At 68.2% G+C, this 54,053-nt stretch carries 56 protein-coding genes, 1 tRNA gene and 1 pseudogene (1 of these 58 running past the window's edge); 36 read left to right on the top strand and 22 right to left on the bottom strand.

Annotated features, from left to right (window positions below; all coding sequences use genetic code 11):
• The 5 genes from mutS to AC1RJ9_RS06770 form a co-directional block, all read left to right on the top strand.
• A protein-coding gene (gene mutS / locus AC1RJ9_RS06790) for a DNA mismatch repair protein MutS (protein ID WP_492839037.1) crosses the window boundary here: on the top strand, positions 1–799 show its 3' portion. 1,907 nt of this gene lie to the left of the window's left edge; the window shows 799 of its 2,706 coding nt (coding positions 1,908–2,706); its start codon lies beyond the left edge, outside the window; the stop codon is at positions 797–799.
• Between the two features lie 20 nt (positions 800–819).
• Entirely contained in the window at positions 820–3,642 is a 2,823-nt protein-coding gene (locus AC1RJ9_RS06785) for a [protein-PII] uridylyltransferase (protein ID WP_492839039.1), read from the top strand.
• Between the two features lie 59 nt (positions 3,643–3,701).
• On the top strand, positions 3,702–3,869 hold the full coding sequence (locus AC1RJ9_RS06780) for a hypothetical protein (protein WP_492839041.1): 168 nt from the start codon (positions 3,702–3,704) through the stop codon (positions 3,867–3,869).
• Positions 3,870–4,179: 310 nt separating this feature from the next.
• Complete coding sequence (locus AC1RJ9_RS06775) at positions 4,180–5,082, top strand: AraC family transcriptional regulator (RefSeq protein WP_492839042.1); 903 nt, start codon at positions 4,180–4,182, stop codon at positions 5,080–5,082.
• A 93-nt stretch (positions 5,083–5,175) separates the two neighbouring features.
• Positions 5,176–5,925: an SDR family oxidoreductase gene (locus AC1RJ9_RS06770; RefSeq protein WP_492839044.1), complete on the top strand. Its 750-nt coding sequence runs from the start codon at positions 5,176–5,178 to the stop codon at positions 5,923–5,925.
• 62 nt (positions 5,926–5,987) lie between these two features.
• On the opposite strand, the gene AC1RJ9_RS06765 is transcribed toward AC1RJ9_RS06770, so the two are convergent.
• Positions 5,988–6,371 carry a DUF2237 family protein gene (locus tag AC1RJ9_RS06765; RefSeq protein WP_492839046.1) on the bottom strand — a complete coding sequence of 128 codons (384 nt, stop codon included), beginning with the start codon at positions 6,369–6,371 and terminating at the stop codon, positions 5,988–5,990.
• Between the two features lie 117 nt (positions 6,372–6,488).
• On the opposite strand from AC1RJ9_RS06765, the gene AC1RJ9_RS06760 reads away from it, so the two are divergent.
• A complete protein-coding gene (locus AC1RJ9_RS06760) occupies positions 6,489–7,385 on the top strand; it encodes an HpcH/HpaI aldolase/citrate lyase family protein (protein WP_492839048.1) in 897 nt (298 codons plus the stop codon).
• Between the two features lie 10 nt (positions 7,386–7,395).
• Positions 7,396–8,427 carry a hypothetical protein gene (locus AC1RJ9_RS06755; RefSeq protein WP_492839050.1) on the top strand — a complete coding sequence of 344 codons (1,032 nt, stop codon included), beginning with the start codon at positions 7,396–7,398 and terminating at the stop codon, positions 8,425–8,427.
• On the opposite strand, the gene AC1RJ9_RS06750 is transcribed toward AC1RJ9_RS06755, so the two are convergent.
• Complete coding sequence (locus AC1RJ9_RS06750) at positions 8,424–8,849, bottom strand: HIT domain-containing protein (RefSeq protein ID WP_492839052.1); 426 nt, start codon at positions 8,847–8,849, stop codon at positions 8,424–8,426. The genes AC1RJ9_RS06755 and AC1RJ9_RS06750 overlap by 4 nt on opposite strands.
• Complete coding sequence (locus tag AC1RJ9_RS06745) at positions 8,842–9,885, bottom strand: MaoC family dehydratase (RefSeq protein ID WP_492839053.1); 1,044 nt, start codon at positions 9,883–9,885, stop codon at positions 8,842–8,844. Before AC1RJ9_RS06745 ends, AC1RJ9_RS06750 begins: the two co-directional genes overlap by 8 nt.
• A 135-nt stretch (positions 9,886–10,020) precedes the next feature.
• Here AC1RJ9_RS06745 and mdh point away from each other — a divergent pair, with 135 nt between their 5' ends.
• A complete protein-coding gene (mdh, locus tag AC1RJ9_RS06740) occupies positions 10,021–10,983 on the top strand; it encodes a malate dehydrogenase (RefSeq protein WP_492839055.1) in 963 nt (320 codons plus the stop codon).
• Positions 10,984–11,001: 18 nt separating this feature from the next.
• Positions 11,002–11,141, top strand: a pseudogene (locus AC1RJ9_RS06735) (hypothetical protein); the annotation flags it as partial.
• A gap of 11 nt (positions 11,142–11,152) precedes the next feature.
• Here the strand turns inward: AC1RJ9_RS06735 and AC1RJ9_RS06730 are convergent.
• Entirely contained in the window at positions 11,153–11,584 is a 432-nt protein-coding gene (locus AC1RJ9_RS06730) for a CBS domain-containing protein (protein WP_492839057.1), read from the bottom strand.
• A gap of 120 nt (positions 11,585–11,704) precedes the next feature.
• On the opposite strand from AC1RJ9_RS06730, the gene AC1RJ9_RS06725 reads away from it, so the two are divergent.
• The 5 genes from AC1RJ9_RS06725 to AC1RJ9_RS06705 all read left to right on the top strand — a co-directional run bounded on the left by AC1RJ9_RS06725 (position 11,705) and on the right by AC1RJ9_RS06705 (position 15,926).
• The gene (locus AC1RJ9_RS06725; RefSeq protein WP_492839059.1) at positions 11,705–12,211 is read left to right on the top strand and encodes a DUF1993 domain-containing protein; all 507 of its coding nucleotides are present in this window, start codon (positions 11,705–11,707) and stop codon (positions 12,209–12,211) included.
• Positions 12,212–12,614: 403 nt separating this feature from the next.
• Positions 12,615–14,141 carry a signal recognition particle protein gene (ffh, locus tag AC1RJ9_RS06720; protein ID WP_492839061.1) on the top strand — a complete coding sequence of 509 codons (1,527 nt, stop codon included), beginning with the start codon at positions 12,615–12,617 and terminating at the stop codon, positions 14,139–14,141.
• Positions 14,142–14,166: 25 nt separating this feature from the next.
• Positions 14,167–14,712, top strand: a complete 546-nt coding sequence (rpsP, locus tag AC1RJ9_RS06715; protein ID WP_492839063.1) for a 30S ribosomal protein S16 — start codon at positions 14,167–14,169, stop codon at positions 14,710–14,712.
• Between the two features lie 54 nt (positions 14,713–14,766).
• On the top strand, positions 14,767–15,333 hold the full coding sequence (rimM, locus tag AC1RJ9_RS06710) for a ribosome maturation factor RimM (protein WP_492839065.1): 567 nt from the start codon (positions 14,767–14,769) through the stop codon (positions 15,331–15,333).
• Between the two features lie 23 nt (positions 15,334–15,356).
• Positions 15,357–15,926, top strand: a complete 570-nt coding sequence (locus AC1RJ9_RS06705; protein WP_492839067.1) for an NUDIX hydrolase — start codon at positions 15,357–15,359, stop codon at positions 15,924–15,926.
• Between the two features lie 4 nt (positions 15,927–15,930).
• Here AC1RJ9_RS06705 and AC1RJ9_RS06700 read toward each other — a convergent pair whose 3' ends face one another.
• Entirely contained in the window at positions 15,931–16,785 is an 855-nt protein-coding gene (locus tag AC1RJ9_RS06700; protein WP_492839068.1) for an acyl-CoA thioesterase, read from the bottom strand.
• An 81-nt stretch (positions 16,786–16,866) separates the two neighbouring features.
• Here AC1RJ9_RS06700 and AC1RJ9_RS06695 point away from each other — a divergent pair, with 81 nt between their 5' ends.
• The gene (locus AC1RJ9_RS06695; protein WP_492839070.1) at positions 16,867–17,787 is read left to right on the top strand and encodes a histone deacetylase family protein; all 921 of its coding nucleotides are present in this window, start codon (positions 16,867–16,869) and stop codon (positions 17,785–17,787) included.
• Between the two features lie 72 nt (positions 17,788–17,859).
• Here AC1RJ9_RS06695 and AC1RJ9_RS06690 read toward each other — a convergent pair whose 3' ends face one another.
• The 3 genes from AC1RJ9_RS06690 to AC1RJ9_RS06680 form a co-directional block, all read right to left on the bottom strand.
• Complete coding sequence (locus tag AC1RJ9_RS06690; protein WP_492102525.1) at positions 17,860–17,958, bottom strand: hypothetical protein; 99 nt, start codon at positions 17,956–17,958, stop codon at positions 17,860–17,862.
• 219 nt (positions 17,959–18,177) lie between these two features.
• A complete protein-coding gene (locus tag AC1RJ9_RS06685; protein WP_492839072.1) occupies positions 18,178–18,597 on the bottom strand; it encodes a PaaI family thioesterase in 420 nt (139 codons plus the stop codon).
• Positions 18,594–19,094, bottom strand: a complete 501-nt coding sequence (locus tag AC1RJ9_RS06680; RefSeq protein WP_492839074.1) for a PaaI family thioesterase — start codon at positions 19,092–19,094, stop codon at positions 18,594–18,596. Before AC1RJ9_RS06680 ends, AC1RJ9_RS06685 begins: the two co-directional genes overlap by 4 nt.
• 138 nt (positions 19,095–19,232) lie before the next feature.
• Between AC1RJ9_RS06680 and AC1RJ9_RS06675 the strand changes: the two genes are divergently transcribed.
• Positions 19,233–20,261, top strand: coding sequence for a ligase-associated DNA damage response exonuclease (locus tag AC1RJ9_RS06675; RefSeq protein WP_492839076.1), 1,029 nt, complete (start codon positions 19,233–19,235; stop codon positions 20,259–20,261).
• On the opposite strand, the gene AC1RJ9_RS06670 is transcribed toward AC1RJ9_RS06675, so the two are convergent.
• The gene (locus AC1RJ9_RS06670; RefSeq protein ID WP_492839078.1) at positions 20,237–21,409 is read right to left on the bottom strand and encodes a citrate/2-methylcitrate synthase; all 1,173 of its coding nucleotides are present in this window, start codon (positions 21,407–21,409) and stop codon (positions 20,237–20,239) included. The genes AC1RJ9_RS06675 and AC1RJ9_RS06670 overlap by 25 nt on opposite strands.
• A 78-nt stretch (positions 21,410–21,487) precedes the next feature.
• On the opposite strand from AC1RJ9_RS06670, the gene AC1RJ9_RS06665 reads away from it, so the two are divergent.
• From AC1RJ9_RS06665 to queG, 5 genes are all read left to right on the top strand, one after another.
• Positions 21,488–22,573, top strand: coding sequence for a citrate synthase/methylcitrate synthase (locus tag AC1RJ9_RS06665; RefSeq protein ID WP_492839080.1), 1,086 nt, complete (start codon positions 21,488–21,490; stop codon positions 22,571–22,573).
• Between the two features lie 62 nt (positions 22,574–22,635).
• Entirely contained in the window at positions 22,636–23,565 is a 930-nt protein-coding gene (locus tag AC1RJ9_RS06660) for a cation diffusion facilitator family transporter (RefSeq protein ID WP_492839082.1), read from the top strand.
• A gap of 31 nt (positions 23,566–23,596) precedes the next feature.
• Positions 23,597–25,048 carry a D-glycero-beta-D-manno-heptose-7-phosphate kinase gene (gene rfaE1 / locus AC1RJ9_RS06655; protein ID WP_492839084.1) on the top strand — a complete coding sequence of 484 codons (1,452 nt, stop codon included), beginning with the start codon at positions 23,597–23,599 and terminating at the stop codon, positions 25,046–25,048.
• Positions 25,049–25,162: 114 nt separating this feature from the next.
• Positions 25,163–25,849: an FtsZ-binding protein FzlA gene (gene fzlA, locus AC1RJ9_RS06650; protein WP_492839086.1), complete on the top strand. Its 687-nt coding sequence runs from the start codon at positions 25,163–25,165 to the stop codon at positions 25,847–25,849.
• Entirely contained in the window at positions 25,830–26,945 is a 1,116-nt protein-coding gene (gene queG / locus AC1RJ9_RS06645) for a tRNA epoxyqueuosine(34) reductase QueG (protein WP_492839088.1), read from the top strand. Before fzlA ends, queG begins: the two co-directional genes overlap by 20 nt.
• On the opposite strand, the gene AC1RJ9_RS06640 is transcribed toward queG, so the two are convergent.
• On the bottom strand, positions 26,942–27,814 hold the full coding sequence (locus AC1RJ9_RS06640) for a UTP--glucose-1-phosphate uridylyltransferase (RefSeq protein ID WP_492839090.1): 873 nt from the start codon (positions 27,812–27,814) through the stop codon (positions 26,942–26,944). The two genes, queG and AC1RJ9_RS06640, sit on opposite strands and share 4 nt — an antisense overlap.
• Before the next feature lie 161 nt (positions 27,815–27,975).
• Here AC1RJ9_RS06640 and bamJ point away from each other — a divergent pair, with 161 nt between their 5' ends.
• Entirely contained in the window at positions 27,976–28,473 is a 498-nt protein-coding gene (gene bamJ / locus AC1RJ9_RS06635) for a BamJ family beta-barrel-assembly machinery protein (RefSeq protein WP_492839091.1), read from the top strand.
• Between the two features lie 6 nt (positions 28,474–28,479).
• Here bamJ and AC1RJ9_RS06630 read toward each other — a convergent pair whose 3' ends face one another.
• The 3 genes from AC1RJ9_RS06630 to rfbC form a co-directional block, all read right to left on the bottom strand.
• Positions 28,480–29,682: a threonine ammonia-lyase gene (locus AC1RJ9_RS06630; protein ID WP_492839093.1), complete on the bottom strand. Its 1,203-nt coding sequence runs from the start codon at positions 29,680–29,682 to the stop codon at positions 28,480–28,482.
• Positions 29,683–29,769: 87 nt separating this feature from the next.
• Positions 29,770–30,696 carry an alpha/beta fold hydrolase gene (locus AC1RJ9_RS06625; protein WP_492839094.1) on the bottom strand — a complete coding sequence of 309 codons (927 nt, stop codon included), beginning with the start codon at positions 30,694–30,696 and terminating at the stop codon, positions 29,770–29,772.
• Positions 30,697–30,844: 148 nt separating this feature from the next.
• The gene (rfbC, locus tag AC1RJ9_RS06620; protein WP_492839096.1) at positions 30,845–31,402 is read right to left on the bottom strand and encodes a dTDP-4-dehydrorhamnose 3,5-epimerase; all 558 of its coding nucleotides are present in this window, start codon (positions 31,400–31,402) and stop codon (positions 30,845–30,847) included.
• Between the two features lie 36 nt (positions 31,403–31,438).
• Between rfbC and AC1RJ9_RS06615 the strand changes: the two genes are divergently transcribed.
• On the top strand, positions 31,439–32,464 hold the full coding sequence (locus AC1RJ9_RS06615; protein ID WP_492839098.1) for a glycosyltransferase family 2 protein: 1,026 nt from the start codon (positions 31,439–31,441) through the stop codon (positions 32,462–32,464).
• A 134-nt stretch (positions 32,465–32,598) separates the two neighbouring features.
• Here AC1RJ9_RS06615 and argE read toward each other — a convergent pair whose 3' ends face one another.
• Positions 32,599–33,774 (bottom strand): acetylornithine deacetylase, encoded by a 1,176-nt coding sequence (gene argE / locus AC1RJ9_RS06610; protein ID WP_492839100.1) that lies wholly within the window; start codon positions 33,772–33,774, stop codon positions 32,599–32,601.
• Between the two features lie 98 nt (positions 33,775–33,872).
• Here argE and AC1RJ9_RS06605 point away from each other — a divergent pair, with 98 nt between their 5' ends.
• The 6 genes from AC1RJ9_RS06605 (at position 33,873) to AC1RJ9_RS06580 (ending at position 39,935) form a co-directional block, all read left to right on the top strand.
• Positions 33,873–34,508 (top strand): glutathione S-transferase family protein, encoded by a 636-nt coding sequence (locus AC1RJ9_RS06605; RefSeq protein ID WP_492839101.1) that lies wholly within the window; start codon positions 33,873–33,875, stop codon positions 34,506–34,508.
• Positions 34,509–34,598: 90 nt separating this feature from the next.
• Positions 34,599–35,456: a formyltetrahydrofolate deformylase gene (gene purU, locus AC1RJ9_RS06600; RefSeq protein WP_492839103.1), complete on the top strand. Its 858-nt coding sequence runs from the start codon at positions 34,599–34,601 to the stop codon at positions 35,454–35,456.
• 155 nt (positions 35,457–35,611) lie between these two features.
• Positions 35,612–36,679 carry a dTDP-glucose 4,6-dehydratase gene (gene rfbB / locus AC1RJ9_RS06595; protein ID WP_492839105.1) on the top strand — a complete coding sequence of 356 codons (1,068 nt, stop codon included), beginning with the start codon at positions 35,612–35,614 and terminating at the stop codon, positions 36,677–36,679.
• Positions 36,679–37,539: a dTDP-4-dehydrorhamnose reductase gene (gene rfbD / locus AC1RJ9_RS06590; protein ID WP_492839107.1), complete on the top strand. Its 861-nt coding sequence runs from the start codon at positions 36,679–36,681 to the stop codon at positions 37,537–37,539. The genes rfbB and rfbD overlap by 1 nt, the downstream gene beginning before the upstream one ends.
• A 124-nt stretch (positions 37,540–37,663) precedes the next feature.
• Positions 37,664–38,548 (top strand): glucose-1-phosphate thymidylyltransferase RfbA, encoded by an 885-nt coding sequence (gene rfbA, locus AC1RJ9_RS06585; protein WP_492839109.1) that lies wholly within the window; start codon positions 37,664–37,666, stop codon positions 38,546–38,548.
• A gap of 109 nt (positions 38,549–38,657) precedes the next feature.
• Positions 38,658–39,935 (top strand): serine hydrolase domain-containing protein, encoded by a 1,278-nt coding sequence (locus AC1RJ9_RS06580; RefSeq protein ID WP_492839111.1) that lies wholly within the window; start codon positions 38,658–38,660, stop codon positions 39,933–39,935.
• A gap of 51 nt (positions 39,936–39,986) precedes the next feature.
• Here AC1RJ9_RS06580 and AC1RJ9_RS06575 read toward each other — a convergent pair whose 3' ends face one another.
• A complete protein-coding gene (locus AC1RJ9_RS06575) occupies positions 39,987–40,421 on the bottom strand; it encodes a COG3650 family protein (RefSeq protein WP_492839113.1) in 435 nt (144 codons plus the stop codon).
• 47 nt (positions 40,422–40,468) lie between these two features.
• Here AC1RJ9_RS06575 and AC1RJ9_RS06570 point away from each other — a divergent pair, with 47 nt between their 5' ends.
• The 3 genes from AC1RJ9_RS06570 (at position 40,469) to AC1RJ9_RS06560 (ending at position 43,123) form a co-directional block, all read left to right on the top strand.
• Complete coding sequence (locus AC1RJ9_RS06570) at positions 40,469–41,593, top strand: DNA cytosine methyltransferase (RefSeq protein ID WP_492839115.1); 1,125 nt, start codon at positions 40,469–40,471, stop codon at positions 41,591–41,593.
• Positions 41,594–41,665: 72 nt separating this feature from the next.
• A complete protein-coding gene (gene cysK, locus AC1RJ9_RS06565) occupies positions 41,666–42,652 on the top strand; it encodes a cysteine synthase A (RefSeq protein ID WP_492839117.1) in 987 nt (328 codons plus the stop codon).
• A gap of 18 nt (positions 42,653–42,670) precedes the next feature.
• Positions 42,671–43,123: a very short patch repair endonuclease gene (locus AC1RJ9_RS06560; protein WP_492839118.1), complete on the top strand. Its 453-nt coding sequence runs from the start codon at positions 42,671–42,673 to the stop codon at positions 43,121–43,123.
• On the opposite strand, the gene AC1RJ9_RS06555 is transcribed toward AC1RJ9_RS06560, so the two are convergent.
• The 3 genes from AC1RJ9_RS06555 to AC1RJ9_RS06545 form a co-directional block, all read right to left on the bottom strand.
• Entirely contained in the window at positions 43,060–44,823 is a 1,764-nt protein-coding gene (locus AC1RJ9_RS06555) for an ATP-binding protein (RefSeq protein ID WP_492839120.1), read from the bottom strand. The genes AC1RJ9_RS06560 and AC1RJ9_RS06555 overlap by 64 nt on opposite strands.
• Before the next feature lie 188 nt (positions 44,824–45,011).
• Positions 45,012–45,299: a DUF167 domain-containing protein gene (locus AC1RJ9_RS06550; protein ID WP_492839122.1), complete on the bottom strand. Its 288-nt coding sequence runs from the start codon at positions 45,297–45,299 to the stop codon at positions 45,012–45,014.
• The gene (locus tag AC1RJ9_RS06545; RefSeq protein ID WP_492839124.1) at positions 45,292–45,606 is read right to left on the bottom strand and encodes a YggT family protein; all 315 of its coding nucleotides are present in this window, start codon (positions 45,604–45,606) and stop codon (positions 45,292–45,294) included. The genes AC1RJ9_RS06550 and AC1RJ9_RS06545 overlap by 8 nt, the downstream gene beginning before the upstream one ends.
• Before the next feature lie 113 nt (positions 45,607–45,719).
• On the opposite strand from AC1RJ9_RS06545, the gene AC1RJ9_RS06540 reads away from it, so the two are divergent.
• Positions 45,720–45,795, top strand: a tRNA-Ala gene (locus AC1RJ9_RS06540).
• 356 nt (positions 45,796–46,151) lie between these two features.
• Here AC1RJ9_RS06540 and AC1RJ9_RS06535 read toward each other — a convergent pair.
• Positions 46,152–46,997: a universal stress protein gene (locus AC1RJ9_RS06535; protein WP_492839126.1), complete on the bottom strand. Its 846-nt coding sequence runs from the start codon at positions 46,995–46,997 to the stop codon at positions 46,152–46,154.
• 159 nt (positions 46,998–47,156) lie between these two features.
• Here AC1RJ9_RS06535 and AC1RJ9_RS06530 point away from each other — a divergent pair, with 159 nt between their 5' ends.
• Positions 47,157–48,197, top strand: coding sequence for an AI-2E family transporter (locus tag AC1RJ9_RS06530; protein ID WP_492839128.1), 1,041 nt, complete (start codon positions 47,157–47,159; stop codon positions 48,195–48,197).
• Here the strand turns inward: AC1RJ9_RS06530 and AC1RJ9_RS06525 are convergent.
• Positions 48,152–48,706 carry a DUF308 domain-containing protein gene (locus AC1RJ9_RS06525; protein ID WP_492839130.1) on the bottom strand — a complete coding sequence of 185 codons (555 nt, stop codon included), beginning with the start codon at positions 48,704–48,706 and terminating at the stop codon, positions 48,152–48,154. The two genes, AC1RJ9_RS06530 and AC1RJ9_RS06525, sit on opposite strands and share 46 nt — an antisense overlap.
• 73 nt (positions 48,707–48,779) lie before the next feature.
• Positions 48,780–50,252, bottom strand: coding sequence for a phospholipase D-like domain-containing protein (locus AC1RJ9_RS06520; protein ID WP_492839132.1), 1,473 nt, complete (start codon positions 50,250–50,252; stop codon positions 48,780–48,782).
• 1,155 nt (positions 50,253–51,407) lie between these two features.
• Here AC1RJ9_RS06520 and AC1RJ9_RS06515 point away from each other — a divergent pair.
• Together AC1RJ9_RS06515 and AC1RJ9_RS06510 are read left to right on the top strand one after the other, a co-directional pair.
• Entirely contained in the window at positions 51,408–52,961 is a 1,554-nt protein-coding gene (locus tag AC1RJ9_RS06515) for a methyl-accepting chemotaxis protein (protein WP_492839134.1), read from the top strand.
• 84 nt (positions 52,962–53,045) lie between these two features.
• Positions 53,046–53,339, top strand: coding sequence for a hypothetical protein (locus AC1RJ9_RS06510; RefSeq protein WP_492839135.1), 294 nt, complete (start codon positions 53,046–53,048; stop codon positions 53,337–53,339).
• Positions 53,340–53,433: 94 nt separating this feature from the next.
• On the opposite strand, the gene AC1RJ9_RS06505 is transcribed toward AC1RJ9_RS06510, so the two are convergent.
• The coding region (locus AC1RJ9_RS06505; protein WP_492839136.1) for an AMP-binding enzyme at positions 53,434–54,053 on the bottom strand (620 nt) is incomplete at its 5' end.

The following is a 54,053-nucleotide window of genomic DNA, read 5'->3' as shown; positions in this document are numbered from 1 at the left end:
CGACTGCTGTCTGGACGCCTCGGGCGAGACCGGCGCGCGGCTGTCGATCGTCACCGGTCCGAACATGGCCGGTAAGTCGACCTTCCTGCGCCAGAACGCCTTGCTGGCGATCCTGGCGCAATCGGGCTGCTACGTGCCGGCCGCCAGCTTCCGCCTCGGCGTCGTCGACCGCCTGTTCAGCCGCGTCGGCGCGGGCGACGATCTGGCCCGCGGCCGCTCGACCTTCATGATGGAGATGGTCGAGACCGCCGCCATCCTCACCCAGGCCGGGCCGCGCAGCCTGGTGATCCTGGACGAGATCGGCCGGGGCACGGCCACCTACGATGGTTTGGCGATCGCCTGGGCCTGCGCCGAGGCTCTGCACGACACCAATAGGAGCCGCGCCCTGTTCGCCACGCACTATCACGAGCTGGCGACGCTGGAGGAGCGGATGGCGCACGTCTCCAACCTCTCCCTGCGGGCCAAGGAGTGGAACGGCGACCTCGTCTTCCTGCACGAGGCGGCGCCGGGGCCGGCCGATCGCTCGTACGGCGTGCAGGTGGCCAAGCTGGCTGGCGTGCCTGGTCCGGTGGTCGTTCGCGCCCGCGAGGTTCTGGACCGCCTGGAGAGCAAGGACCAGTCGCCGGCCAAGCTGGACGACCTGCCGCTGTTCGCCGTCAGCCAGGCCGTGGCGCAGGCGCCCGCCAAAGCGGCGCCCAGCGTCGTCGAGGACTCCCTGGCCGACCTCGATGTTGACGGGATGAGCCCTCGCGAGGCCCTGGAAGCCCTCTATCGTCTTAAGGGTCTGCTCAAGACCTAGCGCGTAACCATATAGGCCATATGCCCCGTCGCCTTCGCCCCACCCGCCTGGAACATGTCGTCGACGGGCACGCCCTGCGTGCGCGCCTGTCCGCCGCCGCTCTGGATTCCATCGGCAACGAGGCCGAGCAGCGCGCCCGGGCCATCGACATCCTCAAGCAGGCGCTGTTTCGCGGCCGGATGATCGCCAAGGAGCGGCTGGAGAACGGCGCCAGCGGCGTCGAGACCGCCCGCCTGATCAGCGGCGTCACCGACGAGGTGATCACCGCCCTCTACGATTTCACGACGGTCCACGTCTTCCGGGCCCGCAACCCGACCGAGGGCGAGCGCCTGTGCCTGCTGGCCGTCGGCGGCTATGGCCGGGGCACCCTGGCCCCGTTCAGCGACATCGATCTCCTGTTCCTGCGGCCCTACAAGCAGACGCCGCACGCCGAGAGCGTGATCGAGTTCATGCTCTATGCGCTGTGGGACCTGGGCTTCAAGGTCGGCCACGCCTCGCGGACCATCGAGGAGTGCGTGCGCCTCTCGAAGGAAGACTTCACGATCCGCACCTCGATCCTGGAGGCCCGCCGGCTGACCGGCGACGAACGCCTGGCCAACGATCTGAAGAAGCGCTTCCGCGACGACGTGATGAAGGGCACCGGCGCCCAGTTCGTCGCCGCCAAGCTGAAGGAGCGCGACGACCGCCAGGCCCGGGCCGGGACCAGCCGCTATATGGTCGAGCCCAACGTCAAGGAAGGCAAGGGCGGCCTGCGCGACCTCCATACCCTGATGTGGATCGCCGAATATCTCCACCCGGTCGACCGGCCCGAGGACGTCTTCAAGATGGAGGTGTTCTCGACCCGCGAGACCAAGGCCTTCATCCGCGCCTTCGACTTCCTGCACGCCGTGCGCGCCCACCTGCACTTCACGACGGGCCGGCCCGAAGAGCGGCTGACCTTCGACCTGCAGCCCGAGATCGCCCGGCGCATGGGTTATGGCGACCGGGGCGACGCGCCGGCGGTCGAGCGGTTCATGCGCCGCTACTTCCTGATCGCCAAGGAGGTCGGGGCCCTGACCCGCGCCTTCTCGGCCAAGCTGGAAGCCGAGCACTTCAAGAACGAACCCAAGGGCATTTCGCGGTTCCTGCCGGGCGGCCGCCCCAAGCGCAAGGCGCTGGATGTCGAGGGCTTCTACGAGGATGGCGGTCGCCTGAATATCGACGGGCCGGCGGTCTTCGAGGCCGATCCGGTCAATCTGATCCGCCTGTTCAAGATCGCCGACGAGCGCGACCTCGACCTGCATCCGGACGCCTTCACGGCGGTGACCCGCGGCCTGTCGCTGATCACGTCCAAGGTCCGCCGGGCCCCCGAGGCCTGCCGGGCGTTCCTGGACCTCCTGGCGCGCGGCAAGCGCAGCTATCGCACCCTGACCCTGATGAACGACGCCGGCGTGCTGGGCCGCTTCATCCCGGAGTTTGGCCGGGTCGTGGCCCAGATGCAGTTCAACATGTACCACTCGTACACGGTGGACGAGCACACCCTGCGGGCCGTGGGCGTGATCGGCGACATGGCGGCCGGCCGGCTGGTGGAGGACCATCCCCTGGCCGTCTCGATCATGCCGTTGATCGAGGACCGCGAGGCGCTGTTCCTGGCCATGCTGCTGCACGACACCGGCAAGGGCGGAGTGGGCGGCCAGGAAAAGGCCGGGGCCCGCGCCGCCCGCAGCGCCTGCGAGCGTCTGGGCGTGGACCGCACCAAGGTCGAGCTGGTCGCCTGGCTGGTCGAGAACCACCTCGTGATGAGCGACTTCGCCCAGAAGCGCGACGTGTCCGATCCCGGCACCGTCGCCGCCTTCGCCCGCATCGTCGAGAACCCCGAGCGCCTGCGCCTGCTGCTGGTCATCACCGTCGCCGACATCCGCGCCGTGGGGCCGGGGGTGTGGAACGGCTGGAAGGGCCAGCTGCTGCGCGAGCTCTACAACGCCACCGAGGCCGTGTTCCGGGGCGGGCGCGGCAGCGACGCCGCCGCCAATGTCCTGCGCCACCAGGAGAGCCTGGCCGAGGCCGCTCGCGCCACGCTGCTGGAGATCGACCCGGCCGCCAAGGGCTGGGTCTCGGCGATGGAGAACGCCTATTTCAGCGCCTTCCCGCAGGAGGAGCTGTTCGAGCATGCCGCCCTGGCCCGCCGCGCCGCCATCCAAGGCGGGGCCGCCGCCGAGGGCCGAGTGCACCCTAACCAGAACGCCGCCGAGATCGTGATCGCCGCCAAGGACCGTCGCGGCCTGTTCGCCGACCTGGCCATGGCCATTTCGGCCCTAGGCGGCAATGTCGTCGGCGCGCGCGTCTTCACCTCCCGCCAGGGCCAGGCGCTGGACGTCTTCTACGTCCAGGACGTGACCGGCGCGCCGTTCGGCTGCGAGAATCCGCGCGCCCTGCGCCGCCTGGCCGATGCGCTGGAAGCCGCCGGCAAGGGCGAGTCTCTGGGCGTCGAGCCGCGCCGGGGCTCCGAACAGTCCCGCGCCGCCGCCTTCGCCATCGCGCCGACCGTGACGATCGACAACGAGGCGTCCAACGACGCCACGGTGGTCGAGGCCTCGGGCCGCGACCGGCCTGGCCTGCTGCACGCCTTGGCCAAGACCCTGGCCGACAACGGTCTGTCCATCCAGTCGGCCCATATCGACGGCTATGGCGAGCGGGCGGTCGACGCCTTCTACGTCCAGACGCCGGAAGGCGGAAAGCTGACCGAGACCCGCAAGGTGGCCGTCGTCAAGGCCGACCTGCTGGCGGCTCTGGAGCAGAACGAGGCCACCGCGCCCGCCGCCCGTCCAGGCCTGAAGCGCGCGCGGGCCAGCGTGGCGCGGTAGGTCTGTCTTGCCGGCGTCACGGATCACCGCCTAGACTTGCGCCGTAGCCGGGGAAAGACATGAAGCCGCCCATCAAGCGCCTGGCCGACATCAAGCCCGGGTCGACCGCCGAGACCTATGCCCGCCCCACGCCGAAGGTGGCGCGGCGTCAGACCGCCAAGGTGCTGACGCCCGAGGAAAAGGCGGCGTTCCTGGCCTCGCGCCCGGACCTGTCGTCGAAGTCCTGAGCGGGATCGACATCGCGAGCCTGGCTGCTTAGACCTTCCCACAGGTTGAGTGCGGAAACCGTATGGCGAGCAATACATCGGCAAGCGTGGCGACGGGCGAGACCGCCGAACTCTGGGCGCTGTGGGACAAGCTCAAGCGCCTGTTCCCGGCCTGGAGCGTGCTGCCGGAAGCCTTCTACACCCCCGGCGCCTGGGGCTATGTGGGCGTCGATTTCGTCAGCGGTTTTCGCAAGAACCCCTTGAGGAGTACTGGACAGTCAAGTGCGATGATCGATAATCATCGGGCTCGATTTCAGTTTCGATCGTCCGGATGGATCCGCTCAGCGACGTCATCGCCCTGCTCCGGCCGAACTCGGTCATCTCCAAGCCCATCACCGGCCGGGGAGCCTGGGGCGTGCGCTACGCCGCCCACGACGCGCCCGGCTTCGCGATCGTTCTGAAGGGCGAATGCTGGATCGCCTTCGAGGGCCAGCCGGCCTTCCGGATGGGGCAGGGCGACTTCCTGTTGCTGCCGTCGACGCCGGCCTTCACCCTGAGCAGCGGCCCCGGCATGGCCGGCGAGGCGCGCGAACCCACGGACATCCCCGTCCGGCACGGTGAGCAGGAGGGCGAGGCCGATTTCGAGTCCCTGGGCGGCGCTTTCGGCATCGAGCGGGTCAACGCGTCGCTGCTGCTGGCCCTGCTGCCGCGCATGATCCACATCCCCGCCTCGGAGGGGCGGACCGACCGCCTGGCGGGCGTGATCGCGCTGATCATGGACGAATGCGGACGCGACGAGCCAGGCAAGGACATGATCCTGCGGCGGATGCTGGAGGTCCTGCTGGTCGAGGCCCTGCGCTGGCGGGGCGTGGCCCGCGATGACGCCCGGGCCGGCCTGTTGAACGGCCTGCGCGACCCGGCGCTGGCCCGGGTTCTGCGGGCCATGCACGCCGACGTGCGCGCCCACTGGACGGTCGCGGGACTGGCCAAGATCGCCGGCTTGTCGCGATCGGCCTTCGCCGCGCGCTTCGGCGAGGTGCTGGGCTGCGGGCCGATCGAGTATCTGGCGCGTTGGCGCATGGCCCTGGCCAGGACCGCCCTTGTCAGCGGAGACAAGACCCTCGACAGGATCGCCGACGAGATCGGCTATGAGTCCGCCAGCGCCTTCAGCACGGCCTTTCGCAAGCGGCAGGGCTGCTCACCTGGCCGGTTCGTTCGAAGCCTCGCCGCCTGATCTGGACGATCGGAAACTAATCTTGGACGTTCGATTATCGATCGGCCTGGTGTGAAGGCGCATTGAGGAGACGTCCAATCTGTGGAGGTCCCCATGCAAACCATCCTGATCACCGGCGCGTCCTCGGGCTACGGCCTCGAAACCGCTCGCTATTTTCTGGCCAATGGTTGGCGCGTCATCGCCACCATGCGCCGGCCCGACCCGAGCGTCCTGCCGCGTTCAGAGACCCTGCGCATCCTGCCGCTGGACGTGACCCAGCCGGACAGCATCGCCGCGGCCATCGTCGCCGCCGGTCCGATCGACGCCCTGGTCAACAATGCCGGGGTCGGTGTCGTCGGCGCGTTCGAAGCCACGCCGATGGCCCACATCCGCAAGGTGTTCGACACCAACACCTTCGGCGTCATGGCCATGTGCCAGGCGGTGATCCCGGGGATGCGGGCGCGCCGTTCGGGCGTGATCGTCAACGTCACCTCGACCGTCACCCTGGCCGCCATGCCGCTGGCCGCCGCCTATACCGCCAGCAAGCAGGCCATCGAGGGCTTCACGGGGTCGCTGGCCCACGAGCTGGGTCATTTCGGCGTGCGCGTGAAGCTGGTCGAGCCCGGCTATGGCCCGACGACCCGCTTCAGCCAGAACACCGACGTCAAGGTCGAGGACCTGATCCCGCCGGCCTATGCCGACTTCGCCGCGCCGATCTTCGAGAGCTTCGCCAAGCCGGCGATGACCACCCGGGAGATCGACGTCGCCGAAGCTGTTTGGGACGCCGTCGCCGACACCAAGGGCCGGCTGCGCTTCCCCGCCGGCGCGGACGCGGCGGCGCTTTTCAAGGCGCGGTTCGGCTAGAGCTCCGCGGTCCCTTTCACACCTTCAGCGGTCTCCGCGTGAAGCGGCGGAGCCGTGCGTTCTCACGCCGCCGCGTGGTCCTTCAGCACCCCCAGGGTCACCACCGCCAGCATCTCCTCGTGGGTGGCGTCCAGCACCACCTGGGGCGCCATGCCGGCGTCGAGGGCTTCCTTCCAGCGGCCGGCGCACAGACACCAGCGGTCGCCAGCCTTCAGCCCCGGGAAGGCCAGTTCGGGACGCGGCGTGGAGAGGTCGTTGCCCTGGTTCTTGGAGAAGGCCAGAAAGTCGTCGGTCATCACCGCGCAGACGGTGTGCAGGCCCAGGTCGTGCGGCCCCGTCTCGCAGCAGCCGTTGCGGTAGAAGCCGGTGACCGGATCCATCGAGCACGGGACGAGTTCGCCGCCCATGACGTTCCTGGCGCTCTTGTCGTATCGAGTGGTGCTCATGGGGCGATCCTAGTCCTGTGAGGGACGGCGCCAAGCCGCTTCCCGTACGGGGAAGGCTTTTGCTGCGTCGCAGCGATGCTAGGGTCGCACCAAGGACAAGAGAGCAGGGGATTTTCCGTGACCGACACCGCCATCCGCCCGCGCCGCAGCGCCCTCTATATGCCGGCGTCCAACGCCAAGGCCGTCGAGAAGGCCCGCACCCTGGACGCCGACGTGATCATCCTCGACCTGGAAGACGCCGTCGCGCCGGAGATGAAGCCGGCGGCGCGCGAGGCGGCGGCGGCGGCGGTCAAGGCCGGCGGCTTCGGCGCGCGCGAGGTGGTGATCCGGGTCAATGGAATCGACACCCCCTGGGGCGCCGAGGACCTGCGGGCCGCCGCCGAGGCCGGGCCGGACGCGGTGCTGGTTCCGAAGGTCAGCGACGCCGCGGAGGTCCGGTTGTACGACCAGCACCTGAACGCCGCCCCGCCCGCGACCCGGCTGTGGACGATGATCGAGACCGCCAAGGCCGCCTTTCACCTGTGGGATATCGCCGGCGCGGTCCACGGCACGCGGCTGTCGACCTGGGTCATGGGCGTCAATGACTTCGCCAAGGAGATGCGGGCTCGCCAGACGCCGGACCGCGCGCCGTTCTTGCCGCTGCTGACCCTGTCGGTGGCGGCGGCGCGGGCCCACGGCCTGAACATCCTGGATGGGGTGCACAACGACATCGAGGACCTGGAGGCCCTGGAGGCGGTCTGCGTCCAGGGCGTCGACTTCGGCTTCGACGGCAAGACCTTGATCCATCCCAAGCACCTGGAAATCTGCAACCGGGTGTTCTCGCCCTCGCCGGACGACATCGCCTGGAGCCAGGCGGTGATCGCCGCCTTCAACGCGCCCGAAAATGCTGGCAAAGGAGCTTTGCGGGTCGACGGCAAGATGGCCGAGCGCTTGCATCTGACGCAGGCGCAGCGTCTTGTCGCGGTGGCGCAGGCCATCGCGGGACGCGGGGCAGACGCCGAAATGGGGCGCTAGAAGGTTTCGTATGCGGGCTCGGGCTATCGTTTTTTCCGTCGTCTTGCTGGCCAGCCCCGCGCTGGCGCAACAGACCCCGGCGACGGTCCCGCCCGCGGGCTATGTGCCGACCTTCGGGACCCAGGCCGCGCCGCCGACCGCTCCGGCGCCTCCAGTCGGGGCGCCGGCCGCGCCCGCCCCCCAGCAGGCGCCCGTCCTGGACTCGTCGCAGATCCCGCAGGCTCTCGATCCGATGGCCGACCTGATCTCGCAGAGCGGCCAGGCGGTCGACGAAGAGACCGCCGAGACCGCCGCCAACAAGCCCACCGCCAAGCACCGGGCCGCCATCCTGCCGATCCCGCCGCCGGAGCCCGAGGCGCCGACCGGCGGCGAGCTGACCAAGGCCCAGGTCTACGAACTTCGGGTCAAGGGCTCGATCGCGGCCGCCCAGAACCTGCAAGGCCCGCTGGACGGCGGCTGGCGGATCGTCGGCAACGACGGCGGCCAGCTCTACGCCCTGCAGATCGTCGACAAGGCCGGCGGGTATGGCGAGCTTGAAGGCGCCTGGCGTGATGTCCGCCGTCCGGGGGCCGTCGGCTCGACGGGGCTGATCGACGACCTGCGCCGCGATGGCGACGTCGTCGTCGTCCGCTTCAGCCCCAAGGGCGGCCAATCCACGACCCTGACCCTGCGTCCGTCCGGCTACGAGCGATGGTCGGGCGAACTGGTCGAGAACGGCGCGACCCAGGCGGTCAATGCCGAACACATTCTTCCGCAGGCTCCGCCCGGCTACGAAGGGCAGGGGCGCGGGCCCTATGTCTGGCCGCCGCGCGTGGTCGCCCGTTCGCCGGCCCCGGCCGCCGCCGCCCCGGCCTGCTCGACCCGGGGCAAGAAGGGCAAGGCCTTGAAAGCCGCCAAGGCCAAGTGCGCCGCCGTGGCCAAGAAGGGCGGCAAGGCCTCGGCCCTCAAGAAGGGTAAGGGCGGCAAAGCCAAGGCGACCCCGGCTCGCAAGGGCAAGGTGACGGCGGCCAAGAAGGGCTCGGCCAAAAAGAAAAAGCGTTAGGGCCTCAAGGCGTCCCGGGCCGCCGCGATCGGGGCCGCGAGGCCCTCAGCGGTATAGGTGGCGGCCGGGCTGTGGCCCCAGACGGGACCGGGCCAGGCCGGATCGCCCTTTCGACGACCCACGACGTGGACGTGCAGCTGGGCCGTGACATTGCCCAGCGCCCCGACGTTCAGCTTGTCGACCGCCAGGCCCAGCGCCGCCCCGACCGCGCGGACGGTGGTCCCGGCAAGGACGATCTCCTCCATCAGCTGGATCCGGTGAGCCGTCTCGAGGTCCTCGATCTCCCGCAGGCCGGGCTGGCGCGGGACCAAAACCAGCCACGGATAGCGGGCGTCGTCGTGCAGGCGCACCTCGCATAGCGGCAGGTCGGCGACCTTGTGCGACGTGGCGACGAAAGCCGGGTCGAGCGAGAACTCAGCCACGTTTCGGAACCGCCGCCCAGTAGTCGAAGTCGAGAATGACGCCCGGATTGTAGGCCTCGCCCTCCTTGTCCGGGAAGTCGTCGCAAAGCCGGTCCTTGGTCGCCACCAGCCGCAGGCGCAGGGCGCCGATCGAGCCCAGATCGGCCTTGTCCAGCACCTCGCTCCAGGCGAACACCGTGCCGCCGGCGAAGAACGGCGCCACGTGCCGCCCGCCGTTGATCGCCAGGATCAGGCCGGCGTTCTGCAAGCCATTGAACGACAGCGCCTTGGCGGTCGAGATCACCACGCCGCCATAGATCAGCCGCTTGCCCGACGGGTCCTTGGCCCGCTCGAACTGGTTGAAATGGACCTTGGCCGTGTTCTGCCACAAGCGCGTGGCCATCTGGTGCTCGGCCTCCTCGATCGCCATGCCGTCGACATGGTCGATCTTCTCGCCGATCGCATAGTCCTCGAAGGCGTGCGGCGCGCCGGCCAGGGCCCAGTCATAACCGCTGAGGTCCAGGCCTTCGGGAACCGCCAGATCGGCCGGGGCCACCGCCGCCGACAGGGTCGGGACCGCCTGATCGGTGATCTCGGCGCCCGGATCGCGCTTTCGGACCATCACCCAGCGGACATAGCTCAGCACGGCCTCGCCGCGCTGGTTGGTCCCGGTCGTTCGCACATAGACGACGCCGGTCTTGCGGTTGGAGTTTTCCTTCAGCCCGATCACGTCCGAGACGGCGCTCAGCGTGTCGCCGGGAAACACCGGGGCCAGGAAGCGGCCCTCTGCGTAGCCCAGGTTGGCGACGGCGTTCAGGCTGACGTCCGGCACGGTCTTGCCGAACACCACGTGGAAGGCGATCAGCGGGTCGACCGGGGCGGACATAAGGCCGCAGGCCTTGGCGAACTCGTCCGACGAGAACAGCGAGAAGCGCGGGCCGTAAAGCGCCGTGTACAGCGCGACATCGCCCGCCGTAACGGTTCGGGGCGTGGCGTGGACCAGTCTCTGGCCGAGCCGGAAGTCCTCGAAGAAATGGCCTGGATCGGTCTTGCTCATCCCCGGTGCTCCTTATCGCTGTTCCGCCATCTTTGCCGCAGTGCAGCGAAACCGGAAAGAGGGCTTGAGGCCGAGCCGCGACGGGTCTAGACCGCGCCCCGACATTCCACTGTCCACAGCCTTGATGGAGACCCCATGGCTCGCGCGAAGATCGCCCTTATCGGCGCCGGCATGATCGGCGGCACCCTGGCCCACATCGCCGCTCGCGAAGAGCTGGGCGACGTGATCCTGTTCGACATCGCCGAAGGCACCCCGCAGGGCAAGGCGCTGGATATCGCCGAAGCCTCGGCCGTGTTCGGCAAGGACGTGACCCTGAAGGGCGCCAACGCCTACGAGGACATCGCCGGCGCCGACGTCTGCATCGTGACCGCCGGCGTGCCGCGCAAGCCGGGCATGAGCCGCGACGACCTGCTGGGCATCAACCTGAAGGTCATGAAGGCCGTCGGCGAAGGCATCAAGGCCCACGCCCCGAACGCCTTCGTCATCTGCATCACCAACCCGCTCGACGCCATGGTCTGGGCCCTGCAGCAGTTCTCGGGCCTGCCGAAGGAAAAGGTCATCGGCATGGCCGGCGTCCTCGACTCGGCTCGCTTCGCCTACTTCCTGGCCGAAGCCACCGGCGTTTCGGTCGAAGACATCCACGCCTGGACCCTGGGCGGTCACGGCGACGACATGGTGCCGATGGTCCGTCACTCGACGGTCGGCGGCCTGCCGCTGCCGGAACTGGTCAAGCAAGGCTGGCTGACGCAAGAGAAGCTGGACGCCATCGTCGAGCGCACCCGCAAGGGCGGCGGCGAGATCGTCGCCCTGCTGAAGACCGGCTCGGCCTTCTACGCCCCGGCCGAGAGCGCCATCGCCATGGCGACCTCATACCTGAAGGACAAGAAGCGCGTCCTGCCGTGCGCCACCTACCTGACCGGCCAATACGGCCTGGACGGCCTCTATGTCGGCGTGCCGGTTGTCATCGGCGCCGGCGGCGCCGAAAAGATCGTCGAGTTCGAAACCAACGACGCCGAGAAGGCGATGTTCGCCGCTTCGGTCGCCTCGGTTAAGGGTCTGATGGAAGCCTGCAAGGCCATCGACAGCTCGCTGGTCTAAGCGAACCTTGATCCTGAAATGACGAAGGGCGGCTCCTCGCGGGGCCGCCCTTTTGCTTTGTTCGAAAACCCCGCCCTTCGACAGGCTCAGGGTGAGGTTTTCTACAGCTGAGCGCCTGCCCTCGTCCTCATCCTGAGCTTGTCGAAGGACGGGGACGACGCAAGGGCGGCTAGTGCGCCGCCTCGCCGCCTTCCTGCGAGATCTCCTCCAAGGTCTTGCCGACCTGCTTGGCGCCGTAGTCCTTGGCGACGTCGCCCAGCGAGAGGATGCCGGTCAGGTCGCCGGCGTCGTTCAGCACCACCAGCCGGCGGACCTGGTTGTTCGCCATCTTGGCGGTGGCGTCGGCCAGGACGTCGTCTTCCTTCACGCTCAGCACTTCGCCGTCCGACATGGCCTCGGAAATGGGGCTGTCGAAGCTGCGGCCCTCGGCGACCACCCGCAGGACGATGTCGCGGTCGGTGACCACGCCCACCACCTTGCCGTCGTCGACCACGGGGACCACCCCGCTTTCGACCTGGGCCATGGTCTGGGCGACCTGGCGGATGGTGTCGGAGGGACGGGCGACCGAGACCTGGCTGGTCATGGCGTCGCTGACTTTCATGGGGGAGCCTCGTGGGTTGGAATTGCGAGGCTGTAAAACCCTCAGCTTGGTCCAACCGTTCCGCTTCCGATCGTCACGGGGCGCGCCTATCTAGGCGCTTCCCCTTTCGTGGAGCTTCCCATGGCGATCTCTATCCATCAGGCCAGCGTGCCCGTGTTCATCCAGGGCCTGAAGGGTCTGAAGGGCGTGCTGACCAAGGCCGCCGCCCTGGTCGAGGCCAAGGGGTGGGATCCGGACGCCCTTCTGAAGGCGCGGCTCTATCCCGACATGTTCCCGCTGATCCGTCAGGTGCAGATCGCCACCGACTTCGCCAAGGGCGGCGCGGCGCGTCTGGCCGCGCAGGAAGTTCCGGCCTGGGACGACGTCGAGACCAGCTTCGCCGACCTGATCGCCCGCGTCGATCGCGCCATCGCCTATGTGGAAGGCCTGGACCCGGCCGCGTTCGAAGGTGGCCACGATCGTGACGTCCAGCTGGTTCGCCGCGGCGAGACCTACACCTTCAAGGGTCTGGACTATCTGCAGGGCCAGGCGATGCCGAACTTCTTCTTCCACATCACCACAGCCTACGCGATCTTGCGTCACAACGGCGTCGAGGTCGGCAAGCGCGACTTCCTGGGCACGGCGTAAGCTTCACCCCAATACCCAACCGTTTCCCCGGCGAAAGCCGGGGCCCAGATCTCGAAGCGCCGGGGATGATTGGATCGGCGCGGCGTTCATAGCGCCCGCCCCGGCGCTCTTCCATCTGGGTCCCGGCCTTCGCCGGGAAGACGGATTGAAGAGGTGCTTTTGACTCTTTCAGCTTTTTGAGACATAAGCCCCGGCTTCCGGCGCTTTATCAGCAGCGCCTCCACCGTCACGACCCCGGCCTGTTAGCGCAGGATCCATCCGGACGAGGACGGCGAGGACCCCCATCGACGTGATCGTCCATGGGGGCTGATTGCGTTTGGCCACCGCCTGCTCGCGAGCAGGCGGAGCCTTAAGGGGTCGAGCATGACGTCCGTCATGCGCGGGGATTTAACCAGGGTTCGACATGTTCGACGGCCTTACAGAGCGACTTTCCGACGTCTTCGAACGTCTTGGCGGTCGCGGCGTGCTGTCCGAGAAGGACATCGACGAAGCTCTGCGAGAAGTCCGCGTCGCCCTGCTCGAGGCCGACGTCGCCCTGCCGGTCGTCAAGGACTTCATCAGCAAGGCCAAGGAGCTGGCGGCTGGCGAAGCGGTCATTCGTTCGGTCAAGCCGGCCGACCAGGTGGTCAAGATTGTCTATGACGGCCTGGTCGACATGCTGGGCGGCGAGCAGCCGACCGGCCTGAACCTGGCGCTGAATCCGCCGTCGGTGATCCTGATGGCCGGCCTGCAGGGCTCGGGCAAGACCACCACCACCGGCAAGCTGGCCCTGCGCCTGTCCAAGACCGAGCGCAAGAAGGTGCTGGTCGCCTCGCTCGACACGCGTCGCCCGGCCGCCATGGAGCAGCTGGCGACCCTGGCCAAGCAGGTCGAGGTCGAGAGCCTGCCGATCGTCCCCGGCCAGAGCGCCCAGGACATCGCCAAGCGCGCGATGAGCGCCGCCAAGCTGGGCGGCTACGACGTCCTGATTCTCGACACCGCCGGCCGCACCACGCTGGACGAGGCGATGATGAGCGAGGCGGCGGACATCGCCCGCATCGCCCAGCCGTCCGAGACCATCCTGGTCGCCGACAGCCTGACCGGCCAGGACGCCGTGCGCACGGCCAAGGCGTTCCACGAGCGCCTGCCGCTGACAGGCCTGATCCTGACCCGCGCCGACGGCGACGGCCGCGGCGGCGCGGCCCTGTCGATGCGCCACGTCACCGGCCTGCCGATCAAGTTCCTCGGCGCCGGCGAGAAGATCGACCAGCTGGACGTGTTCGACGCCCGCCGCGTCGCCGGCCGCATCCTGGGCCAGGGCGACGTCGTGGCCCTGGTCGAGAAGGCCGCCGCCGACCTCGACCATGCCGAAGCCGAGCGCATGGCCAAGAAGCTGGCCAAGGGCAAGTTCGACCTCGACGATCTGTCGGCCCAGCTCTCCCAGATGCAGAAGCTAGGCGGCATGGAAGGCATCATGGGCCTGCTGCCCGGCGTGCAGAAGGTCAAGAAGCAGATCGCCGAGAGCGGCATCGACGACAGCATCTTCCGTCGCCAGCAGGCGATCATCAGCTCGATGACCAAGGAAGAGCGCAAGAAGCCCGACATCCTGGCCGCCTCGCGCAAGCGTCGTATCGCGGCCGGTTCGGGCGTCGACGTCGCCGAGGTCAACCGCCTGCTCAAGCAGCACCGCCAGATGGCCGACATGTTCAAGGCCATGTCCAAGGACGGCGGCAAGGGCATGGCCCGCATGGCCCAGATGATGGGCGGCGGCGACATGGCGCGCATGAAGAACATGGGCGGCGGCAGGATGCCCCAGCCCGATCCCAACGCAGCGGGGGGCCAAGGCCCCTCGGGGCTGCCCGGTCTGCCGGGCCTCGGGGGCGGCGGCGACGCCAAGCCCAACCCTCTCTCCGGCCTGGGCCTGCCCGGCTTCAACCCGTTCAAGAAATAGAACTTTAGACCAAGGACTACCTCAAATGCTGAAGATCCGTCTCGCCCGTGGCGGCGCCAAGAAGCGTCCGTACTACTCGATCGTCGTCGCCGACAGCCACTCGCCGCGCGATGGCCGTTTCATCGAGAAGGTCGGCACCTACAACCCGCTCCTCAAGAAGGACGACGCCAACCGCGTCACCCTGAAGGTCGAGTCGATCCAGGAATGGCTCAAGAAGGGCGCCCAGCCGACCGACCGCGTCGCCCGCTTCCTGGCCGCCCAAGGCCTGACCACCTGGGCCCACGGCAACAACCCGCAAAAGGGTACGCCGGGCAAGAAGGCCACGGAACGCAGCGCCGAGCGCGCTCAGCGCGACGAAGACCGCAAGCAAGCCGAGATCGACGCCAAGGCCGCCGCCGAAGCCGAGAAGGCCGCCGCGGCTGAAGCCGCCGCCGCCGCTGCCGCTGAAGCCGCCGCCGCTCCGGCCGTGGAAGAAGCTCCGGCCGCTGAAGTCGCTGCTGAAGAGGCTCCCGCCGCTGAAGAAGCTCCGGCCGCCGAAGCTCCGGCTGCTGAAGAAACCACCGAAGGCTAAGGGTTCCAGCGCCGCCGATCCTTCCCGGGTCGGCGGCGCGACTCTGTCCGCGCGATGACCGTCTCTCCCGAAGATCCGCTGATCCTGGTCGGCCGCGTGGCCGGCGGCTTCGGCGTGCGCGGCGAGGTGCGGATCTCGACCTATACCGAAGAGCCGATGAGCATCGCGGCGTTCAAGGCGCTGAAGCGCCAGGACGGTTCGCCCGCCCTGACCATCGCCTCGGCCCGCAAGACCAAGGACGGCGTCGTCTGTCGCTGTTCGGGGATCGAGACCAAGGAAGCCGCCGACGCCCTGCGCGGCCTTCGTCTCTATGTCCCCCGCTCGGCCCTGCCGCAGCCCGACGAGGACGAGTTCTACCTGACCGACCTGGTGGGCCTTTCGGTTCGCCATATCCAGACCGACGTCCTGCTGGGCCGCGTGAAGAGCGTCCAGAACTTCGGCGCCGGCGACATTCTCGAGATCGCCCCCGACCTGGGCGGTCCGACCTGGTACCTGCCGTTCACGCGGGCCGCCGTGCCCGAGGTCAAGATCGCCGATGGCCTGATCCTGGCCGACCCGCCCGCCCTGGTCGGCGAGCCGGAAGGCTCCGCCGAAGACGAAGAGCTGGGCGACCGCGACTGACTTTTCGCAAGGAGCCTGCAGCGATGTCGGACGGAAAATGGCGGGTCACCGCCTCGCGCGTCGTCCACAAGGACCGCTGGATCCACCTTCGCGCCGACGATTGCGTAACCGACGAGGGCGCGGTGGTCGCGCCCTACTACGTGCTGGAATATCCTGACTGGGTCGAACTGGTGGCCCTGGACGCCGACAACAACGTCCTGCTGGTGCGCCAGTATCGTCACGCTTTGGGCGACATTTCCACCGAGCTTCCGGCCGGGGGCATGGACGCCGACGAGACCGATCCGGTCGAGGCCGCCCGCCGCGAACTGCTCGAGGAAGCCGGCTGCGCGGGAACCTTGGCCCTGCTGGGCGAGACCCGGCCCAACGCCGGCACGCACACCAACCGCATCCACATCATCCTGGCGCGCGACGTGGCGAAGGTCGCCGAGCCGAAGGATGATCCCCATGAACGGCTCGAAAGCCTCTGGGTCCCGGCCGCCGAGGCCCTGCGCATGGCGCTGGCCGGCGAGATGACGGTGGGCATGCAGGCGGCCTCGCTGCTGCGCGGGCTCGCCGCCGCCGGCGTGGTCAGGATCGAGGCGGTTCAGGCCTGAGGGTCTACTTCCGCACCCGCATCAGACATTCCTGGGCCACCGAGGCCAGGAGTTTACCGTCCTGGCTGAACATCTGGCCGCGCACCAGGCCGCGCCCCTGCGAAGCGTTGGGGCTGTCTTGCGCGAACAGGGTCCAGCCGTTGAAGTCGAACGGGCGGTGGAACCACATGGCGTGGTCCAGGCTGGCGGCCTGCAGGCCCGGCGTCGTCCAGATCAGGCCGTGCGGGCGAAGGGCGCTTTCCATGAACGCCATGTCCGAGGCGTAGGCCAGGGCGGCCTGCTGCATCTTCACGTCGTCGCCCAGCGGGGCCTTGGCCCGCATCCAGACGTTCTTGGTGCCGGACTTCTTCACCGGCGCGACCGGGTTCTGCTGGTCGACCCAGCGGATGTCGACGGGACGCGGCTTGCCGACCATGGCCAGCATCTTCGGATGGATCTGGTCGCCCAGGCTCTTGAGGAACTCGACCTCGGTGGGCAGGCTCTCGGGAGCGGGCGCGTCGGGCATGTCCGACTGGTGCTCGAAGCCGTCCTCCGGCGTCTGGAACGAGGCCGCCAGGTTGAAGATCTGCTCGCCGTGCTGGATGGCGGCGACGCGGCGCGTGGTGAAGGTGCCGCCGTCGCGGGCCCGCTCGACTTCGTAGAGCACCGGGGCGTTCACATCGCCGGGGCGGATGAAATAGGCGTGCAGCGAGTGACAGACCCGGTCCGGCACGGTCCTGTAGGCGGCCAGCAGGGCCTGGGCGATCACCAGGCCGCCGAAGATGCGCGGGAAGCCGTCGTTCGGGCTGACGCCGCGGAACAGGTTCACCTCGATCGGTTCGAGGTCGAGGATATCGGCGAGGTTCTCGGTCGTCTGCATGGCGCAGTGCGATAAGCCGCGTTTTGCCGCGCTGCAAGACGTCACCTTGCGTCAGGCCGTCGCGGTCACCATCGTGAGGTGATGCGTCCCGCCCCGCCTGTCATCCATCACCCCGCCTTTCGCGCCGAGATGCCGGTCGGGCATCGCTTCCCGATGGACAAGTTCTCGCGCCTGGCCACCGTGCTGGAGGCGGAGGGCGTTCCGGGCCTGGACGGCTTCGCGAAGCCGGAGTTGATCGATGTCGAGACCCTGCTGCTGGCCCACGCCGAAGACTATGTCCGGGGCGTGATCGAGCTGTCCCTGCCGCCGGACGTGGTCCGGCGGATCGGCATGCCCAACACCGACAGCGTCGCCATGCGGGCGAGGGCGGCGAGCGGCGGCACGCTTCTGGCGGCGCGTCTGGCGCTCGAGCAGGGGATCGCCTGCAACACGGCGGGCGGCAGCCATCACGCCTCGGCCGAGAGCGGCGCGGGGTTCTGCGTGTTCAACGACGTGGCGGTGGCGGCCCGGCGGCTTCTGGCCGAAGGCGCGATCGGCAAGGCCCTGGTCGTGGACCTCGACGTTCACCAGGGCGATGGCACGGCGCGGATCTTCGAGGGCGATCCCAGCGTCTTCACGCTGTCGATGCACGCCGAGAAGAACTTCCCGCACCGCAAGGCCACCAGCGATCTCGATGTTGAGCTGGCCGACGGGACGGGCGATGCGGCCTATCTGGAAAAGCTGGGAGAGATCCTGCCGGCGCTGCTGCGCGGCGTCCGGCCGGACATCGTCTTCTTCAATGCGGGCGTCGATCCGCACGCGGACGACAGGCTGGGCCGCCTGTCGCTGACCGACGAGGGTCTTGGGCGACGGGAGGCCTATGTCCTGGGCGCTTGTCTTTCTCTGGAGATCCCCGTGGTCGGGGTCATCGGCGGCGGCTATGACGCGGATATCGATCGTCTGGCGGGCCGCCACGCCATCCTGCATCGGACGGCGAAATCTCTTTATTCTTCGGTAGCTTAGTCGTTCAGTTTGTCGCCATCTCCGTCGAGGCGGCCCTTGCGGGCGGCCCGACGGAGGTTACGCGGCGATCACTTAGAAGCTCGTGACGAGCGAACCGGCGATGATGACGAGCGGCAGAACCGCGAGAACGAGCGAGGCGAAACCGGCGACGGCGTTGGTCTTCATGGTCATGGTCTTGATCCCTGTTTTTCTGTTGTCCGGCGCCCGTTGGCGTCCGGTGATCAGGGATATAGGCGCGGACCCTCGTTAATGCACGTTACTCATGCTTCATGACGCCGATTTAAGAAACTTTGTCGCACCTAACCGGCATTACAGAGGATTAATGTGGTCGTGAAATTTAGTTTTCTGGGAAACATTCTCCTTTTATACCATCGTTCCGGCTTCTGACGATTAATCATCGCTGGGCGCGACGAGGAAGAGTCCCCGCATCGTCGCGATCGGGGCCGACCGGGTCTCCTGCCAGGCCTCGACATGGACGTTGGCGATGCGGCGGCCCAGCTTCTTGATGCTGGCGCGGGCATAGGTGGTCAGCGGCCGGCCCGAGCGCAGATATTCGATCGAGACATCGATCGTGCGCGGCTGGCGCTTCATCGGCGCGGCCACGGAGAGCTGGGCCAGGGCCGTCATCTCCATGAACGCCCCCAGCACCCCGCCGTGGATGGCCGGCAGCATCGGATTGCCGACGATGTGCTGGGCGAACGGCAGGACGGCGGTCATCTCGTCGCCGGCCAACTCGGCCTTGATCCCCAGGAAGCGGGCGTAGGGGATGGAGTCCAGCATCGAGACCAGACGCGTGTCTATATCGCTCATTGGCCGGCGCTCCCGGTCTTGGCCCGCGGTTCGCGCGGCGGCTTGAGGTTGGCGCCCGGCTTCTTGCCGGCGCTGCTGTCGAGCATGAAGGTCGCCTGGCCAGTGGCGACCGGATCCTCGGGATCGCGGTCATAGGCCACGGCGCGGACGAAGGCCACCGAGCGGGTCAGCTTGTAGCAGTGGGCTCTGGCCATGACGTCCAGGCCAGGCTCCGCCGCACGCATGTAGTCGATGCGCAGGTCCAGCGTGGCGATCGAGGTGAAGGTCTCCATGGCCGCGTGCACGGCCTGGCCGCTGGCGTGGTCTAGCAGGGTGGTGACCACCCCGCCGGCGATGACCCCTGTCTCGGGATCGCCGACGATCTCGGGTCGGTAGGGGACCTTCAGGATGGCGACCGCGTCGCCGATCTCCAGGGTGGTGAAGCCCAGCGCCTTGGCCTGTGGGCTGCCCTCGTTCATCGCCGTGGCGATGAGTTTTGTCTGCTCGTGATCGCTCATGCGGATAGGCTTAGAGCCTGTCCGCTTCGGATGGAATCATCCGAAGCGGATAAACAGGCTCGCGCTCTTAAAAGAAGGAACGTGGCAGGCGCTGAAACCGCTGACACTTTCAGCTGCCACGTTCCGGCGCCATAGGCGTTGTCATATCCAGACGTGATCAAGCCAGAAGACCTTCTCTGTCCCCGGCCGGACGGCCTCTACTGTCCGCCGGGAGACTTTTACATAGACCCCGTCCGCCCCGTGGACCGGGCCGTGATCACCCATGGCCACGCCGATCACGCCCGCGCCGGTCACGGGACGGTGGCCGCTACCCCCGAGACGCTGGCGATCATGGCCACGCGCTATGGCGAGGATTTCACGGGTCAGCGACAGGCCCTGCGCTATGGCGACAGCTTCACCCACAACGGGGTCGAGGTGACCCTGGTCCCGGCCGGCCATGTGCTGGGCTCGGCCCAGGCGGTGGTGCGCTGGAGGGGCCTGACCATGGTGGTCTCCGGCGACTACAAGCGCCGCCGCGACCCGACCTGCGCCCGCTTCGAGCCCGTCCCCTGCGACGTGTTCATCACCGAGGCGACCTTCGGCCTGCCGGTGTTCCGCCATCCCGACGACGCCGGTGAGATCCGGAGCCTGCTGGCCTCGGTCGAGCAGTTCCCCGAGCGCTGCCACATCGTCGGGGCCTACGCCCTGGGCAAGGCGCAGCGGGTGATCCGGTTGCTGCGCGAGGGGGGCTGGGACGGGCCGATCTTCGTCCATGGGGCGCTGGAACGGCTGAACGCCCTGTACGAGGCGCATGGCGTGGAGCTTGGCCCGCTGGCCCCCGCCACCGCTTCGGGGCCGAAGGACGCCTTCGCCGGCCAGATCATCGTCGCACCGCCCAGCGCCGTGGCCGACCGCTGGTCGCGACGGTTTCCGGACCCGGTCGACTGCTTCGCCTCGGGCTGGATGCGGGTGCGGGCGCGCGCAAGGCAGCGAGGCGTCGAGCTGCCGCTGATCCTCTCCGACCATGCCGACTGGGACGAGCTGACGGCGACCTTGAGCGAATTGCGTCCCGGCGAGGTCTGGATCACCCACGGCCGCGAGGAAGCGCTGGAGCGCTGGTGCGAACTGGAAGGCCTGCCAGCACGGGCCCTGCGGCTGGTCGGCTACGACGAGGAGGAGGGTGAATAGCCTTCCGGCGCCGCGCCGACATAGCGCGCCCTGGGCCTGATCAGCCGTCCTGTCTGCAACTGCTCGATCGCATGCGCGGCCCAGCCGGCGCTCCGGGCGGTCGCGAACAGGATGAACGGCGCGTCCGGCGGGAGCCTGAGCGTTCGGGCCAGGGTCACAAGCGCGAAGTCGATATTCGGCGCGAGACCGGTCGCGGTCTCGGTCGCCTTGCGCAGGTCGGCCAGCAGGGGCGGGGGCTCGAAGGCGGCCAGCAGCGCCGCCGCGCGCGGATCGCCGTCGGGATAGAGCGGATGGTCGAAGCCCGGCATCGAGGCGCCGCGCGCGAGCCTGGCGGACACGGCATGCTCGCCATTCCGCCGCTCGGCCTCCTCGACGAAGGCCTCGACCCTGGCGGCCATGCCGCCGTGCAGGGGTCCCGACAGCGCCGAGAGTCCCGCCAGGCAGGCCGCCGACAGCGACGCCCCGGTCGAGGCCGCCACGCGCGCGGCGAAGGTCGAGGCGTTCAGTTCGTGATCGGCCAGCAGCACCAGGGTTCGGCGGACAAGATCGGCGCCGGCGGCGTCCAGGCCCCAGGCGGCGGCGAAGCGAGCGTGCGCCGGGCCTTCCCCTGTCTGGCCGGTGGCGGCGTCGACCACGGCCTCCAGCAGGTCGGCGGCTTCCATGGCCAGGGCCAGGGGCGCGCGGCCCCGGGCGGGCGGTTCTCGGCCGGCGCGGGCGGCCAGGGTCAGGAACATTCGGGCGCGGGCGCTGTCGGCGTCGAGCGGCTCCGGGCGGCGAGAGGTCTTCAGGGCCGCGCCATGGCCCCCACGCAGCAGCCGGCCGACGTTCTCGAGAGTCTGGCCTTGCTCGGCCAGGTGAACGGCGTCGTGGCCGCGATACCAGAGCCGGCCGCCGGCCACGGTGGTGATCGCCGAGGGCAGCACCGGCTCGCCCCAAGCGATGGCCTCGGCCGCGACGTCGGCGGCGCGGCGGCCGCGGGCCTTCTTCTGGGCCAGGGCGGCGACGTCCGAGGCGCGATAGAGGCTGCGGCGAGGGTCGCGCGGATGGGCGGCGGCCTCGATCCGGCCCCGGCTGACATAGGCATAAAGGGTCTGAGGCCGGATCCCCAGCCGCTCCAGAACCTGATCCGCGTCGAGCCAATCCGCCATATAGATTGATTATATTGATCAAGATTGACGATCAACCGTCGTCGCCGTCTTTTCAGGCCGAAAGAGAGGAGACCGCACATGTCTGATGGTCTTGAGGGCGTCATCGCTGCCCGCACCGTTCTGTCCGATGTCGACGGGGCCAAGGGCCGCCTGGTGATCCGGGGCTATGCCGTCGAGGATTTGTCGGGCCGCACCCGCTATGAGGAGGCCGCCCATCTGCTGTTCGACGGCTTTTTCGAGGATGCGCCCAGTGATCTGGCGCCGGCCCTGGGCGAGGCCCGGGTCCGGGCTTTCGACGAGGTCGCGGCCCTGGACGAGGGCCTGGCCCGCCGCGATCCGGTCGAGGCCATGCGCGCCCTGCTGGCCCGCCTGCCCGACGGCGACGACCTGCCGACAGCCCTGCTGCTGATCGCCGCCCCGGCCGTCTTCACCCCCGCCGTGCTGCGCGTCGCGAAAGGCGAAAGTCCGGTCGCGCCCGATCCGGCCCTGTCGCACGCCGCCGATATCCTGCGCATGACGCGCGGGACGCCCGCCACCGACGCCGAGGCGGCCGCTCTGGACGCCTATCTGGTCACGGTCTGCGACCACGGCCTCAACGCTTCGACCTTCGCCGCCCGCGTGGTGGCCTCGACCCGCGCCGGCCTGACCTCGGCCGTGCTGGCCGGGCTGTCGGCCCTGAAGGGCCCGCTGCACGGCGGCGCGCCGGGACCGGTGATCGAGATGCTGGACGAGATCGGAACGCCTGAGAACGCTCGTCCTTGGTTGGAGAAGGCCCTGGCGCGCGGCGATCGGCTGATGGGCTTCGGCCATCGCATCTATCGCGTCCGGGACCCTCGCGCCGACGCCCTGAAGACGGCCGTGCGCAAGCTGGGGGCGGCGTCCGGCGGCCTGCCCGGTCGCCTGGCCTTCGCCGAGGCTGTTGAGCAGGCCGCCCTGGAAATCCTGCGCGAGCACAAGCCCGACCGGCCGCTAGACACCAATGTCGAGTTCTATACGGCGCTGCTGCTTGAGGCCCTTGGCCTGCCGCCGTCCAGCTTCACCTGCGTCTTCGCCATGGGTCGTGTCTCCGGCTGGCTGGCTCACGCTCGGGAACAACTGGCGGGCGGACGGCTGATCCGGCCGCAGTCGATCTATGTGGGACCCGAGGTGCGCGCCGCCGCTTAGCGTTGCACGCTCGCGAGTCGTTCGCGCTGGGGCGGGCGAGACCGCCTTGCTAAGCTGTGGCCATGACCCTCTCCGCCACTTCGCCCGAAACGCGCGCCGCCACTCGTCGGGTGGCCCTCCTGTCGGTCGCGGTCGCGGCGATCCTGATCGTGGTCAAGGCGATCGCCTGGCGGATGAGCGACTCGGTGGCGATCCTGGCCTCGCTGTCGGATTCGGCCCTCGATCTGGTCGCGTCGCTGATCACGGTCTATGCGGTGCGCTACGCGGCCGAGCCGCCGGACGCCGAGCACCGCTTCGGCCACGGCAAGGCGGAAGCCTTTTCCAGCCTGATGCAGGGCGGCCTGGTCTTCGCGTCCGGCGCCCTGATCGGACGGGAGGCGATCGGCGCCCTGCTGCATCCGCGTCCCGTCCAGCACGGCCTGGCCGGCGTGGTGGTGATGATCGTCTCGATCGGCCTGACCCTGGCCCTGATCACGGCCCAGACCCGGGTGGTGAAGGCCAGCGGCTCGATCGCCATCTCCGGAGACCGGGCCCACTACGCCGCCGATCTCGCCTCGAACGCCGTCGCCTTGGTCGGCGTCGGCGCGGCGACATGGCTAGGCCTGGCCTGGATCGATTCCGCCGCCGGCTTGCTGGTGGCGCTGTGGTTGATCTGGGGCGCGATCGGCGTCTTCCGCGAAGCTTCGGCCCAGTTGATGGACCAGGAACTGCCCGAGACCGAACGTGAGCGGATCGTGCTCCTGGCCACCACCGATCCGCGCGTTCTGGGCGTTCACCAACTGCGCACCCGCGCCTCTGGTCCTTACGTCCATATTCAGATGCACGCCGACCTGGCCGCGGACATCTCGCTGGCCGAGGCGCACACCATCATCGTCGCCGCCGAGAACCGGCTGCTGGAGGCGTTCCCGTCGGCCGACATCATCATTCACCCCGACCCGAGGGGGCTGGCCGAGAAGCACGGCGGCGTCTTCGCCGAAACGGTCGAGGGTTGAGTTCTCCGAGCCGGTGAGAGTACGGAACCGTATGGACGACGCCCTTTCTCACCTTCCCCGCGCCTTCGCCGACAAGACCGTGCTGGTCCTCGGCGACGTGATGCTGGACCGCTTCATCTACGGCGCGGTCGACCGCATCTCGCCCGAGGCGCCGGTGCCGGTGATCGCGGTCGAGAAGGAAACCGCCATGCTGGGCGGCGCGGGCAATGTCGCCCGCAACGTCGCGGCCCTCGGCGCCAAGGCGGTGCTGATCGGTCTGGTGGGCAAGGACGACGCCGGCGCGGCCCTGCGCGGCATGATCGACGCCGAACCGGGCCTGGAGGCCGAACTGGTCATCGACGCCAAGCGGCGCACGACCGAGAAGGTCCGCTACATCTCCGGCTCGCATCAGATGCTGCGCGTCGACCGCGAGGATCGTGGTCCGGGTGACGGCGCGGCGCTGCTCTCCGCCTTCAAGGCCCGTCTGTCCGCCGCCGACGTGGTGGTGCTGTCCGACTACGCCAAGGGCGTGTTGACCGCCGAGGTGGTGCGTGGGGCGATCGCCGCCGCCCGCGCGGCCGGCAAGCCGGTGATCGTCGATCCCAAGAGCCGCGACTTCGCCCGCTACGACGGCGCCACTCTGATCAAGCCCAACCGCAAGGAGGCCGCCGAGGCCACCGGCATCGTCGACAATTCGGACGAGGCTTCGGAAGACGCCGGCGCGGCGATCCTGGCCATGGCGCCGGCCCTGGAGGCGGCCCTGATCACGCGTGGCGGGGCCGGCATGACCCTGTCGGTGCGCGGCCAGCCGCACGTTCATCTGCCGGCCACGGCGGTCGAGGTGTTCGACGTCTCCGGCGCCGGCGACACCGTGGCCGCGACTCTGGCCCTGGCCGTGGCGGCAGGCGCGAGCCTGGCCGACGCCGCGCACCTGGCTAACCTGGCCGGCGGCCTGGTCGTCGCCAAGCTGGGCACCGACGTCGTCACCGCCGCGGAGCTGATGGCCATCGCCGGTTCCGCTGGGGGCGAGCCCGGTGAGATCAAGATCGCCGACCGCGACCAGGCCCGACGGATCGTCGAGGGCTGGCGCGCGCGCGGCCTGAAGGTCGGGTTCACCAACGGCTGCTTCGATCTGCTCCACCCCGGCCATGTCTCGCTGCTCAGCCAGGCCAAGGCCGCCTGCGACCGGCTGATCGTCGGCCTCAACACCGACGCCTCGGTCTCCAAGCTGAAGGGGCCGAGCCGGCCGGTGCAAAAGGAGCAGGGGCGCGCCACGGTGCTGGCCTCGCTGTCGTCGGTGGACCTGGTGGTGCTGTTCGGCGAGGAGACGCCGCTGGCGCTGATCGAGGCCTTCCGCCCCGACGTACTGGTCAAGGGCGCGGACTACACGGTCGAGACGGTGGTCGGGTCCGATGTCGTGCTCGGCTACGGCGGCAAGGTTATTCTGGCCGAGCTCAAGCAAGGCCAGAGCACGACCAATCTCATTGCTCGGATGAACAGCTAAATCTGAGAAAGAGCCGCACAAAGGCCTGCTTTTCTTGGGTAAACCCCGTTCGGCAATCTCTTATTAAGCAAAGCGGCGCATCGCTCTTTCGATGCAGCCTGAGCGCACCTGGGCATGAGCGTCGAACGCACCCTACACCATTTCCCTCTCGACCCCGCCTCGCGACAGGTGCGTCTGGCGCTGGGCGAGAAGCGGCTGCCGTTCCTCGAGATCCAGGTTCGCTACTGGGAAATGCCGCCGGAGTTCACCTCGCTGAACCCGTCGGGCATGCCGCCGGTGCTGGTCGAGACCCGCCACCAGCGCAACCTCGTCGTCTGCGAGACCCGCGCGATCCTCGAGCACATCGAGGAGACCGAGACCGAGCCGCCGTTGCTGGGCCGCGATCCGGCCGAGCGCGCCGAGGCGCGCCGCCTGCTGCAGTGGTTCGACCGCAAGTTCGACAACGAGGTCAACGGCTTCCTTCTGCACGAGAAGATGGAAAAGCGACTGCTGCGCATGGGCGCGCCGGATCTGGCCGCCCTGCGCCAGGGTCGCGAGGCGCTGCGCATGCACCTGGGCTATATCGACGGCCTGTTGCAGACCCGCGACTGGCTGGCCGGTCGCCGTATGAGTCTGGCCGACTTCGCCGCCGCCGCGCACCTTTCCGTCATCGACTATTTCGGCGACGTGCCGTGGAAGGACTTCTCGACGGCGAAGACCTGGTACATGAAGCTGAAGTCGAGGCCGGCCTTCCGTCCGATCCTGGCCGACCGCTGGCCCGGCCTCGCGCCGGCCGCGCATTATGACGACCTCGACTTCTGAGTTCTCGCCGCAAGCGATCAAGGACGAGATCCGCGCCGAGGCCCTGACTCTCGGCTTCTCGACCTGCGGCTTCGCCGACGCGGCCGCCGCCTGGCCCAATGGCGAATGGCTGAAGGCCTTCGTCGAGGCCGAGCGCCATGGCGACATGGGCTGGATGGAAGAGACGCTGGAGCGACGCTCACACCCCACGGCCATGTGGGCTGAAGCCAGGTCGGCGGTGGTGCTGGGCGTCAACTACGGCCCTGACCTCGATCCGCTGGAGCAACTGGGGCGCGCCGACCATGCCGCCATCTCGGTCTACGCCCAGGGCGATGACTATCACGATGTGATCAAGAAGCGGCTGAAGCTGCTGGCCGGCTGGATGCATCGCCGGTTCGGGAACGACGTGAAGGTCTTCGTCGACACCGCCCCCTTGATGGAAAAGCCGCTGGCCCAGCGCGCGGGGCTGGGCTGGCAGGGCAAGCACACCAATCTCGTCTCGCGACAGTTCGGCTCGTGGCTGTTCCTGGGCAGCGTGCTGACCACGCTCGATCTGCCGCCGGATGAAGCCGAGGTCGATCACTGCGGCCGGTGCAGCGCCTGCCTCGACATCTGCCCGACGAAAGCCTTTCCAGCCCCACGCCAGCTGGACGCGCGGCGATGCCTCTCGTACCTGACCATTGAGCTCGCCGGTCCGATCCCGGCGGAGTTCCGGCCGGCGATGGGCAACCGGATCTATGGCTGCGACGACTGCCTGGCGGTGTGCCCCTGGAACAAGTTCGCGTCGCTGTCGAGCGAGGCCAAGCTGCAGGCGCGCCAGGAACTGCGCCAGCCAACCCTGGCCGAACTGGCGGTCCTGGACGACGCGGCGTTCCGGGCGCTGTTCTCGAAGAACCCGATCAAGCGGATCGGTCGCGATCGCTTCGTGCGCAACGTGCTCTACGCGATCGGCAACAGCGGCGATGTGGGCCTGATGGCGGTGGTCGAGCCGCTTCTGGCCGATCCCGCGCCGGTGGTGCGCGGCGCGGCCGTGTGGGCCGCGCGGCGACTGCTCGCGGACGCCTCGGCCCTGAAGCGCGCCGAGGACGATCCCGAGGTATTGGCCGAGTGGACCTAGGCCTTCAGCAGATCCTCGATGGCGACACGGGCGGCGGCGCCCAGTTCCGGATTGGCCAGGGCCAGGGCGACATTGGCCCGCAGCAGGCCGATCTTGTCGCCGCAGTCGTAGGTGACGCCTTCGTATTCCAGGGCGTGGAAGTCCTGGGTGGTCAGCAGCTTCAGCATCGAGTCGGTCAGCTGGATCTCGTTGCCGGCGCCCTTCTCCTGGCTGGCCAGCAGGTCGAAGATCTCGGGCTGCAGGATGTAGCGGCCGCTGATGAACAGGTTCGAGGGCTCCGTGCCCTTCGGCGGCTTCTCGACCATGCCGGTCATGCGGTTCAGGCGGCCGTCCTGGCCGTCCAGCGCGACGATGCCGTACTGGTGGGCCTGGCCCTCGGGGCAGGGCTCGACCACGACGATGTTGCCGCCGACCTGGTCATAGGCCTCGATGGCCTGGGCCAGGGCCGACTTCTGGGCGTGCATGACCATGTCGGGCAGCATGACCGCGAAGGGCTCGTCGCCGATGATGTCGCGGGCGCACCACACCGCGTGGCCCAGGCCCAGCGGGGCCATCTGGCGCACGAAGCTCATCTCGCCCGGCTTGGGCAGCTCCGCCAGCAGTTCGTCGAGCAGGGCGGTCTTGCCCTTGGCGGCCAGGGCGGCTTCCAGCTCGACCTGGTGGTCGAAATAGTCCTCGATCGCGCCCTTGTTGCGGCCCGTCACGAAGACGAAGTGCTCGATGCCGGCCGCGCGGCCTTCGGCGATGATGTAGGACAGGATCGGCCGGTCGACGACGTTCAGCAGTTCCTTCGGGGTGGTCTTCGTGCCGGGCAGCACGCGGGTGCCAAAGCCCGCGACGGGAAGGACGGCTTTACGAACGGGTTTCATGAGCGGCTCGTCTGATGTTCGGGAGGCCGTTCTAAGAGGGGCCGCCAGCGAAAGCCACCACTGTTCCGTGAAATCGCCGTCCGCGCGGGTCAATGCTTGCACGGAGATGGAATCGCGGGCGGTCCGTGCTAGCTGGACGGCCTGAACGTTTGAGGTCTGCCATGCATCGCCGCGCTCTTCTCATCACCCTCGCCGCCGCTGGCCTGGCCCTGGCCGCCTGCGGGCCTAGCAAGAAGGCGCAGGAAAACCTTTCCATCGCCGACGAATTCATGGCCAAGAACGCCAAGGAGCCCGGCGTCGTCACCCTACCGCAGGGCCTGCAATACAAGGTGGTGCGCGAAGGTCCGCAGGGCGGCCTGCACCCGACGCAAGCCGACGAGGTCAAGGTCCACTACGAGGGCAAGCTGCTGGACGGCACGGTGTTCGACTCCAGCTACGAGCGCGGCGTGCCGGCGGTGTTCCCGCTGGACGGCCTGGTCCCGGCCTGGGTCATCGCCCTGCAGCGCATGAAGGCCGGCGACGAATGGATCCTCTACGTGCCGCCGGCCCTGGGCTATGGCGCGCAGGACAAGGGCCCGATCCCGGCCAACAGCGTGATGATCTTCAAGATCGAACTGCTGGACGTGAACCGGCTGGGCCCGGGCAAGCCGAAGGAATAGGTCGCCTTAGACAACCCGCGGCGGGTAGCCGCTCTCGCGCAGGGCGTTCATCACGTCCTGGGTGTGCTGGGCGTCGCGGGTCTCGATGGTAATGTCGAACTCCGCGCCCTTGGCCGGCACGTCCAGGGCCAGGCGGTTGTGGTTGACCTCGATGATGTTGGCGCCCATCGCGCCGATCACGCTGGCCACGGTCGACAGCAGGCCCGGGCGATCGTCGCCGATGATCCGCAGGCTGATCAGGCGCTGGGCGCGGACCAGTTCGCGGGTCAGAACCGAGGCCAGCAGGCGGGTGTCGATATTGCCGCCGCACAGGATCAGGCCGCACTTCTTGCCCCGGAAGCGTTCCGGATAGGCCAGCAGGGCCGCCAGCGAGGCCGCCCCCGCCCCTTCAGCAATGGTCTTCTCGACATTGCAATACAGCGCCACGGCCTGCTCGATATACGGCTCTTCCAGCAGCAGTACGTCGTCGATCAGCGGGCGGGCGACGCCATAGGTCAGGTCGCCGACCGTCTTGACCGCCACGCCTTCAGCGATGGTCTGGCCGCCACAATGGGCGGTGATGCCGCGCATCTTGGCGGTGAAGGACGGGTACATCGCCGGCTCGCAGCCGATGATGTGGATGTCGGGCTTCAGCGCCTTGGCCGCCGTGGCCACGCCGCTGATCAGGCCGCCGCCGCCGATCGGCACGGGCAGCACTTCCAGGTCCGGCGCGTCTTCCAGCATCTCCAGGGCGATCGTGCCCTGGCCGGCCATGATGTCGTAGTCGTCGAACGGGTGGACGAAGGTCAGGCCCTGCTCGTCGCGCAGCTTGCGGGCGTGGGCGTTGGCGTCGTCATAGGTCTCGCCCTCGATGATCACGGTCGCGCCAAAGTCGCGGGTGTGCTGCACCTTCACGAACGGCGTGGTGCGCGGCATGACGATGGTGACGGGCACCCCGAGGCGAGCGCCGTGATAGGCAAGGCCCTGGGCGTGGTTGCCGGCGCTGGCGGCGATGACGCCCTTGGCCTTCTCGGCGTCCGACAGCAGCATCAGCTTGTTCAGCGCGCCGCGCTCCTTGTAGGCGGCGGTGAACTGCAGGTTCTCGAATTTCACCCACACCTCGGCGCCGGTGATCTTCGACAGCGTCTTGGAGTGGCGGCACGGGGTGCGCTCGATCTGACCCTTCAGGCGGCCGGCGGCGGCTTGGATGGCGGCAAGGTCGAGGGTCATCGGGTCAGCACTCTGTCGCGGCGAGGAACGAGCCGTGGCGGGCGTCTAACACGGTCGAGCCGCCAAAACACCCCTTGGCCGCGCCCCTTAGGGCGCTTCGCGCAGCAGGTTTTCTATCGCCGCCCAGGCTTCCGGTTCGGTCAGCATCGGGGCGTGGCCCACGCCGGGGACCTCGGCATAGGCCATGTGGGGCGCGGCGGCGCGCATGCGCTCGGCGATGGCGGGGTCGATCAGGTCCGAGATTCCGCCGCGCACCAGCAGCAGGGGGCGGTCCTTCGCCAGGGCGCGGAACAGCGGATACATGTCCGGCGGCGCCAGGGCCTGCCCTCCCTTTGGGCCGCCTTCGGCCTGCGACTTCGCGGCCGCTTCGGCGGCGGCCTTGATCGGGGCCGAGATGTCGGGGTCGTAGGCCAGGACGTAGCCGCCGTCCTTTTCATCGAACAGGCGGCGAGCGAAGACGTCCCAATCCTCGGCCGCGTAGTCGGGGAAGGCGGCCTCGTTGATCGCCTTGGCGTAGGCGACGGCGTCGTCCCAGGTCTCGAACCGGCTGGCCGTGCCGGTGTAGCCGGCGATGCGAGCCAGGCCGACAGGCGACAGTTCGGGGCCGACATCGTTCAACACGGCGGCGGCGATGGCCTCGGGCTTCAGCGAGGTCAGCACCATGGTGATCAGCCCGCCCATGCTGGTGCCGACGAACACCGCCTTCTCGATCCCGGCCGCCGCCAGCAGCGACAGCACGTCGGCCGCGTAGGTCCCCGGGTGGTAGTTCATCGGGTTCGGATCGCGCGCCGACAGGCCCCGGCCGCGCACGTCGACCGCCAGAACCCGGCGGCCCGTGGCGGCGATCCTCGGGGCCAGGTCCTCGAAGTCGCGGGCGTTGCGGGTCAGGCCGTGGATGCAGATCACCGGCAGCTTCTGGGCCTCGCCGCCAGAAACGCCCATTGGGGCGTAGTCACGGGCGTGCAGCGGCAGGCCTTCGTGCGAAGTCCAGAAAAAGTCGGTGAACGCGATCATTCCACACTCCGATTTCCCCGGCGAATGCCGGGGCCCAGATCGAACCCACCAGACTTGGTGCGCTTGGTCGAGGCCTGTGGCGCGAGAACCCCAAACTCTCCGGGTGAATCTGGGCCCCGGCATTCGCTGGGGAGGTCGGGTTTTGAAATTAATAAACGAACGGTGAGTCGATCTCGCTCAGCAGCGGCGCGGCGTTGTCGCGGTCGTTGGCGGTGATCTCCGTAACCGGGACCGGCCAATCGATGCCGATGGCCGGGTCGCTCCAGCGCACCGCGCCTTCGGCGGCCGGGGCATAATAGCCGGTGACCTTGTAGAGCACCTCGCAGGCGTCGGTCAGGGTGACGTAGCCGTGAGCGAAGCCCTTGGGCACCAGCAGCTGCTGGCGGTTCTCGGCCGACAGCTCGGCCCCGACCCACTGGCCGTAGGTCGGCGAGCCTCGGCGGATATCCACCGCGACGTCGAAGATCGACCCGACCACGCAGCGCAGCAGCTTGTCCTGAGCGTGCGGCGGCTTCTGGTAATGCAGGCCACGCTGGATGCCGCGCGTTGTGGAGCGGACATGATTGTCCTGGACGAACGCAGCCTTGAAACCGGCCTCCTCCAGCGCCGACTGACGGAACGTCTCGGAAAACCAGCCCCGCTCATCGCCATGGCGCGCGGGCGTGATAAGCAGCACTTCGGGGATCGCCAGCGGCGTGATCTTCATGACGCGTATTTGCCTTGAGAAACGAACCGGCCACCGATGCCGCCTGAGACGATGGAAAACAAGACCGGCCCGCTCGTTAGCGTGATCATCGTCTCCTACCAGAGCGGACCGACCCTGGAGCCGTGCCTGGACAGGCTGGCGGCTCAGACCTTCCGCGACTTCGAGACGATCCTGATCGACAACGCCTCGACCGACGGCGCGCCGCAGGCGGCGGCCAAGGCCCATCCATGGGTCGATTTCGTCGAGGCGGGCGCCAATCTGGGTTTCGCGGCCGGCAACAACTTCGCGGCCCGGCGGGCCAAGGGGCGCTGGCTGGTCCTGCTGAACCCCGACGCCTATGCCGAGCCGGGGTGGCTGGCCGAGTTGATGGCGGGCGTCAAGCGCCACCCGAGCGTGAAGAGTTTCGCCTCGCTGCAGCTGTCGGCCGATCAGCCGGGCCTGCTGGACGGGGCCGGCGACAATGTCACCAGCGCGGGCATACCGTTCCGGGGCGGGTATGGCCGCAAGGCGCCGGCGGTCCTACCCGAGGGCGAGGTGTTCTCGGCCTGCGGCGCGGCGATGCTGATCGATCGTGAGCTGTTCCTCGCGGTCGGAGGCTTCGACGAGCGCTACTTCTGCTACTGCGAGGACGTCGACCTGGGCTATCGCCTGCGCCTCTACGACTATCCGACCCTGCTGCTGCCCAAGGCCAAGGTCGCCCATGTCGGTTCGGCCAGCACGGGCGTGCGGTCGGACTTCTCGATCTTCCACGGCTCGCGCAACCGGATCTGGACCTTCGTCAAGAACACGCCCGGCTGGCTGTTTCCGGTCACCTTGCCCCTGCACGTGGCGGTGACGGCGGGCCTGCTTCTGCTGCACTGGCGGCGTGGCGACGTCGCTCCGGCTATCCGGGGCATCAAGGCGGCGCTGAAACGCGAGGATCTGGATCAGGTGTTCGCGGATCGCAAGGCGATCCAGGCCAGGCGCAAGGCCTCGCCCGGCGCGATCCTGAGGGTGATGTCGATCGACCCGGCCGCGTTCATCGGCCGGCGGTTCGTCATTCGAAAATGGCGAGGCGCCTAGCCCTAACCCCGATCTTCCCGGCGAAAGCCGGGATCCAGATCTCGAAGTGCTTGGGCTGACGGGATTGACGCCGAGCTCATAGCGTTCACCAGCGTCCTTCCATCTGGGCCCCGGCTTTCGCCGGGGAAACGGCGTTAGGTCGAGAGGTCCTCGATCAGCCGGCGCATGAAGGCCGCGCCGCGCTGCATCTGGCTGATCTCGACATATTCGTCGGGCTGGTGAGCCTGGTCGATCGAGCCGGGGCCGCAGATCACGGTCGAGAAGCCCGCGTTCTGGAACTGCCCGGCCTCGGCGGCGTAGGGCACGACCCGAGCCGGGCCGTTGTCGCCGGCCAGCCTGCGGGCGAAGGCCTCGGCGACGCCGTTCTCCTCCGGCGCGAAGGCCGGCGTCAGCGAGCGGCGCTCGACCTTGACGCCGCCTTCGGGCGCGCGGGCCTTGATCTCCGCGTCCATCGCCTCGGCGGCGGCGAAGACGTCGGTCAGGATCGCCATCGGGTCCAGACCCGCCGGGGTTCGCAGGTCGAAGATGAACACGCACTCGCGGGCCAGGATGTTGACCGCCGTGCCGCCATTGACCTGGCCGATGGTCAGGGTCGCGCCCTTGGGCGTGAATGGCGACGCGGGATCGGCTTCACGCTCCAGCTTTTCCGACAGTTCGACCAGCAGGCCCATCAGTTTGATCGCCGCCATGTTGGCCGAGACGCCCAGGTGGGTGAGGCTGGAATGGGCTTCGCGGCCGGTGACGGTGACGATGAAGCTGGCGATGCCCTTGTGGGCGCGGACGGCGACCATGTCGGTGGGCTCGCCGACCACCACCAGGGCGGGGCGGGGCAGATCGTTGGCGATGACCTCGATCATGTCCGGCGCGCCCAGGCAGCCGACCTCCTCATCATAGGAGAAGGCCAGGTGGACGGGCTTCCTCAGCGTCGCCCGGGCCAGGTCCGGCGCGGCGGCCAGGGCCAGGGCCAGGAAACCCTTCATGTCGCAGGTTCCCCGGCCGTAGAGCCGCCCGTCGCGCTCGGTCAGCACCCACGGATCACTGGACCACGGCTGGCCGTCGACGGGCACGACGTCGGTATGACCCGACAGCACGACGCCGCCCTCGACCGCGGGGCCGATGCTCGCCAACAGGTTGGACTTGGTCCCGTCGGCGTTCGGCGCCCGGCGGGTCGGCACGTCCAGGTGGGCCAGGTACTGCTCGACCCACTGGATCAGCGCCAGGTTCGAGCGGCGCGAGGTGGTGTCGAACGCCACCAGCGTCTTCAGGATGTCGACGGCGCGGTCGGACAGGACTTCGGATGAGGAAACCATGCGCGGAGTCTAGACCCTTTCGCGCGCCGACGCCTACCCGCGAGCTGCAAGATCGCTAGACTGCGCGGTGTTGACCTCGAAGCTGGCAGGGAGACCCCATGATCGACCTCTACACCTGGACCACGCCCAATGGCCGCAAGGCCTCGATCATGCTGGAGGAGGTGGGCCTGCCCTATCGGGTCCATCCGGTGAACATCGGCAAGGACGAGCAGTTCGACCCGAGATTCTTGGCCATCTCGCCTAACAACAAGATCCCGGCCATCGTCGACCACGACGCCAGCGGGGGCCCGCAGACCGTGTTCGAGAGCGGCGCGATCCTGGTCTACCTGGCCGAGAAGACCGGCAAGCTTCTGGCGCCCAGCGGTCCCGAGCGCTGGGCGGCGCTGGAATGGACCTTCTGGCAGGTCGGGGGCCTCGGCCCGATGTCCGGCCAGTACAAATATTTCGCCCTCCGCGCCGAGGAGAAGCTGCCGGCCGCCATCAACCGCTTTGGCGAGGAGGTCACGCGCCTTCTGGGGGTGATGGACCGGCGGCTGAACGACCACCCCTGGTTGGCTGGCGAGCACTTCTCGATCGCCGATATCGCCAGCTACGCCTGGACCAAGGCCATCCTCGCCGCCTTCGCCGAGGCCGAGCCCGACCGCGAGCCTGGCGTTCCCGCCGTCGAGGCCTGGGTGCAGGCGGTGGGCGACCGCCCCGCGGTCCAACGAGGCATGGCCGTGCCGCAGGTCTAGGAAAACGCCCCCCGCGCCGCCAAAATCAGCCTCGCCTGATGCGGTCAGCCGCTTTTCTTCGGCGGTGGGGTTCTCTAGAGGGAGCGGACCATGATCCTGACCCTCTCCTGTCCCGACCAGCGCGGCATCGTCGCCAAGGTGTCCGCCTTCCTGTTCGAGCGCGGCTGCAACATCCTCGACGCCCAGCAGTTCGACGACCAGGAGACCGGTCAGTTCTTCATGCGCGTGGTGTTCGACGCCGATGGCGCGGCCAAAAATCCAGAGGACCGCGCCGAGCTGCGCGACGCGTTCGTGGCCGTGGCTGACGGCTTCAAGATGAAGTGGACCTTGCGCGACCGCACCGAGCGCTATCGCGTACTGCTGCTGGCCAGCAAGTTCGACCACTGCCTGGCCGATCTCGTCTATCGCTGGCGGATCGGCGAGCTGCCCATGCACATCGCCGGGGTCGTTTCCAACCACCCGGCGCAGACCTACGAGCACATCGACCTCTCGGGTCTGCCCTTCCACCACCTGCCGGTGACCAAGGAAACCAAGTTCGAGCAGGAAGCCGAACTCTGGAAGCTGATCCAGGAAACCCAGACCGACATCGTCGTGCTCGCCCGCTACATGCAGGTGCTGTCGGACGGCCTGTCGGCCAAGCTGCAGGGCCGCTGCATCAACATCCACCACTCGTTCCTGCCGGGCTTCAAGGGCGCCAAGCCCTACCATCAGGCTCACGCGCTCGGCGTGAAGCTGATCGGCGCCTCGGCTCACTACGTGACCGGCGACCTCGATGAAGGGCCGATCATCGAGCAGGACGTCGAGCGCATCAGCCACCGCGATACGCCCGAGGACCTGGTCCGCAAGGGCCGCGACATCGAGCGTCGTGTACTGGCGCGCGCCCTCCGCTATCGCCTGGAAGACCGCGTGCTGCTGAACGGCCGCAAGACGGTGGTGTTCACCGACTAAGGGTCCGGGACCCAACGTTCGGGGACTGACTGTTGCGCGTACACTAAAAACTGGAGTACGGGGCGTGCTCCGTATTTAACATTTGGCGCATGATGGCCGCCGAAACCGGCAGCCACTTTCGGCTATCATGCTCTAGGGCTCGAGCTTTCCAGCGCATGTCGCAGCAAAATCTTCGCGTGATGGTGACCGGCGGGTCGGGCTTCATCGGCTCGGCCGTGTGCCGTCATCTGGCCGGCCAGAACGACGTCGCGATCCTCAACTACGACAAGCTGACCTACGCGGCCTCGCCGGCCAGCCTGGCCATGCTGGAAGGCAAGGCCGACTACCGGTTCGTGCAGGGCGACGTGGCCGACGCGGCGGCCGTCTCGGCCACGATCAAGGCCTTCCGGCCCAACGTGCTCATGCACCTGGCCGCCGAGAGCCATGTCGATCGCTCGATCACCGGCCCCGGCGACTTCGTCCAGACCAACATCGTCGGCACGTATGTGATGCTGCAGGCGGCGCTGGAGCACTGGGAGGGCCTTGAGGGCGCCGAAAAGGACGCCTTCCGCTTCCACCACATCTCGACCGACGAGGTGTTCGGCAGCCTGGGTCCTACGGGCCTGTTCAGCGAGACCACGCCCTACGACCCGCGTTCGCCCTATTCGGCCTCCAAGGCCTCGTCCGATCACCTTGCCCGCGCCTGGCATCACACCTACGGCCTGCCGGTGGTGGTCTCGAACTGCTCGAACAACTACGGCCCGTATCACTTCCCCGAGAAGCTGATCCCGCTGGTCACGCTGAACGCCCTGGAGGGCAAGCCGCTGCCGGTCTACGGCAAGGGCGACAATGTCCGCGACTGGCTGCACGTCGAGGACCATGCCCGCGCCTTGCATCTGATCGCCACGAGGGGCGTCCCGGGCGAGAGCTACAATGTCGGCGGCCGCAATGAGCGGACCAATCTGCAGGTCGTCGAGGCGATCTGCGACGTGCTCGACGAGCTGCGTCCGATCGCCGGCCAGCGCCGCCGCGACCTGATCACCTTCGTCGCCGACCGCCCGGGCCATGACGCCCGCTACGCCATCGACGCGACCAAGCTGGAAACCGAGCTGGGCTGGACGGCGCAGGAGACCTTCGAGACCGGCTTGCGCAAGACCATACAGTGGTACCTCGACAACGAGGCCTGGTGGGCGCCGCTGCGCGAGCGCTATGCCGGCCAGCGCCTCGGGCTGAAGACCGCCTGATGCGTATCGCCCTCTTCGGCGCCAACGGTCAGCTGGGGTCGGACCTGGTGGTGCTCGCGGCCCAGCGCGGCGTCGATCTGACGCCCGTGACCCGCGCCCAGGTCGACGCGGCCGATCCGGCGGCCAGCTTCGACGGTCTGGACTTCGATGTCGCCATCAACTGCGTGGCCGTCACCCGCGTCGACGACTGCGAGAAGGACCCGGCCCCGGCCGTGGCGATCAACGCCCACTTCGCCGGCCGCCTAGCCAAGGCCTGCGCCGCCAGTGGCGCGCGGCTCGTGCAGGTCTCGACCGACTATGTCTATGGCGGCCAGCGCGAGCGCGAGCCCCTCGGCGAAGAGGTCGGCCGGGCGCCGGTCAATGTCTATGGCGCGACCAAGGCCCTGGGCGAGGACCTGGCCAGGCTGGAGCACGACGACGTCATCGTCGCCCGCGTCGCCTCGCTGTTCGGCGTGGCCGGCGCCAGCGGCAAGGGCGGCAACTTCGTCGAGACCATGCTCCGCTTCGGCAAGGAGAGGGGCCGCCTGACCGTCGTCGCCGACCAGGTGATGTCGCCGACCGCCAGCCTCGACGCCGGCGAGGCCATCCTCGATCTGATCGCGGCCAAGGCTCCGGCGGGCGACTATCACGTGGTCAATTCGGGGACCGCCTCGTGGTGCGCGTTCGCGGAAGCGATCATCGCCAGGGCCGGTGTCGCCGCCGAGGTCGCGCCGATCCCGACCCGCCAGTTCCCGACCCCCGCGCGCCGGCCGCCCTATAGCGCGCTGTCGAACGCCAAGCTGGTCGCCGCGATCGGTCGTCCGATGCCCGACTGGACGCACGCCCTCGACCGCTATCTCGCGGCCAAGGGGCATGTTTGAGGTCGCCTCGGTCAAAATTTCTTCGAAATCATCGCGTTGAAGACGCAACCCCTGAAACTAAGGGCTCACGCCGTCGTGAATTCCGCTCTAGGTTTCGGCCGTCAGGACTGAAGAAGAAGACGTAATGAAGGGCATCATCCTCGCGGGCGGATCGGGCACGCGCCTCCATCCCGTGACCATGGCGATCAGCAAGCAGCTGCTGCCGGTCTTCGACAAACCCATGATCTACTATCCGCTCTCGGTGCTGATGATGGCCGGCGTGCGCGACGTCCTGATCATCTCGACCCCGCGCGACCTGCCGCTGTTCGAGGGTCTGCTGGGCGACGGCGCCAAATGGGGGATCAACATCACCTATGCCGAGCAGGCCACTCCGAACGGCCTGGCCGAGGCCTATCGCATTGGCGCCGATTTCGTCGGCCATGAGCCGTCCGTGCTCGTACTGGGCGACAACCTGTTCTACGGCGCGGGCCTGGGCCGCATCCTGCAGGGGGCCAAGGAGCGCTCGAAGTCCGGGGCCAGCGTCTTCGCCTATTTCGTCAATGACCCGCAGCGCTACGGCGTCGTCGAGTTCGACGCTTCGGGCAAGGCTGTCTCGATCGAGGAGAAGCCGGAAAAGCCACGGTCCAACTGGGCGGTGACCGGCCTCTACATGTACGACCACCGTGTCGTCGACTTCGCGCGCGACCTCAAGCCCAGTGCGCGTGGCGAACTGGAGATCACTGACATCAACCGCCTCTATCTCGAGGCTGGCGACCTGTCGGTCGAGCGCATGGGCCGCGGCTTCGCCTGGCTGGATACGGGCACCCACGACAGCCTGCTCGAAGCCTCGGAGTTCGTGCGGACGCTGGAGCACCGTCAGGGCCTGAAGATCGGCTGCGTCGAGGAGGTCGCCTTTCAGAACGGCTGGATCTCGACCGAGCAACTGATGGCGCTGGCGCACGACTTGGCCAAGTCGCCCTACGGCGCCTATCTGAAGCTGGTCGCCACCCAGGAGCGGGACCTGACCTGATCTCCGGTCAGATCTACGACTACGACACGCTGGAAAAGCGCCCCGACCTCAGCGACAGTCGAATCTCCTTATGGCCAACGTTGTCATAAGAAGCGTTCGGGGAGGCCACGTGTCCAAGAAGATCATCCTCGCCGCCATCGCGGCGACGCTGCTGGCCATTCCGGCCGCGCCCGCCCTGGCGCGAGCGGTTCCCGCCGTTGAGGCCGCCGCGCCGGTCAGGATCGACAAGACCAGGATCGACGCGGCCCTGAAGGCCATGGTCGACAGCGGCCGCGCCGTCGGAGTCTCGGCCCTGGTCTGGCAGGACGGCCAGGAGCGCTATTTCGGGACCGCCGGCATGGCCGACCGCGAGGCCGGCAAGCCGATGCGCCGCGATACGCTGGTGCAGATCTTCTCGATGACCAAGCCGATCACCGGCGTGGCGCTGATGCAGCTCTGGGAGCAGGGCAAGTTCGGCCTTGATGACCCGCTGTCGCGCTACCTGCCCGAATTCGCCGACATGAAGGTCATGGACGCCCAGGGGAACGTCGTCCCGGCCAACCGCCCGATCCTGATCCGCGACGTGATGCGCCACACGGCCGGCTTCTCGTACGGCGGGCGCGACCTGCCGGCCGACAAGGTCTTCCAGACGGTCGATCCGCTGAACCTGAAGAACGATCTCGCCGAATTCAGCCGCCGCCTGGCCACTGTCCCGCTGCTCTACCAGCCCGGCGAGCAGTGGAGCTACAGCGCCGCCGTCGACGTCCAGGCCCGCCTGGTCGAGGTGTTGAGCGGCCAGTCCTACGAGGCGTACGCCAAGGCCCACATCCTAGACCCTCTGGGCATGAAGGAAACCGGCTGGACCCAGCCCGAGGCCGCCTTCGCGCGTCTGGCCGCCACCTACAACAAGGGCGCGGATGGGAAGCTGGCCCGCCAGGACGACGCCGAGACCCGCAAGCTGAACTTCGACCCCAGCCGTCGCCTGACCATGGGCGGGGCGGGCCTGGTCGCCACGATCGACGACTACGCCCGCTTCTCGCGCATGCTGCTGGGCGGCGGGACGCTGGACGGGGTGCGGATCCTCAAGCCCTCTACCGTGCGCCTGATGGGAACCAATCATCTGGACGCCCGCGTCACCGAGACGTGGTGGCTGCCCAGCAAGGGCTCGGTCGGCTTCGGCCTCGACTTCGCGGTTCGCAACAGCCAGCCCAGGACGGCCGAGGAAAACCGCGGCGCGGTCGGCGAATTCTTCTGGGATGGCCGCGAGACGACGCTGTTCTGGGTCGATCCGGCCAACAGGCTGACGGCCGTGTTCTTCGTCCAGACCTTCCCGTTCGACGCCAGCCTGCACCGCGACTTCCGCGCGGCGGTCTATGGGCCGGGCTATCTGGGGCCCAAGGGAGACTGAAGCGCGACAGCCGAAAGTGGCCGCCGGTTTCGGCGCCCGTCGCGCGTCAAACTAAGGCCGGGGTTGGGCCGCCAGGTCCTGGGTCCTGGAGGCGCAGCCCCGCAGGGTTTCGCCGTCGATCCAGACCTCGGCCGAATAGCCGTAGCGGCGGTCGGACATGCCGTCCGAGCAATCGCCGGGCGTCAGGCGCAGGACGAGACGCTGCTCGCCAAGCGTGCCGTCCCAGACGCCCTGGTCGCCGTCGGCCCGCACGCCGGGATTGGCGGTGGCGACCTCCGGCTGGTCCGGACGGGCCAGGGTCATGCTGGCGGCGCGGATCTTCAGGGCCCAGAACGGCTCGGTTCCGACCGCGTCGAAGTCGCCGCTATAGTCCGGGCCCACCGTCACCGGCGCGTCGGCCGGCGGCGGAGCGTTCTCGTTCGAGCCCAGCGGCGCGTCGCAGGCGGCGAGGACGAGGGCGGCGGCGATCAGGACGGCGGTGCGCATGTCTCTGGCTATCCCGGCAAGGGCAGGAAAGGCTAGACTCCTCGTCGATGAATCGGAACGCTCGTCCCTCCTTCCTTGAGTTCTTCGCTGGCGGCGGCATGGCGCGCCTCGGCCTGGGCGAAGACTGGGCATGCGCCTTCGCCAACGACTTCGACGCGGTGAAGGCGGCGGCCTACCGGGCTAACTTTCCGGACGCTGAAGGCCACTTCCATGAGGGCGATGTCTTCGCCTTGAGCGCGGCCGCCCTGCCAACGGCGGATCTGGCCTGGGCCTCCAGCCCCTGCCAGGACTTCAGCCTGGCCGGCGCGCGGGCGGGCCTGGCGGGCGGCAAGTCTTCGGCCTTCTTCGGCTTCTGGACCCTGATGAAGGCCCTGTCGGCGCAGGGCCGCGCCCCGCCGGTGATCGTCATCGAGAACGTCGTGGGCCTGCTGACCTCGCATCACGGCGACGACTTCACCGCCCTGTGCGGCGTGTTGTCCGAGGAGGGCTATCGCTTCGGGGCGCTGGAGATCGACGCGGGCGCCTTCGTTCCGCAGTCGCGGCCCCGCGTCTTCGTGGTCGCCACCCGCCTGCCGACCGTCGATCTTGAAGGCGCCAGCGCCTTCCACAGCCGGGCCGTGCGCGCAGCGGCGGCGCGGCTGCCCGAGGATCTGCAAGCCCGCTGGATCTGGTGGGGCGTCCCGTCGCCGCCGGCCCGCAACACCGACCTGGCCGTCGTGCTCGAGCCCGACACGGCCGTGACATGGAACCCGCCGGAGCGCACCGAGGCCCTGCTGACCCTGATGGCCGACAGCCACCGCCAGGCGGTCGAGACGCGCCGCGAGGCCGGTGGCCGCTCGGTCGGGGCGGTGTTCCGCCGGATGCGCGGTGGCCAGCAGCGGGCCGAGGTGCGGTTCGACGGTTTGGCGGGCTGCCTGCGCACCCCGCGCGGCGGTTCCTCGCGCCAGACCCTGCTGGTCATCGAGAACGGCGAAGTCCGCTCGCGGCTGGTCACCCCCCGCGAGGGCGCGCGCCTGATGGGCCTGCCGGACAGCTACGCCCTGCCGCGTTCGCAGACGGCCGGTTTGCAGGTGATTGGCGACGGCGTCGCGGTTCCGGTGGTTCGCTGGCTGGCGGAAACCCTGTTGGAGCCTCTGCTCGATAGTAAAACTACAAGCCTCGCCGCCGAATGACCCGCTGACAGTCCCCGCTTCGGGGTCTACGGTGCGGCCCGCTTCCCGCAACCTAAGGCTCTGGGTTCTCAGATGGACGACGCTTCCTCCCTCTATGACGCCGCGCGTTTCAAGCGCGCCGGTCGCGGCAAGGTCTACGACTCGATCATCGACACCATCGGCGACACGCCGCTGGTCCGCCTGCCGCGGCTGTCGGCCGAGCTGAAGCCCAAGGGCGAGGTCCTGGCCAAGCTGGAGTTCTTCAACCCGCTCGCCTCGGTCAAGGACCGCATCGGCGCCGCGATGATCGAGGCCCTGGAGGCCCAGGGTCTTCTGAAGCCGGGCGCGACCATCATCGAGCCGACCTCGGGCAACACCGGCATCGCCCTGGCCTTCGTGGCCGCCGCCAAGGGCTATAAGCTGATCCTGGTCATGCCCGAGAGCATGTCGATCGAGCGTCGCAAGATGCTGCTGCTGCTGGGCGCCAAGCTGGAACTGACCCCGGCCGAGAAGGGCATGCGCGGCGCGGTCGCCCGCGCCCAGGAGCTGATCGAGGCCACGCCGGGCGCGGTCATGCCCCAGCAGTTCGAGAACGGCGCCAACCCGCTGGTCCACCGCGTCTCGACCGCCGAGGAAATCTGGAACGACACCAAGGGCGCCGTGGACGCGGTGGTCTCGGGCGTCGGCACCGGCGGCACGATCACCGGCGTCGGCCAGGTGCTGAAGGCGCGCAAGCCCGGCCTGAAGATGGTCGCCGTCGAGCCGGAGGCCTCAGCCGTGCTGTCGGGCGGCGCGCCCGGCCCGCACAAGATCCAGGGCATCGGCGCCGGCTTCGTGCCGGGCGTGCTGGATCGCGGCGTGATCGACGAGATCGTCCAGGTCAGCAACGACGACGCCTTCGCCATGGCCCGCCGCGCGGCGAACACCGAGGGCCTGCCGGTCGGCATCAGTTCGGGCGCGGCCCTGACGGCCGCCTTCGACCTGGCCTTGCGCGACGAATACGCCGGCAAGGTGATCGTGGCGATCATCCCCAGCTTCGCCGAACGCTACCTGTCCACGGCGCTGTTCGAGGGGCTCTGAGCCAGGCGAGCCGACGCCTTGACCGACGTCTACGACAAGGCCAAGCGCTCGGCCGTCATGGCGCGGGTGAAGAGCAAGGACACCACGCCGGAAAAGGCGTTGCGCCGCATCCTGACGGGTCTCGGCGTCCGCTACCGCCTGCATCGCAAGGACCTGCCGGGGAATCCGGATCTGGTGATGCCGGGGCGCAAGCTGGCGATCTTCGTCCACGGCTGCTTCTGGCACGGACACGACTGCGCGCGGGGCTCACGGGTCCCAAAGGCCAATCGCGACTACTGGCTGGCCAAGGTGGCCCGCAATGTCGCCCGCGACGAACGCTCGATCCGGGCGCTGGAAGCCGCCGGCTGGCGGGCCGAAGTGGTCTGGGAGTGCGCCTTCAAGGACGAGGCGGCGCTGACCGCCCGGCTTCAGGCTCTGCTGGCCTCGACCTCGGCGTCGTCGGACGGCGCGGCGGCGCCCGCCAAGACCTGAGCCAGGGCGCCGAACAGCTCGACCGGGTCGATCGGTTTGGCGACGTGGGCGTTCATGCCGGCGGCGGCGCAGGCTTCCCAGTCCTTGGCCGTGGCCGAGGCGGTGACGGCGATGACCGGGACGCCGCGGTTGGGACCGTCGCCGGCCCGCAGGATCCGGGTGGCTTCGCGGCCGTCCATGCCGGGCATGTAGAGGTCCATCAGCACCGCGTCGAAGGCCTCCGAGCTCAGCAGATCCAGCGCCTGCTCCCCGGATTCGGCCAAGGTGGCGTCGACGCCGAATGGCTCCAGGACGAGCTCTATGGCTCGGCGGTTGATCACGTGGTCGTCGACGACCAGCACCCGCAGGCCGTTGATCGAACGGGCTTCCTCCTCGGCGCGCGGCGCTTCGGCGGGTTCCAGCATCGCGGTCAGGGTGAAGCGCGCGCCCGCGCTGGGCGCCCTGCCGACGCTCAGGTCACCGCCCATCAGGCGAGCCAGCTCGCGGCTGATCGCCAGGCCCAGGCCCGAGCCGCCGTGCTGGCGGACCACGTCCGTGTTCAGCTGGTCGAAAGGTGTGAACAGGCGCGGCAGGGCGGCCTCGACGATCCCGGGACCAGTGTCATCGACCGTGATCGAAAGCAGGATCCGTTCGCCGGCCGGGCGGGCGTCGAGCACGACCGTGACGTCGCCGCGTTCGGTGAACTTGATGGCGTTGCTGAGCAGGTTGTTCAGGACCTGCTTCAGCCGCATGGCGTCGCCGGCGACCCAGCGCGGCAGGCTGGCCGCGCCGGCCACCCGCAGGCGCAGCCCCTTGCGCGCCGCCTCCGGCCGCCACAGGCGCAGGGTGTCGGACAGGGTCTGGCGCAGGTTGAAGGCGCTGTTCTCCACCGACATGCGACCGGCTTCGAGGCGCGAGAAGTCCAGCAGATCGTTCAGCAGGGTCCGCATCAGGCCGCCCGCGTCGGTTATGAGCTGGGCGTGGACCTTGGAACTGGTCTCGGCGACCTCGCTGTGCAGGCGCGCGGCGCCGGCCAGGATGGCGCTGATCGGGGTGCGCAGCTCGTGGCTGATCATGGCGACGAAGGCTGACTTGGCCGCCACGGCCTCCTCGGCCTCGTGGCGGCGGCGCTCGGCCTCGGCCTTGGCGTCGGCCTCGGCTTTCAGGGCGGCGCCCAGGGTTCGGCTGGCCACGGTGACCGAGACGATCATCAGGAGCGCCCCGAACCACAGGACGTCGGCCAGATTGGAGCCCGGATTGGCCGCCTTGGCCACGAACGGAACGATCAGCAGGTAGAGGGCGTGCGGCCAGGCCGCCATCAGGGTGGCCGAGCGGTCGCCGGCATTGACCACCACGACGTTCAACAGCGCCCCGGCCAGCAACATGCCGCCCAGGGTGGGAGCGAAGCGGATGTGCGACGAGAACAGCATGATCGACAGGGCGCCGAACGCCGTCGAGGTGATGGCCGGCGCGACGAACGCCGTCAGGCGCCGCCAGGTCGCCACGGGCGCGCTCGGGTTGATCTCCAGCGGACGCCGCACCCAAAGCTCGAACAGGTGGCAGAGCGTGTAAGCCAGCGCCCACGGCCAGCCCCAGACCGAATGCACATAGACCTGGAGTATAACGGCGATGACCAGGGCGGCGCCCAGGCGCAGATAGGTGTTCGCACGCCGCGAAACGGCGGCGCGAGCCACATCCCCCTGTACTTCCGTCGTCGACATGGCCGCCTGGCGCCCCCGAGGGATCCCCCGATCCCCTTCACCACCAAGACTAGGCGCGAAGGGCTAAAGGGAAATAAAAAAATCTCGGCGCGTCAATGGCTTGGCTTGAGGTGTGGTCAGGGTGAGATCGTGCGCCAAAACCGCTGTTTCGCGCACGGTGAAGGTAAGTTTTTCCTGAGCAAGCTTGGCTACGGGCGTGGCCCGAACGCACGCTCCAGGTCCTGGGCGGTGACGCCCTCGATCTCCAGCCGCTTGACCCGCGCGGTGTCGCCGGCGGCCAGGCGGACGGCCGAGCGAGGCACCTTCAGGGTCTTGGCCAGGAAGGCCAGAAGGGCGGAATTCGCCGCGCCGTCGACGGGCGGGCTGGCGACGCGCACCTTCAGAAAGGGCCGCCCGTCGCCGTCCAGCGACCAGCCGTCGACGGCGTCGCGGCCGCCGCGAGGGGTCAGCCGGACGGCCAGGACCTCCTTAGCCAAGGATGTTCAGCAGCATGCCTTGCAGGGCCGGCATGATGAAGATCTGGATGCCCCGCAGCAGCAGGAGAACGATGATCGGGCTGATGTCGACGCCGCCGATCGCGGGGATGATCCGGCGGAAAGGCGCCAGTATCGGGTCCGTGACGCGGTCCAGGAAGGTCGCGATATTGTAGACGAACTGGTTGCGCCGATTGATCACGTCGAAAGCGAACAGCCAGCTCAGGATCGCCGAGATGACGATCGCCCACCACAGCAGGTCGAGCAGGGCGTTGAGGATGAAGAAGACGAGATTGATGATCGGGGCCATGGGATTTCCGTCTGGACGCCACAGCTTCTTGCCGCGCCTGGAGGTTGCTGGCAAGGCGTGGTGAGAACCCCGCTTGACGTCCGCGCTCCGGAGCCGTATCTCCGCCGCTCCTTGGGGCCGTAGCTCAGATGGTAGAGCGCCTCGTTCGCAATGAGGAGGTCAGGGGTTCGATTCCCCTCGGCTCCACCAAGGACCCACATAAGCCTTTGTTTTGACAGACATATCGTCCGAAACGCTGGCGTCCGCCCCAAATTTTCCCCACATTTGAAGCGGGCTTCATTGACGCCGGGTGAGCCGCTTTGGCATTCGCTGAGCGCATCCATTCTCTTACAAGGTCGCTGCCCAACGCGGCCGTTCGCGCGATAATTTTAATCTCGCCGAACATGAATTCGATCGAGATCACCGTGCCTTCGAGGCTCGCGTCACCTTCCGAAGGAGAATGGCCTCGGCCTTGATCCGCGCAAATCCTGGCCCCCTTTCCGGCGAGGCGTCGGCGAAGAGCCCCGACATCGCGAGGCCTCCGCGGCGCCCCAGGGCGCGGCCGTTCAGTGCGATAGAAACAAGGCGGTGGGCACATTGCGGAGCACGTGCTCGGTAGCCCCGCCCATCACGAACTCAAGGACGGGCGCGCGTCCCGAAGCGCCCATGACCAGCATGTCGGCAGGCTTCTGGGCGAGATAGGCGTCGATCGCCTGGCCGATCCCCACGCCCGAGGCGTCGATCTCGTCTTTGGCCGCCTTGACGCCGTGCGCCGCGAGATGCCGGACCGCCTCGGCGGCGAGCCCCGGCCGGGCCGCCTCCTTCTCGTTGACGAAGGTGACGATCCGCACCGCCCGGGCCCGCTCGAGGATCGGCAGCGCGTCGCCCAGGGCCCGGGCTGCGTGCCGGCCGCCATCCCAGGCCACCGCGACATCGCCGATCCGCCCCTCGGCCAGCAGCGGTCGCCCACCCATGACGACCACGGGGCGGCCCGACGCGAAGATGATCCGCTTTACCCATTCGATCTGCTCGTCGAAGCGCTCGGCCATCGCCGCCAGGCACAGGTCGCGGGCGCGGACGCGCAGGGCCAGGCTGTCGTCGACCTTGAGGAGATTGATCCGATGAATCTCCGCGCCGGCGAAAACGCCGGCGGCCTTTGCAGCGCTCTCGAAACGTCGAACGGCCTGGCGACAGCTGGCCAAGCTTGCGTCCTCCCACTCCTGCTCGAGCCCGGCCAGCTTGATCAAGGCTTCGGAGACGACGTTCCTGGACAGGGGTATGTCGACCTGAACGGCTAGAACCGCGAGCTCTGCATCCAGGACCTTGGCGAAACCGATCGCCGACTCGATGGACTCATCGGGGGTGGCGGCCGGGTAGCTGTCGATCTGCAGGAGGATGTCCCGGAAACGCATGACAGGGTTCCTTTGGCCGTACGCAATCCCGCCGCGCCTGAACGCACGTCGAGGCACGCTAGCGAAAGGCCGCGGAAGCACTTTGACCTCGCTCAAGCCGGGCGAGCGGCCTTGACCGGTATCAAGGTTGGCGATGATCGCCCGAGGTTAGCTGCTCGCATGGAATCGACAAGCTCACCACCGCCGCCGGGCGACCCGATCCGGCACAACGTGATTCTGGTCGCGATCATCGTCGGCTTGGCCCTGCTGGCGATCCGCCTGGCCGACGTGATCCTTATGGCCTTCGGCGCGGTGCTGGTCGCCGTGCTGCTGCATGCGATCGCCGAACCGCTGCACCGGGGTCTCCGGCTGCGCAGACCTATGGCCCTGACGCTCGCCGTCGTGGTGGTCGTCGCTTGCGTCGCCGCCGCGGTCTGGACCTTCGGCCGCCAGGCCGAGGCCCAGTTCATCGCCCTGAACGACGTCCTGCCGCGCGCCTGGAGCGAGTTGCAGGCTCGGCTGTCCTCGACGCCGTTCGGGGGCGCGGCCCTGGCCGAGCTGGAACAATGGCGCGGGTTCGCGTGGCTGGTGAGCCTGGGCCCCAAGCTCGCCGCCGACACGGCCGGAGGCCTCGCCGGGACGATCATCGTGCTCTTCGCGGGCCTCTACCTAGCCTACCACCCTGGCTCCTATGTCGGCGGCGTGCTGATGCTCTTCCCGCGTCCGCGCCGGGAGCGGGCGCGACAAGTGCTGGACCAGATCCACCGCGCCCTGCGGCAATGGCTCGTGGGGCAACTGTGCTCAATGGCCCTGGTCGGCGTCACTACCGGGATCGGCCTGGCGGTTGTGGGCGTTCCCTCCGCCGCCGCGCTGGGCCTGATCGCCGGGATCGGCCAGTTCGTGCCGGTGATCGGCCCAATGGTCGCGCCCCTGCCAGGACTGCTGGTCGCGCTCGAAGCCGGCCCGCAGACCCTGCTTTGGGCCGGTCTGGTCTATCTGGTCTCGGCTCAGCTCGAGGCCAACCTGATTACGCCGCTGGTGTTGCGGCAGCTGGCGCAGCTGCCGATGGCGGTGACGCTGTTCGCCGTGCTGGCCATGGGCGTTCTGCTCGGCCCGCTGGGGGTGCTGTTCGCCACCCCGCTCGCGGTCGTCGTCTATGTCTTCGTCCGCATGGTCTATGTGGAGGGCGTCCTGGGCGAGGTCCTCGGCCCGCCGGCCTGAATGACGCTCGCCAGCCGCCGGCCCGCGCGGCGGCGTCCCAGGGCGATCAGCGCCGCGCCGGTGCTGGCCAGGGCTAGGCCCAGGAAGATCGCCGTCAGGTCTTGCGCTCGCCCCGCCCCCGCCACCACGACGCCGGCCAGGCCGCTGGCGATCGACGAGGCCAGCATCCAGCGCCACACGCGGGCGGGCCGCAGGTCCAGGGCCAGGACGAGCTCGCTGGCGCCGTCGAGGATCAGGACGGCGCCGATCAGCATCGTGGCGGCCATCAGACCCGCGTCATAATGGAAGAACAGGAACGCGCCGGCGGCGACGGCCGCCAGGCTCGTCGCGATCCCGCCCCACAGGGACTTGCCCGTGGCGATGAGCAGCGACACCAGCAACATCACCGCGCCGAAGAGCCATAGCAGCCAGCCGGCGGCCGCGCCGATCACCAGCGGCGCGACTTGTGGCAGGGCGACCGCGGCCAGGCCGGCGGCGATCAGCGCCACGCCCAGGCCGGTCAGAGTCATGCGATGGCGCCGCGACTTGGCGGCGATCCGGCGTCCCGGTCCGACGGATGGGGGGTTCTGTGTCATGGCTTCATCAGCTGCCGTCGCCACGCAAGGCCGGCGCGTACCCGACCTTGCCGGGCGCGGCCCCGGCCGTCCAGCCCGCCGGGCCAAGCGCGGCGTGCGGCCGGGGCGCGCGGTGGCGATCCTTGATCAGTCGCCAGCTCTCGCCCGCATACGCCGGGTCCCCCAAGCGACAGGCGGAGACGACGGCGCTCCACCAGCCCGGCCGTTCCGGCCTGATCGGCCGCAGCCGTCCCAGCGCGTTGAGCGCCTCGATCACGGGGATGAGCCGGTCGGCGCCTGCCCGGGCCCTGGCGAGCACGGCTTGCGGGACGCCGAGATAGTGGGCCAGGAGAACATCACGCAGCTGGGCGACCTCGCCCCGCGTCGTCGGATCGTGCGCTTCGAGCGCGACCTCGCACTCGGTGTCGAACCCCTCGGCGCGATTATTGAGGTTCGCCGAGCCGACACGGGCCACACGATCATCGAACAGGCTGACCTTGGAGTGCACGACGATCGGCCGTCCTTGAGCCGTTTTCGGCGCATAGGCGCGGAAGTGGCTATGCTTGTCCGCCGCGATCAGACGCCGGATCAGCGGCGCGCGAGCCGGATCCATGGTGAGGCGGTCGAACCAGCTCGGGGCCCGCTCGGCGAGAATCAGGATCACCTCGGGTCCTTCGGGCTCGGCCAGGCGCCGCGCCAAGGCGTCGGTCAGCAGGTGAGAGGTGAAATACTGGTTCTCCAGATAGATCACCTCCCGCGCGTTCGCGATGCAGTCCAGGTGCAGCCGAAGGATCTCGTCGACCAGCGGCCGCCCCCGGTGGGCCGGCTCGGTCCGCGCGATGGCGACCGGCGTGTCGAGCAGGTGGGCCGTCTGGACCCGGGGCCAGTCGGCCCCGCTCTGGTCGGGGACGAAGTCATCGCCCCAGGCGCGCGCCCATCGAGTCCTGAAGAGATCGGCAAGCGCCGCGGCCGCCGCGCCCTCGACCAGCACCATCACGTCATGCCGCGGACCGTGGCGAATCCTGTGCGGGAGGATGCGGCGCGGGTCGTCGTCGCGGTGCCCGACGGTGTCCCAGCGGTTCACGGCGATATCGGCGCCGCCGCAGAATGCGATCTCGCCGTCGACGACCACGACCTTCTGGTGGTGGCACGCCCCAAAGGGAATCTCGCCATCTTCGCGATACCGAACGGCCGTGCCGCGGAATGCCTTACGCGCCCTGTGCTCCAGGATCGCGTGGCTGCCGTTGACCGAAAGAGTCGACTTCCAGATCAGAACGCGAACGTCCAGCGCCGGATTGGCCTTGGAGAGGCGAATGAGCACCTGCCCGATTTCGTCGGGGTCGCTCGGCCCCTCGTGGCCGTCGGGCGCGAGCCGCGTGCGCGGGTCGAAGGCCCACCCCAGGATCCAGATCGATTGCTTGGCCCCCTCGATCGCCTCTAGCAGGGCGGCGTAGTACGCCTGGGCGTCGATCAGGAAGGCCAGCCGCCGGGCCGTCTCCACGCGCCAGCAAGTTTCGCCCGGTCGCAGGAGGGTCATGGCCGACTCACGAACTCTTCCCGTGGCTCCAGCCGCGCGGCCGGGGCTTGCCAGAAGCCTTCGCCCATCGCGGCGGCGCAGCCGGCCTCGAACGAAGCCTCCGCCTCCTCGAACCTCAGTCGCACGCCGGCGAAGCCGGAAGGTTGCGCCATTGACGATGGCGGCGCGGGCAGGCGGCGAGACCAGAATTCGTCAAAAGCCCAGTCAAACCCGTGATCCGGCACCACAACCTCGCTAGAAGGGCTTCAGGCAAGTCCGTTCATTCGGGCCAAGTCCCATCACGCACGAGCTTTGGCGCGCGCGGCTTGATCGAGATCAAACCGCGGGGCGGCCGCTCCAGTGAAAGCGCGCATCGCTTCCTGTCCGTCTTCTCAGGGCTCAGACTCTAGCGCCGCGTGGGAGAAAATCTCAGGGCGGGTCACCGGCGCTAAGCGCGCGGCGTGTGCTCGAACTCCTACGTATATTATATAGCGCCTTTCTAGGTGGCTGTCGAATTTGAGCCATGTTGCGATACATTAATATTTTCGCCGTTCCATGGATAGATTTTCGAAAATATTCAGAACGGAACCGTCGCGGTAGTTCTGGGCATTTCTACTCCGTGACGACCTGTCACAGATGCAAAGATGCAGATGTACTTATAATTACATCGGAATTTTATCGCCATTAGGATGGCTGATGGCGCCTACGGCGACCGACCGTGGGTGGGTCAAGATCATGAACGGAGCAAGCAATCCGACCGGCCCGTTTTGGGCTGGGTCATTGGCGTGCGGCTGGATCGCGCCGCCGAACAATCAGGCCGATCGGCTGGTGGCTTCGTCGGGCCGGCCGCCTTCGGAGAGTTCGCCTATATCCTGCTAGTCAAACTCTATCGCGCCTAGTGGTCCTCGATAGCGCAGCAAGTTGGCCGCCGCCGTCCCGCGAAAATGATGGATATGAGCGCCGGTGTCTCACCCGTGCGACAGCTTAGAATACAAGAATTTCACGGTTAAGATTCACGAAACGATTCCAGAATGATTGTTATCGGCAAAGAAACTTACCAACATCGGAAAGTATCTTCTCTGTAGCGTAATATATTTTCCAGAATACTTCTATTCGCAACCCGAAATGAAAGTGGTCACAGTGTCCGACATCAAAACCAAGATCGTCACCTGGAGCGACAGAGATCGGGAAGTCGGGGAAATCGTTCACAAGAGAGCCGGAAAGCATCTCGAGAGCGCTCTCCTCAACGCTTATCGGATCATCGATCCATCGCTGAAAGCGTTGCCGCGCGATGTCTGGGAAAACGAAAAGAAAAAGTTCTCCTTCATCGCCAGGGGGAACTTTCCTGCCGAGTATTTTGAACAACAAGCCGTCATCACGCAGAACATTTCCAGCAGTCTGGATTTCGCGACCTATCTCAGCAAGACCTACGCGGCGTATGCTGCTGGTCTGGCCTCCGGGCTGATGAAGGAAAAGGGCTGGAACGAGAAGAATTCCGACGAACTGATGCTGAGCCTGATGAAATCGGTGTTCTCCGATGCCAGCGTCGTGATGTTCAACTATTTCCAGGTCCTGAACGCCAAAGCCGATGAAGAGCGCGCGGTCGTCGAGGCGGAGCGTCTGGCGGTGGTCGAAGAACAGAACGCGGTCGTCACGGCCCTGGCCGACAGCCTCAAGCGTCTGGCTCAGGGTGACCTGACGGCGCGGATCGCGGTCCCCTTCAACGGGCGCTACCAGCAGATCAAGGACGACTTCAACGCCGCGATCGACAGCTTGCGCGAGGCGATGAACGCCATCGCGGCGACAACGAGCGGCTTGCGGGCGGGGTCGGACGAAATCGCCGCCGCCTCGGACGACCTGTCACGGCGCACGGAGCAACAGGCCGCGAGCCTGGAGGAAACCGCCGCCGCGCTCGACGAGATCACCGCGACGGTCAAGCGCAGCGCCAACGGCGCCCAGCAGGCTTCCGCCGCGGCCTCCGGCGCCACCGTCGACGCCGCCAAGTCGGGCGACGTGATGAACGAGGCGGTGTCCGCCATGGGCGAGATCGAGCAGAGCTCGAAGCAGATCACCAACATCATCGGCGTGATCGACGAGATCGCCTTTCAGACCAATCTTCTGGCCCTCAACGCTGGTGTCGAGGCGGCTCGCGCCGGCGATGCGGGGCGCGGCTTCGCCGTCGTCGCCCAGGAAGTCCGGGCCCTGGCTCAACGGTCGGCCGACGCCGCCAAGGAGATCAAGGGCTTGATCGCCAGCAGCACGGCCCAGGTCGAGCGCGGCGTGAAGCTGGTCGGTGACACAGGCAAGGCTTTGACGGGCATCGTCGGCAAGATCACCGAAATCGACGCCCTGGTCTCGGAGATCGCCCAGTCCTCGCAAGAGCAGGCGACCGGTCTCAATCAGGTCAACACCGCCGTCAACCAGATGGATCAGGTCACCCAGCAGAACGCCGCCATGGTGGAGCAGGCCACGGCCGCCGCTTCCAACCTGAAGTCCGAAGCCGGCGAACTGGAGCGCCTTGTGGGGCGCTTTGAAACCGGGAACGCGGCTGTCGCGCCCCGGCTGGAAGCCGCCGTTCCCGGTCGCCACGCGCCCGGTCGCAATCCGGTGGCCCAATCCCAGGCGCGGGTGGCCGCCTTCGCCAGGCCGGGAGCGGCCGCCTCGACCGCCGCAAAGGTTTGGGAGGAGTTTTGATCCTCGACGTGGGCCCAAGCGCCTGGCCGATGGCCGCCGCTTGGGCCTGCCAGTGTTCGACCCGTTCGAAGATCAGGAGTCCTCATGACCCGACAGCATGTCTCTGACGGCGTACCCGAGCTGACGTCCCAGGACATCGTCAAGCTGTTCGCCGTCACCTATCTTCCGCTGTGTGACGCGCTGGAAAAGGCGGGAGTGATCAGCAAGACGGATCTGGCGGCGCATGTCTTGGCGCTATCGGCGGGGCAGGAACCTGCCGCGTGGGCGCAGGTCGCCGTCGCGCTGGCGACTGTTCTGCAGCGACCCGTAGAGGCTGATACCGCCGCGCCGACGGGATCCGCGAACCTCACACTCATCACTGGCGGCAAGACCAGCTGATATCCGAAGACCGCAAATGGCCTTCTTGAGGGACCGCGCCGATGTGGCTTTCGTCAGGCGCGGTCACCGCGTTTTTGGCGATGACGGTTGGCGTTCACGCCCCGGCGCGATTTTTGACGAGATCGTCGACGACGTAGGGATCGGCGAGGGTGGAGGTGTCGCCCAGGCTGGTGAGTTCGTTCTCGGCGATCTTGCGCAGGATGCGGCGCATGATCTTGCCCGAGCGGGTCTTGGGCAGGCCGGGGGCCCACTGGATGACGTCGGGGGCGGCGAAGGGGCCGATCTCGTGACGGACCCACAGGACCAGGGCCTTGCGCAGGTCCTCGGTCGGCTCGACCCCGGCGTTGAGCGTGACATAGGCGTAGACGCCCTGGCCCTTGATGTCGTGCGGACAGCCGACCACGGCGGCTTCGGCGACGGTCTCGTGGGCGACGAGCGCGCTCTCGATCTCGGCGGTGCCCAGGCGGTGGCCCGAGACGTTGATGACGTCATCGACCCGGCCGGTGATCCAGTAGTAGCCGTCGGCGTCGCGCCGGCAGCCGTCGCCGGTGAAGTACTTGCCGGGATAGGTCGAGAAATAGGTCTCGAAGAAGCGCTGGTGGTCGCCATAGACCGTGCGCATCATGCCCGGCCAGCTGTCGGTGATCACGAGATTGCCCTCGGTCGCGCCGGCAAGGACCAGACCCTCGGCGTCGACCAGCTGCGGCTTGACGC

The sequence above is a fragment of the Caulobacter sp. GW822-FHT07D08 genome, assembly GCF_058798735.1.
The sequence above is the reverse complement of the archived record's forward strand: the minus strand, read 5'-3'. Positions and strand labels throughout refer to the sequence as shown.

Excerpts from the sequence above, each read along its gene's own strand:
- rfbB (WP_492839105.1), top strand. The coding sequence starts at position 35,612 with ATGTCGCAGCAAAATCTTCGCGTGATGGTGACCGGCGGGTCGGGCTTC.
- rfbA (WP_492839109.1), top strand. The coding sequence starts at position 37,664 with ATGAAGGGCATCATCCTCGCGGGCGGATCGGGCACGCGCCTCCATCCC.
- AC1RJ9_RS06700 (WP_492839068.1), bottom strand. The coding sequence starts at position 16,785 with ATGCAGACGACCGAGAACCTCGCCGATATCCTCGACCTCGAACCGATC.
- AC1RJ9_RS06755 (WP_492839050.1), top strand. The coding sequence starts at position 7,396 with ATGCGGGCTCGGGCTATCGTTTTTTCCGTCGTCTTGCTGGCCAGCCCC.
- AC1RJ9_RS06705 (WP_492839067.1), top strand. The coding sequence starts at position 15,357 with ATGTCGGACGGAAAATGGCGGGTCACCGCCTCGCGCGTCGTCCACAAG.
- AC1RJ9_RS06660 (WP_492839082.1), top strand. The coding sequence starts at position 22,636 with ATGACCCTCTCCGCCACTTCGCCCGAAACGCGCGCCGCCACTCGTCGG.
- AC1RJ9_RS06680 (WP_492839074.1), bottom strand. The coding sequence starts at position 19,094 with ATGAGCGATCACGAGCAGACAAAACTCATCGCCACGGCGATGAACGAG.
- bamJ (WP_492839091.1), top strand. The coding sequence starts at position 27,976 with ATGCATCGCCGCGCTCTTCTCATCACCCTCGCCGCCGCTGGCCTGGCC.
- AC1RJ9_RS06685 (WP_492839072.1), bottom strand. The coding sequence starts at position 18,597 with ATGAGCGATATAGACACGCGTCTGGTCTCGATGCTGGACTCCATCCCC.
- AC1RJ9_RS06730 (WP_492839057.1), bottom strand. The coding sequence starts at position 11,584 with ATGAAAGTCAGCGACGCCATGACCAGCCAGGTCTCGGTCGCCCGTCCC.
- AC1RJ9_RS06630 (WP_492839093.1), bottom strand. The coding sequence starts at position 29,682 with ATGACCCTCGACCTTGCCGCCATCCAAGCCGCCGCCGGCCGCCTGAAG.
- ffh (WP_492839061.1), top strand. The coding sequence starts at position 12,615 with ATGTTCGACGGCCTTACAGAGCGACTTTCCGACGTCTTCGAACGTCTT.
- AC1RJ9_RS06690 (WP_492102525.1), bottom strand. The coding sequence starts at position 17,958 with ATGACCATGAAGACCAACGCCGTCGCCGGTTTCGCCTCGCTCGTTCTC.
- fzlA (WP_492839086.1), top strand. The coding sequence starts at position 25,163 with ATGAGCGTCGAACGCACCCTACACCATTTCCCTCTCGACCCCGCCTCG.
- AC1RJ9_RS06640 (WP_492839090.1), bottom strand. The coding sequence starts at position 27,814 with ATGAAACCCGTTCGTAAAGCCGTCCTTCCCGTCGCGGGCTTTGGCACC.
- AC1RJ9_RS06625 (WP_492839094.1), bottom strand. The coding sequence starts at position 30,696 with ATGATCGCGTTCACCGACTTTTTCTGGACTTCGCACGAAGGCCTGCCG.
- AC1RJ9_RS06695 (WP_492839070.1), top strand. The coding sequence starts at position 16,867 with ATGCGTCCCGCCCCGCCTGTCATCCATCACCCCGCCTTTCGCGCCGAG.
- rimM (WP_492839065.1), top strand. The coding sequence starts at position 14,767 with ATGACCGTCTCTCCCGAAGATCCGCTGATCCTGGTCGGCCGCGTGGCC.
- AC1RJ9_RS06570 (WP_492839115.1), top strand. The coding sequence starts at position 40,469 with ATGAATCGGAACGCTCGTCCCTCCTTCCTTGAGTTCTTCGCTGGCGGC.
- cysK (WP_492839117.1), top strand. The coding sequence starts at position 41,666 with ATGGACGACGCTTCCTCCCTCTATGACGCCGCGCGTTTCAAGCGCGCC.
- AC1RJ9_RS06545 (WP_492839124.1), bottom strand. The coding sequence starts at position 45,606 with ATGGCCCCGATCATCAATCTCGTCTTCTTCATCCTCAACGCCCTGCTC.
- AC1RJ9_RS06665 (WP_492839080.1), top strand. The coding sequence starts at position 21,488 with ATGTCTGATGGTCTTGAGGGCGTCATCGCTGCCCGCACCGTTCTGTCC.
- mdh (WP_492839055.1), top strand. The coding sequence starts at position 10,021 with ATGGCTCGCGCGAAGATCGCCCTTATCGGCGCCGGCATGATCGGCGGC.
- AC1RJ9_RS06575 (WP_492839113.1), bottom strand. The coding sequence starts at position 40,421 with ATGCGCACCGCCGTCCTGATCGCCGCCGCCCTCGTCCTCGCCGCCTGC.
- AC1RJ9_RS06530 (WP_492839128.1), top strand. The coding sequence starts at position 47,157 with ATGGAATCGACAAGCTCACCACCGCCGCCGGGCGACCCGATCCGGCAC.
- rfbD (WP_492839107.1), top strand. The coding sequence starts at position 36,679 with ATGCGTATCGCCCTCTTCGGCGCCAACGGTCAGCTGGGGTCGGACCTG.
- AC1RJ9_RS06535 (WP_492839126.1), bottom strand. The coding sequence starts at position 46,997 with ATGCGTTTCCGGGACATCCTCCTGCAGATCGACAGCTACCCGGCCGCC.
- queG (WP_492839088.1), top strand. The coding sequence starts at position 25,830 with ATGACGACCTCGACTTCTGAGTTCTCGCCGCAAGCGATCAAGGACGAG.
- AC1RJ9_RS06510 (WP_492839135.1), top strand. The coding sequence starts at position 53,046 with ATGACCCGACAGCATGTCTCTGACGGCGTACCCGAGCTGACGTCCCAG.
- rfaE1 (WP_492839084.1), top strand. The coding sequence starts at position 23,597 with ATGGACGACGCCCTTTCTCACCTTCCCCGCGCCTTCGCCGACAAGACC.
- AC1RJ9_RS06745 (WP_492839053.1), bottom strand. The coding sequence starts at position 9,885 with ATGAGCAAGACCGATCCAGGCCATTTCTTCGAGGACTTCCGGCTCGGC.
- AC1RJ9_RS06785 (WP_492839039.1), top strand. The coding sequence starts at position 820 with ATGCCCCGTCGCCTTCGCCCCACCCGCCTGGAACATGTCGTCGACGGG.
- AC1RJ9_RS06775 (WP_492839042.1), top strand. The coding sequence starts at position 4,180 with ATGGATCCGCTCAGCGACGTCATCGCCCTGCTCCGGCCGAACTCGGTC.
- AC1RJ9_RS06725 (WP_492839059.1), top strand. The coding sequence starts at position 11,705 with ATGGCGATCTCTATCCATCAGGCCAGCGTGCCCGTGTTCATCCAGGGC.
- AC1RJ9_RS06605 (WP_492839101.1), top strand. The coding sequence starts at position 33,873 with ATGATCGACCTCTACACCTGGACCACGCCCAATGGCCGCAAGGCCTCG.
- AC1RJ9_RS06670 (WP_492839078.1), bottom strand. The coding sequence starts at position 21,409 with ATGGCGGATTGGCTCGACGCGGATCAGGTTCTGGAGCGGCTGGGGATC.
- AC1RJ9_RS06770 (WP_492839044.1), top strand. The coding sequence starts at position 5,176 with ATGCAAACCATCCTGATCACCGGCGCGTCCTCGGGCTACGGCCTCGAA.
- AC1RJ9_RS06555 (WP_492839120.1), bottom strand. The coding sequence starts at position 44,823 with ATGTCGACGACGGAAGTACAGGGGGATGTGGCTCGCGCCGCCGTTTCG.
- rpsP (WP_492839063.1), top strand. The coding sequence starts at position 14,167 with ATGCTGAAGATCCGTCTCGCCCGTGGCGGCGCCAAGAAGCGTCCGTAC.
- rfbC (WP_492839096.1), bottom strand. The coding sequence starts at position 31,402 with ATGAAGATCACGCCGCTGGCGATCCCCGAAGTGCTGCTTATCACGCCC.
- purU (WP_492839103.1), top strand. The coding sequence starts at position 34,599 with ATGATCCTGACCCTCTCCTGTCCCGACCAGCGCGGCATCGTCGCCAAG.
- AC1RJ9_RS06525 (WP_492839130.1), bottom strand. The coding sequence starts at position 48,706 with ATGACTCTGACCGGCCTGGGCGTGGCGCTGATCGCCGCCGGCCTGGCC.
- argE (WP_492839100.1), bottom strand. The coding sequence starts at position 33,774 with ATGGTTTCCTCATCCGAAGTCCTGTCCGACCGCGCCGTCGACATCCTG.
- AC1RJ9_RS06780 (WP_492839041.1), top strand. The coding sequence starts at position 3,702 with ATGAAGCCGCCCATCAAGCGCCTGGCCGACATCAAGCCCGGGTCGACC.
- AC1RJ9_RS06615 (WP_492839098.1), top strand. The coding sequence starts at position 31,439 with ATGCCGCCTGAGACGATGGAAAACAAGACCGGCCCGCTCGTTAGCGTG.
- AC1RJ9_RS06765 (WP_492839046.1), bottom strand. The coding sequence starts at position 6,371 with ATGAGCACCACTCGATACGACAAGAGCGCCAGGAACGTCATGGGCGGC.